At 65.0% G+C, this 57,671-nt stretch carries 51 protein-coding genes and 1 pseudogene (2 of these 52 cut by a window edge); 21 read left to right on the top strand and 31 right to left on the bottom strand.

What is annotated here, in order from left to right:
• Positions 1–370: the 5' portion of a GntR family transcriptional regulator gene (locus U5A57_RS24665; RefSeq protein ID WP_321914250.1), read on the bottom strand. It extends 350 nt beyond the left edge of the window; 370 of the gene's 720 nt are visible here — the first part of the coding sequence; its start codon is at positions 368–370; its stop codon lies off the left edge, out of view.
• 249 nt (positions 371–619) lie between these two features.
• On the opposite strand from U5A57_RS24665, the gene U5A57_RS24660 reads away from it, so the two are divergent.
• Positions 620–982, top strand: a complete 363-nt coding sequence (locus U5A57_RS24660; RefSeq protein ID WP_321914249.1) for a hypothetical protein — start codon at positions 620–622, stop codon at positions 980–982.
• 126 nt (positions 983–1,108) lie between these two features.
• On the opposite strand, the gene U5A57_RS24655 is transcribed toward U5A57_RS24660, so the two are convergent.
• Complete coding sequence (locus U5A57_RS24655) at positions 1,109–2,821, bottom strand: long-chain fatty acid--CoA ligase (RefSeq protein WP_321914248.1); 1,713 nt, start codon at positions 2,819–2,821, stop codon at positions 1,109–1,111.
• A gap of 81 nt (positions 2,822–2,902) precedes the next feature.
• Positions 2,903–3,676: an SDR family oxidoreductase gene (locus U5A57_RS24650; protein ID WP_321914247.1), complete on the bottom strand. Its 774-nt coding sequence runs from the start codon at positions 3,674–3,676 to the stop codon at positions 2,903–2,905.
• Between the two features lie 367 nt (positions 3,677–4,043).
• Between U5A57_RS24650 and U5A57_RS24645 the strand changes: the two genes are divergently transcribed.
• The 4 genes from U5A57_RS24645 (at position 4,044) to U5A57_RS24630 (ending at position 10,403) form a co-directional block, all read left to right on the top strand.
• Positions 4,044–5,153, top strand: a complete 1,110-nt coding sequence (locus U5A57_RS24645) for a porin (protein WP_321914323.1) — start codon at positions 4,044–4,046, stop codon at positions 5,151–5,153.
• Between the two features lie 208 nt (positions 5,154–5,361).
• The gene (locus U5A57_RS24640; protein WP_321914246.1) at positions 5,362–6,771 is read left to right on the top strand and encodes a hypothetical protein; all 1,410 of its coding nucleotides are present in this window, start codon (positions 5,362–5,364) and stop codon (positions 6,769–6,771) included.
• 391 nt (positions 6,772–7,162) lie between these two features.
• On the top strand, positions 7,163–8,380 hold the full coding sequence (locus U5A57_RS24635; RefSeq protein ID WP_321914245.1) for an MFS transporter: 1,218 nt from the start codon (positions 7,163–7,165) through the stop codon (positions 8,378–8,380).
• Positions 8,381–8,582: 202 nt separating this feature from the next.
• A complete protein-coding gene (locus tag U5A57_RS24630; RefSeq protein ID WP_321914244.1) occupies positions 8,583–10,403 on the top strand; it encodes an AMP-binding protein in 1,821 nt (606 codons plus the stop codon).
• Positions 10,404–10,444: 41 nt separating this feature from the next.
• Here U5A57_RS24630 and U5A57_RS24625 read toward each other — a convergent pair whose 3' ends face one another.
• From U5A57_RS24625 to U5A57_RS24605, 5 genes are all read right to left on the bottom strand, one after another.
• On the bottom strand, positions 10,445–10,720 hold the full coding sequence (locus U5A57_RS24625) for a hypothetical protein (protein ID WP_321914243.1): 276 nt from the start codon (positions 10,718–10,720) through the stop codon (positions 10,445–10,447).
• A 168-nt stretch (positions 10,721–10,888) separates the two neighbouring features.
• Positions 10,889–12,478: an FAD-binding oxidoreductase gene (locus U5A57_RS24620; protein ID WP_321914242.1), complete on the bottom strand. Its 1,590-nt coding sequence runs from the start codon at positions 12,476–12,478 to the stop codon at positions 10,889–10,891.
• Positions 12,479–12,541: 63 nt separating this feature from the next.
• Positions 12,542–13,441, bottom strand: coding sequence for an anti-sigma factor family protein (locus tag U5A57_RS24615; RefSeq protein WP_415765855.1), 900 nt, complete (start codon positions 13,439–13,441; stop codon positions 12,542–12,544).
• Positions 13,438–14,001 (bottom strand): sigma-70 family RNA polymerase sigma factor, encoded by a 564-nt coding sequence (locus U5A57_RS24610; RefSeq protein ID WP_415765853.1) that lies wholly within the window; start codon positions 13,999–14,001, stop codon positions 13,438–13,440. The genes U5A57_RS24615 and U5A57_RS24610 overlap by 4 nt, the downstream gene beginning before the upstream one ends.
• A 12-nt stretch (positions 14,002–14,013) precedes the next feature.
• Positions 14,014–14,160: a hypothetical protein gene (locus U5A57_RS24605; RefSeq protein ID WP_321914241.1), complete on the bottom strand. Its 147-nt coding sequence runs from the start codon at positions 14,158–14,160 to the stop codon at positions 14,014–14,016.
• A gap of 621 nt (positions 14,161–14,781) precedes the next feature.
• Between U5A57_RS24605 and hfq the strand changes: the two genes are divergently transcribed.
• Positions 14,782–15,273 carry an RNA chaperone Hfq gene (gene hfq, locus U5A57_RS24600; RefSeq protein WP_321914240.1) on the top strand — a complete coding sequence of 164 codons (492 nt, stop codon included), beginning with the start codon at positions 14,782–14,784 and terminating at the stop codon, positions 15,271–15,273.
• A gap of 34 nt (positions 15,274–15,307) precedes the next feature.
• Here hfq and U5A57_RS24595 read toward each other — a convergent pair whose 3' ends face one another.
• A complete protein-coding gene (locus U5A57_RS24595) occupies positions 15,308–15,490 on the bottom strand; it encodes a hypothetical protein (RefSeq protein WP_321914239.1) in 183 nt (60 codons plus the stop codon).
• On the opposite strand from U5A57_RS24595, the gene U5A57_RS24590 reads away from it, so the two are divergent.
• The gene (locus U5A57_RS24590) at positions 15,489–15,677 is read left to right on the top strand and encodes a hypothetical protein (RefSeq protein WP_321914238.1); all 189 of its coding nucleotides are present in this window, start codon (positions 15,489–15,491) and stop codon (positions 15,675–15,677) included. The genes U5A57_RS24595 and U5A57_RS24590 overlap by 2 nt on opposite strands.
• Before the next feature lie 129 nt (positions 15,678–15,806).
• Here the strand turns inward: U5A57_RS24590 and U5A57_RS24585 are convergent, their stop codons facing one another.
• Both U5A57_RS24585 and U5A57_RS24580 read right to left on the bottom strand, forming a co-directional pair.
• The gene (locus U5A57_RS24585) at positions 15,807–16,550 is read right to left on the bottom strand and encodes a DUF2968 domain-containing protein (protein WP_321914237.1); all 744 of its coding nucleotides are present in this window, start codon (positions 16,548–16,550) and stop codon (positions 15,807–15,809) included.
• Positions 16,551–16,598: 48 nt separating this feature from the next.
• Positions 16,599–16,733 (bottom strand): helix-turn-helix domain-containing protein, encoded by a 135-nt coding sequence (locus U5A57_RS24580; protein WP_415765887.1) that lies wholly within the window; start codon positions 16,731–16,733, stop codon positions 16,599–16,601.
• A gap of 254 nt (positions 16,734–16,987) precedes the next feature.
• Between U5A57_RS24580 and U5A57_RS24575 the strand changes: the two genes are divergently transcribed.
• A complete protein-coding gene (locus U5A57_RS24575; protein ID WP_415774658.1) occupies positions 16,988–17,440 on the top strand; it encodes a DUF2147 domain-containing protein in 453 nt (150 codons plus the stop codon).
• 108 nt (positions 17,441–17,548) lie between these two features.
• Here the strand turns inward: U5A57_RS24575 and U5A57_RS24570 are convergent, their stop codons facing one another.
• From U5A57_RS24570 to typA, 6 genes are all read right to left on the bottom strand, one after another.
• A complete protein-coding gene (locus U5A57_RS24570; RefSeq protein WP_321914235.1) occupies positions 17,549–18,004 on the bottom strand; it encodes a transposase in 456 nt (151 codons plus the stop codon).
• Between the two features lie 178 nt (positions 18,005–18,182).
• Positions 18,183–19,280 (bottom strand): cell division protein ZapE, encoded by a 1,098-nt coding sequence (gene zapE, locus U5A57_RS24565; protein WP_233881726.1) that lies wholly within the window; start codon positions 19,278–19,280, stop codon positions 18,183–18,185.
• 117 nt (positions 19,281–19,397) lie between these two features.
• Positions 19,398–20,828: a dihydrolipoyl dehydrogenase gene (gene lpdA, locus U5A57_RS24560; RefSeq protein ID WP_321914234.1), complete on the bottom strand. Its 1,431-nt coding sequence runs from the start codon at positions 20,826–20,828 to the stop codon at positions 19,398–19,400.
• Positions 20,829–20,953: 125 nt separating this feature from the next.
• Entirely contained in the window at positions 20,954–22,228 is a 1,275-nt protein-coding gene (gene odhB, locus U5A57_RS24555; RefSeq protein WP_321914233.1) for a 2-oxoglutarate dehydrogenase complex dihydrolipoyllysine-residue succinyltransferase, read from the bottom strand.
• A 118-nt stretch (positions 22,229–22,346) separates the two neighbouring features.
• The gene (locus U5A57_RS24550) at positions 22,347–25,211 is read right to left on the bottom strand and encodes a 2-oxoglutarate dehydrogenase E1 component (RefSeq protein WP_321914232.1); all 2,865 of its coding nucleotides are present in this window, start codon (positions 25,209–25,211) and stop codon (positions 22,347–22,349) included.
• 340 nt (positions 25,212–25,551) lie between these two features.
• Positions 25,552–27,378 (bottom strand): translational GTPase TypA, encoded by a 1,827-nt coding sequence (typA, locus tag U5A57_RS24545; RefSeq protein WP_321914231.1) that lies wholly within the window; start codon positions 27,376–27,378, stop codon positions 25,552–25,554.
• 426 nt (positions 27,379–27,804) lie between these two features.
• On the opposite strand from typA, the gene U5A57_RS24540 reads away from it, so the two are divergent.
• The 4 genes from U5A57_RS24540 to U5A57_RS24525 all read left to right on the top strand — a co-directional run bounded on the left by U5A57_RS24540 (position 27,805) and on the right by U5A57_RS24525 (position 33,006).
• Complete coding sequence (locus U5A57_RS24540) at positions 27,805–28,308, top strand: MarR family winged helix-turn-helix transcriptional regulator (RefSeq protein ID WP_321914230.1); 504 nt, start codon at positions 27,805–27,807, stop codon at positions 28,306–28,308.
• Positions 28,309–28,397: 89 nt separating this feature from the next.
• Positions 28,398–29,999, top strand: coding sequence for an efflux transporter outer membrane subunit (locus tag U5A57_RS24535; RefSeq protein WP_321914229.1), 1,602 nt, complete (start codon positions 28,398–28,400; stop codon positions 29,997–29,999).
• A gap of 65 nt (positions 30,000–30,064) precedes the next feature.
• Positions 30,065–31,336, top strand: a complete 1,272-nt coding sequence (locus U5A57_RS24530) for an EmrA/EmrK family multidrug efflux transporter periplasmic adaptor subunit (RefSeq protein ID WP_321914228.1) — start codon at positions 30,065–30,067, stop codon at positions 31,334–31,336.
• A 104-nt stretch (positions 31,337–31,440) separates the two neighbouring features.
• Entirely contained in the window at positions 31,441–33,006 is a 1,566-nt protein-coding gene (locus U5A57_RS24525) for a DHA2 family efflux MFS transporter permease subunit (RefSeq protein WP_321914227.1), read from the top strand.
• Positions 33,007–33,111: 105 nt separating this feature from the next.
• Here the strand turns inward: U5A57_RS24525 and truB are convergent, their stop codons facing one another.
• From truB to U5A57_RS24480, 9 genes are all read right to left on the bottom strand, one after another.
• A complete protein-coding gene (truB, locus tag U5A57_RS24520; RefSeq protein WP_321914226.1) occupies positions 33,112–34,110 on the bottom strand; it encodes a tRNA pseudouridine(55) synthase TruB in 999 nt (332 codons plus the stop codon).
• 8 nt (positions 34,111–34,118) lie between these two features.
• A complete protein-coding gene (gene rbfA / locus U5A57_RS24515; RefSeq protein WP_158758004.1) occupies positions 34,119–34,484 on the bottom strand; it encodes a 30S ribosome-binding factor RbfA in 366 nt (121 codons plus the stop codon).
• A 183-nt stretch (positions 34,485–34,667) separates the two neighbouring features.
• A complete protein-coding gene (gene infB / locus U5A57_RS24510; protein ID WP_321914225.1) occupies positions 34,668–37,625 on the bottom strand; it encodes a translation initiation factor IF-2 in 2,958 nt (985 codons plus the stop codon).
• Between the two features lie 155 nt (positions 37,626–37,780).
• The gene (nusA, locus tag U5A57_RS24505; protein ID WP_069267875.1) at positions 37,781–39,256 is read right to left on the bottom strand and encodes a transcription termination factor NusA; all 1,476 of its coding nucleotides are present in this window, start codon (positions 39,254–39,256) and stop codon (positions 37,781–37,783) included.
• Positions 39,253–39,711 (bottom strand): ribosome maturation factor RimP, encoded by a 459-nt coding sequence (rimP, locus tag U5A57_RS24500; protein ID WP_028204813.1) that lies wholly within the window; start codon positions 39,709–39,711, stop codon positions 39,253–39,255. The genes nusA and rimP overlap by 4 nt, the downstream gene beginning before the upstream one ends.
• 540 nt (positions 39,712–40,251) lie before the next feature.
• Entirely contained in the window at positions 40,252–42,024 is a 1,773-nt protein-coding gene (gene rluB, locus U5A57_RS24495) for a 23S rRNA pseudouridine(2605) synthase RluB (protein ID WP_321914224.1), read from the bottom strand.
• Between the two features lie 62 nt (positions 42,025–42,086).
• Positions 42,087–43,001, bottom strand: a complete 915-nt coding sequence (gene scpB, locus U5A57_RS24490) for an SMC-Scp complex subunit ScpB (RefSeq protein ID WP_321914223.1) — start codon at positions 42,999–43,001, stop codon at positions 42,087–42,089.
• Between the two features lie 339 nt (positions 43,002–43,340).
• Entirely contained in the window at positions 43,341–44,540 is a 1,200-nt protein-coding gene (locus U5A57_RS24485) for a pyridoxal phosphate-dependent aminotransferase (RefSeq protein ID WP_321914222.1), read from the bottom strand.
• A 95-nt stretch (positions 44,541–44,635) separates the two neighbouring features.
• The gene (locus U5A57_RS24480) at positions 44,636–45,538 is read right to left on the bottom strand and encodes a LysR family transcriptional regulator (protein ID WP_321914221.1); all 903 of its coding nucleotides are present in this window, start codon (positions 45,536–45,538) and stop codon (positions 44,636–44,638) included.
• Positions 45,539–45,963: 425 nt separating this feature from the next.
• Between U5A57_RS24480 and U5A57_RS24475 the strand changes: the two are divergent.
• Positions 45,964–46,359: pseudogene (locus U5A57_RS24475) on the top strand (transposase); the annotation flags it as partial.
• Positions 46,360–46,649: 290 nt separating this feature from the next.
• Positions 46,650–46,955, top strand: coding sequence for a hypothetical protein (locus U5A57_RS24470; protein ID WP_321914220.1), 306 nt, complete (start codon positions 46,650–46,652; stop codon positions 46,953–46,955).
• A gap of 264 nt (positions 46,956–47,219) precedes the next feature.
• Here U5A57_RS24470 and U5A57_RS24465 read toward each other — a convergent pair whose 3' ends face one another.
• Positions 47,220–47,534 (bottom strand): hypothetical protein, encoded by a 315-nt coding sequence (locus U5A57_RS24465; RefSeq protein WP_321914219.1) that lies wholly within the window; start codon positions 47,532–47,534, stop codon positions 47,220–47,222.
• A 285-nt stretch (positions 47,535–47,819) separates the two neighbouring features.
• Between U5A57_RS24465 and U5A57_RS24460 the strand changes: the two genes are divergently transcribed.
• From U5A57_RS24460 to U5A57_RS24445, 4 genes are all read left to right on the top strand, one after another.
• A complete protein-coding gene (locus tag U5A57_RS24460; protein ID WP_321914218.1) occupies positions 47,820–48,542 on the top strand; it encodes a YdcF family protein in 723 nt (240 codons plus the stop codon).
• 159 nt (positions 48,543–48,701) lie between these two features.
• Positions 48,702–48,929 carry a hypothetical protein gene (locus tag U5A57_RS24455; protein ID WP_321914217.1) on the top strand — a complete coding sequence of 76 codons (228 nt, stop codon included), beginning with the start codon at positions 48,702–48,704 and terminating at the stop codon, positions 48,927–48,929.
• A gap of 245 nt (positions 48,930–49,174) precedes the next feature.
• The gene (locus tag U5A57_RS24450; protein WP_133184189.1) at positions 49,175–49,435 is read left to right on the top strand and encodes a DNA-binding protein; all 261 of its coding nucleotides are present in this window, start codon (positions 49,175–49,177) and stop codon (positions 49,433–49,435) included.
• 278 nt (positions 49,436–49,713) lie between these two features.
• Positions 49,714–51,030 (top strand): EAL domain-containing protein, encoded by a 1,317-nt coding sequence (locus tag U5A57_RS24445; protein ID WP_321914215.1) that lies wholly within the window; start codon positions 49,714–49,716, stop codon positions 51,028–51,030.
• Between the two features lie 39 nt (positions 51,031–51,069).
• Here the strand turns inward: U5A57_RS24445 and arfB are convergent, their stop codons facing one another.
• Entirely contained in the window at positions 51,070–51,474 is a 405-nt protein-coding gene (arfB, locus tag U5A57_RS24440; RefSeq protein ID WP_321914320.1) for an alternative ribosome rescue aminoacyl-tRNA hydrolase ArfB, read from the bottom strand.
• Positions 51,475–51,698: 224 nt separating this feature from the next.
• On the opposite strand from arfB, the gene U5A57_RS24435 reads away from it, so the two are divergent.
• Positions 51,699–52,370, top strand: coding sequence for a VC0807 family protein (locus tag U5A57_RS24435; protein ID WP_321914214.1), 672 nt, complete (start codon positions 51,699–51,701; stop codon positions 52,368–52,370).
• A 108-nt stretch (positions 52,371–52,478) separates the two neighbouring features.
• On the top strand, positions 52,479–54,992 hold the full coding sequence (locus U5A57_RS24430; RefSeq protein WP_321914213.1) for an FUSC family protein: 2,514 nt from the start codon (positions 52,479–52,481) through the stop codon (positions 54,990–54,992).
• Between the two features lie 20 nt (positions 54,993–55,012).
• Here U5A57_RS24430 and U5A57_RS24425 read toward each other — a convergent pair whose 3' ends face one another.
• Both U5A57_RS24425 and U5A57_RS24420 read right to left on the bottom strand, forming a co-directional pair.
• Positions 55,013–55,207 carry a hypothetical protein gene (locus tag U5A57_RS24425; protein WP_321914212.1) on the bottom strand — a complete coding sequence of 65 codons (195 nt, stop codon included), beginning with the start codon at positions 55,205–55,207 and terminating at the stop codon, positions 55,013–55,015.
• Positions 55,208–55,316: 109 nt separating this feature from the next.
• On the bottom strand, positions 55,317–55,778 hold the full coding sequence (locus tag U5A57_RS24420) for an Lrp/AsnC family transcriptional regulator (protein ID WP_133184185.1): 462 nt from the start codon (positions 55,776–55,778) through the stop codon (positions 55,317–55,319).
• 125 nt (positions 55,779–55,903) lie between these two features.
• Between U5A57_RS24420 and U5A57_RS24415 the strand changes: the two genes are divergently transcribed.
• Positions 55,904–56,512 (top strand): cysteine dioxygenase family protein, encoded by a 609-nt coding sequence (locus U5A57_RS24415; protein ID WP_321914211.1) that lies wholly within the window; start codon positions 55,904–55,906, stop codon positions 56,510–56,512.
• Here U5A57_RS24415 and U5A57_RS24410 read toward each other — a convergent pair.
• Positions 56,509–57,671 carry the 3' portion of an MFS transporter gene (locus tag U5A57_RS24410; RefSeq protein ID WP_321914210.1) on the bottom strand. The gene runs 202 nt beyond the window's last position, so only the last 1,163 of its 1,365 coding nucleotides appear in the window; its start codon lies beyond the right edge, outside the window; the stop codon is at positions 56,509–56,511. The two genes, U5A57_RS24415 and U5A57_RS24410, sit on opposite strands and share 4 nt — an antisense overlap.

Raw genomic sequence — 57,671 nt, 5'->3', positions numbered from 1 at the left:
CCGAAGCGCGCTGGGTGGCCAGGCGCGCAGCGATGCTTTCGAGCGCGGCCCACATATAGATCATCTCCACGATCTCCTTGCGCGTCTTGCGCAAGATGTAAACACCGCGACGGGGCACCGTGCGTAGGAAGCCCTCCTGCTCCAGCAGCGTCATCGCTTCGCGCACCGGTGTGCGGCTCACGCCCAGCTTTTCGGTCAGTTCCTTCTCATCCAGACGGATCTCGTCTCGCGAGCGGTAGATGTCGGTTTCGGCAATGGCCTGCTTGAGCTTCGCGTAAGCCTGATCGCGCAGCGAAGCGGTCGCGTTGATCGGCTCCAGCGTCAAGGTGACCGGGGGCATCGCGGTGAGGAATTCTCTTTCGGCGGACATCGGTCGTTTGTCTCCAACGTTCTGTTTAGCCGTTACTGCTGGGGAATTTCATATTTCCAATACAATATATCAGCAGAACGCTCGCGACTAAGCGGGGTTTACGCGTAACCGGCGCGCATTTCTCACGATTCGCGGGTTTGCCCTCAATACATAGCTTTCTACTTATATTTTTCTAAAAAAACTTTAACTATCGTTTATTCATTGGCGCTTCTACTCTTGCTTCACGGTACTCGACACGAGGAGACAGCCATGAGCCACCTGGACACCCGCCACGATCATCAACTGGAAGCGCAACTGTGCGCGTTCAATACGGCATTTGCCGAACTGGGCCTGCGGTTTCGCTGGGACGCGCGCACGCTCTACTCGCTCGCCTCGGTCGCCGGTGAACATGCGCGCGTCGCCGCTTATATCGAGGCGAATCACCCGCATCTGCTGAAGGCGTACAGCATGGAATTTCTGTGCGAGGCGATTCTCGCTCGCAAGAACGCGCAGGCACCGGGCGAGTGGCCGCTGGCAGCGCCCGCCCCACGCAGTTCGCAGGAATGGGGGATGGCCGCCGCCATGGAGCAGGATTGGCGCGAAGGCGGTTTGCCCGCGCTCGCAGGCGCGTAACACTTGCGCACGCATGCGCGAGCCCGATAAAGACGAAACCCGTCTGGATGCGTCGCGCGCTACCGCGCTATCCAGACGGGTTCGGTATTGAAGGACAACTAAGGGGTACTGGGCAGGCCGGCGCGCTCAGGTGTTGCTGCGGGCCTCGGCCTCTTCCTCCTGCAGCTTGCGCCACAGAATCTTGCCGCTGCCCGATTTCGGCAGCGCCTCGACGAACTGCACGATGCGCGGCGCCTTGTAGGCCGCCATGTTGTCGTGCGCCCAGGCGATGATGTCGTCTTCATTCACGCTGCCGACCTCCTTCGGGTCGAGTACGACGACCGCCTTCACGGTCTCGCCGCGGCGCGCGTCCTGCGTACCGATGATGCACACCTCGTTGATTGCGGGGTGCCGGTACATCAGCGCTTCGACCTCGGCCGGCCAGACCTTGTAGCCCGACGCGTTGATCATGCGTTTGAGGCGATCGGTCATGAAGTAATAGCCTTCCTCGTCGCGCCGTACGAGATCGCCCGTGCGCAGGAAGCGCTTGCCGTCGCGTTCGATGAACGCTTCGCTCGTCGCCTTGGGGTTGCGCCAGTAGCCCTGCATCACCTGCGGCGCATGCATGATCAGCTCGCCCGATTCGCCGGGCGGCACCTCCTCCAGCGTAATCGGATCGACCACGCGCGAGTCGACGTCGAACACCGGAATGCCGAGACACTGCGGCTTGGGACGCTGCGGCGGATTGATATGGGTGCCCGCCATGGTTTCCGACATGCCGTAACCTTCGACGAAGTCGAGCCCGGTCAGATCCTTGAGCTTCTTCACCACCGCGTCGGGCATTGTCGCGCCGCCGCCGCGCATCCAGGCTAGGCTCGACAAGTCGTACTCGTGAATGCGCGGGTTCGAGATGAAGTCCACCACCATCGTCGAGATCGCCTGCCAGCCGTTGATGCGGTAGTGCTCGATCGCACGCGCCGCGGCGTCGCGATCCCAGCGCGGCAGCAACACCACGGTCGAGCCGTTGTAGATCGGGCTGTTCATGCCGCCCTGCATGCCTGTTACGTGAAAGAGCGGCAACACGGAAAGTTGTACGGCATCCTGATTACTGCCGAACCAGTTGCAACCGCCCGCGGCTGTCGCCATCACGCTGCGATGCGTATGCATGCAGCCTTTGGGCTTGCCCGTGGTGCCCGAGGTGTACGGCATCACGCAGAGATCGTCGGCGCCGGCGGTGAGCGCGCCGGGCACGCAGCGCGCCTCGAGCACGTCGGCCCAGTGCGCGACACCCGGACCACTGACGCAGCGCGGCGCGCTCACGAATTCGGGCGGCGGCGAAAACGGCTCGCACTTCAGATAGTCGCTATACGTCGCAACGAGCAGGTGCTTGAGGCCATCGCCCTCGCCTTCCTGCACGAGCGGCGCAATACGCGCATAGAGATCCTGTGCGACGAAAGCGGTCGTCGCGCCGCTGTCTTCCACGTAGTGCGCGAGCTCGTCGGTGAGGTTCATCGGATTGACCGGCACGACCACGGCGTTGGCGCGCAGGATGCCGTAGTAAGCGATGACCCATTGCGGGCTGTTCTGCATGTAGAGCAACACGCGGTCGCCGGCCTTCACGCCGCACTCTTGCTGCAGATACCCGGCTACACGCTCCGCCTCGTCCTTGAACTGCGCGAACGTAACGGGCGTGTCGTAGAAGACGATAAACGGTTTGTCGGGATAGCGCGCCGCCGAGACCTCCGCGTTATAGAAAAGGTTCGTCTGCGGAATGCTCAGATGCGGCGAAAGTTGCGCGGGCCAATGGGGCGATCTCGAGGAAGGCGAATTTACGGAATGCGTCGGGGCAGACGTGGACATGGCAAGCTCCGTCGGGCAAGACTGGTGAAGCACGCGGCCGCCAGCCGCGCGCAGCGGCGTGACGCCACGTACCATGCGAAATCAGACGATGCTCGCGCCGCCATCGACGGCGAGATACTGGCCCGTCATATGCCGCGACGCCTGGCTCGCGAGAAACACCACGGCGCCCTTGAGATCGTCGTCGTCGCCGAGACGGTGCAGCGGCGTATGGTCGATCACCACCTGCCCGAGCTTGTCGAGCAGGCCGGCCGACATCTTCGACGGAAAGAAGCCCGGGCAGATCGCATTCACGTTGATGTTGTACTTGCCCCATTCGGCCGCCAGCGCGCGCGTGAAATTGATGGCCGCCGCCTTCGAGGTGTTGTACGCGATGGTCTGCATGGGCCCGAGCGAGCCCTTCAGCCCGGCAATCGAAGCCACGTTGATGATCTTGCCACGCTGGCGCGGGATCATGCTGCGCTTGCCCACTTCGCGCGCGAGGAAGAACGGCGCGTTCACGTTCAGGTTCATGACCTTGTGCCACGCCTCGTCGGGGTAGTCCTCCGCGGGGGCGCCCCACGTAGCGCCCGCATTGTTCACGAGGATGTCGATCTGACCGCAGGCCGCGAGCGTCTCGTCCACGAGCGGCTTGACGGCTTCGGCGCGCTGCAGATCGCTCACGATCGTGGTCGCCTTGATGCCGAGCGCCTGCAAATGGCTCGCCGCCTCGGCGAGTTCGTCGGCCTTGCGCGCGGTAATCACCACATGGCAGCCCATCTCGCCTAGCGCCTGCGCCATCTGCAAACCCAGCCCGCGCGAGCCGCCGGTGATGAGTGCGACCTGACCACCCAGCTCGAACATTTCCCTGACCCGCATGCTTTCGTCTCCTTGATGTCTGTCGACCGGCCGAAGTTCCGCATTGCGGAACGCGATGAGATGCCGACGATTCTAGCGGGGCCCGCCAGCCACGAAAATAGGGAAAAGCACGACCGTTCATTAAATAACATTTGTGCTTTTGTGTCCGGCTCTATGCGGCCTGAGTTGTCTCAGAAACGAAATGCAGCGGCAGATACTTGCACGCGCAACCGTTGCAATCGCGCGACAGCCAGCGTTTTCAGCCTTTTATCGAGCGTCTATCATCGGCCCCCGGTCAGCATCCACTGGCTTGGCACACACGAAATACGGCCCCGGTACCCCGGCGGTCCGAACAACTTACAACACGCAGCAGAAGAAAAAGGATCCCATCGTGAGACATACCCAGATTGCATCGGCCATCGGCGGCGTTGCCCTCGCTCTCGCTTGCCAGCACAGCTTCGCGCAAAGCTCGGTCACGCTGTACGGCATCGTCGACACCAGCATCCGTTACCTCACGAACGCTAACGCGCACAACGACAACGAGTTGCAGATGACGCAGGGCCCGATCACCGGCAGCCGTTGGGGCCTGAAGGGCTCCGAGGACCTCGGCGGCGGCCTCTCCGCCGTCTTCCGCCTCGAAAACGGCTTCAACCTCTGGAACGGCCAACTGGCGAGCTCGAATACGCTGTTCAACCGGATGGCGTACGTCGGGGTATCGAGCAACAAGTACGGCACGGTCACGATGGGCCGTCAGAACACCCCGCTGTTCGATCAGCTCGGCAACACCTTCGACCCGCTGACCGTCGGCAACTTCGACCAGGACGGCTGGCTGCCGGGCGCACTCGGCTATGGCCTGCGCGAGAACAATTCGGTCAAGTACGACGGCAAGTTCGGCGGCTTCGAAGTCGAAGGCATGTACAGCTTCGGCGGCGTGGCGGGCAGCGTCGGCGCGAGCAACATGTACGGCTTCACGGCCACCTACGCGGCCGGTCCGGTCCAGCTGCTCGCGGGCTACCAGCAAAACAGCGACGCGCACAACAACAAGTACCGCGTGGCCAACCTCGGCGCGGTCTATGCGCTCGGTTCGGTTCACCTGTACGGCGGCTGGCTGTGGGGCCAGGACAACACGGGCGTGGTGGACCAGTACATGGCGGCTGCGAATTCGCCCGCGGCGATCAACTTCGTGACGCCCGTGACGAAAACCAACCGCATCGACAACGGCCTCTATGCCGGCGCCACGTGGCAGGTCACCTCGCCGCTGCAACTGACCGCAGCGTACTACTACGACCACGCCAAGAACGGCCTGAACGAAGACGGCGTGACGCTCAGCACCGGCGTGCGCTACTCGGCCGTGCTGCTGGCCGAATACTCGCTGTCGAAGCGCACCGAAGTGTATGGCACGGTCGACTTCATGCGCGGCACCGGCTCGGCAACCGCCGACTTCCCGGGCCGCAACAATCAGACCGGTGTCGCAGTCGGTTTCCGCAACATCTTCTAAAAGCGGATTGCATCGCCGGGTCTGACTACCGGCACAGCGGCGGCGCCGCGCTTTCGGGCGCAGCGCCGCCGTTTTTTTGCGCGCGTTCTCGTGAGCGGCGCCCCGACAGCGCCAGTCCCGCGATATCTCAGATTCGTCTGATTCCCCTGCAGGATGGCGTCGATAGAATTTTTCTGTCTCCCAGAAACGTTCGACGTCAGGCCGCCCCATGTCCCAATCCGCGCAGGAAAAACTTCTCGCAGCCTTCGAAGCCCACGCGCACGCGCCCGACAATACGGACCTGCTCATGCAGATCTGTGAAACGCTGGTCCAAGCGCGGCGCGACGAGCAGATGCTGCCCTGGGCCGACAAAGGACTCGCGCTCGCCCCCGAGCACCGCGGGTTCATCCATGCGCGAGGCCGCGCGTTGCGCCTGCGCGGGCGTCACGCCGAGGCAGCCGCCAACTGGCTCGCGCATCAGTCGTTACCGTGGGGCCCGCTTTTCTGCGAAGCGCGGATCGGACGCGACCTCTACCTGAGCGGCGAAACGCAACGCGCCATCGACCACCTCGAAACCGCGTTGAGCCGCCATCCGGCGGACCTCTCGCGAGACGCGCTAAGGGCGCGCAAGTGGCTGGCCGAAGCGTTGCTGAGCCTCGGCGACACGCGCGGGTTCACACATTGGCTCGAACGCAATCGCAGCGACAGCGGCAACTATCGCTACGCCGAAGCGCCGATGTGGAGCGGCCAACGCGACCTGCGCGGCGAACGCGTGCTCGTGACGCACCAGATGGGCTTTGGCGACCAGCTCCTGTTGTTCGCGTCCGTGCGCCAGTGGCGTGACGCGGGCGCCGAAATCATGCTCACGTGCGACCACGCAATACATGGTCTCATGCAGGCTTCCTTGCCCGGCTGCATCGTGCTTGGCACCGCGCGCCCGCTTGCGCAGAGCGCGCCCCTGCCGCCCGAAACGCACGACACGATCAAGGCATTCGCGCCGACGCTGCAGGCCACACTGCTCCATCTGCCACTGCTCGCCGCCGCTGATTCACCGCGGCCCCAACCGTATTTCGACGCTTATCTGCGTGCGCCCGCGGCAGCGCGCGAACGGGCGTCCACGTGGTCGCAAACGTTGCGTGCGCGCGCGCCAGGCAAACGCCTCGTCGGCCTGTTCTGGGACTGCGCGCAACAGCACGCCCCGGAAGTCGGCAGCAAGGAGCGTTGCTGGGCCGGCTTGCGCAGCGTACCGCTCGAGCAAATCGAGCGCCTGACGACCCACCCCGCGCTCACGCGCGAAGTGCAGCTCGTCAGCCTGCACCACCCCGCCGCCGAACTGGCGAACGGCACGCCCCGTGGCGCGGTGAGTCACTACGGGCCCGGCATTGCGAGCTTTGCCGACACGGCGGCCTGCATCGAGCAGCTCGACGTCGTGTTGAGCGTGGACGCCGTCGCCGCAAACCTGAGCGCAATGCTCGGCAAACCCACCGCCGTGCTCGTCAACCCGACCGGCGAATGGCGCTGGGGCCGCACGGGTGCACGCACGCCGTGGATGAGCGCGGCAACGGTCCTGCGCCAGACGCAAATGGGCGAATGGCACGACGTCGTCTCGCGCGCCATCGGCTGGTTGCTTCGCAGCTAAATCGCGCGGCAGGCATCGTGTGATTTTTCAAGGCAAACGAGCGGGCCAATGCCCGCTCGTTTGCTTTGGTTCATCGACATCCCTTTAATGCATTCGCTCATTTAATTACCTGCACATTCATTACGTTTTAATTACGATTAAAACAAAATGCTTTCGCATATAGCCGAACTTCCCAGGGATTACTACGGGGTGTAGTCAAGAAGCATGCAAATGTTTAACGCCGGGCGTACACTGCTCGCGCACGGCCCGTTACGGGGGGGCCGCTCCAAGCGATACAACCAAGCCACACAACGCAATGCCGACACGTGCATGAGATCGCGACAAGCGCCAAAACGCCAACCGTGATCGAGGAGACATGGCATTGCCCTAGTTTCACAGGAGAAGAATCAACATGAGCTGGACGCGTGAACAGAAAAACGTCACGATCGCGGCGTACCTGGGATGGACGCTCGATGCATTCGATTTCTTTCTGATGGTTTTCGTTCTGAAAGACATCGCCACCGAATTCAACACCAAAATCCCGGCAGTGGCTTTTGCCATTACGCTGACACTGGCCATGCGCCCGCTCGGCGCGCTGATATTCGGCCGACTCGCCGACAAATACGGCCGCCGTCCCACGCTGATGATCAACATCGCGTGCTATTCCCTGCTCGAACTGCTCACGGGCTTCTCGCCCAATCTCACCACCTTCATCGTCCTGCGCGCGCTCTTCGGCGTCGCGATGGGCGGCGAATGGGGCGTGGGCTCCGCGCTCACCATGGAAACCATTCCGCCCAAGTCGCGCGGCATCGTTTCCGGCCTGCTGCAGGCGGGCTATCCGAGCGGGTATTTGCTCGCCTCGATCGTGTTTGGCGTCCTGTATCAGCACATCGGCTGGCGTGGCATGTTCTTCGTCGGCGTGCTGCCTGCGCTGCTCGTGGTCTATGTGCGTTTGCACGTGCCCGAGTCGCCGGCCTTCAAGGAGATGCAAAAGCGCGCGCGTCCGAGCCTCATCAGCACGCTCAAGCACAACTGGAAGCTTTCGCTCTACGCCATCGTGCTGATGACGGCGTTCAACTTCTTCTCGCACGGCACGCAGGATCTGTATCCGACCTTCTTGCGCGAACAGCATCACTTCGATCCGCACACGGTTTCGATCATCACCATCGTGCTCAATATCGGCGCGATCGTAGGCGGCCTCTTCTTCGGGCAGATGTCTGAAAAAATCGGACGCCGCAAGGCCATCTTCATCGCCGCGCTGATCGCGCTGCCCGTGCTGCCGCTGTGGGCATTCTCGCAAGGCCCCGTGCTGCTCGCACTCGGCGCGTTCCTCATGCAGATTTCGGTGCAAGGTGCGTGGGGGGTGATCCCGGTGCACCTCAACGAAATTTCGCCTGACGAAGTGCGTGCGACCTTCCCTGGCCTCGTCTATCAGCTCGGTAACCTGTTCGCTTCGGTGAACGCCACGCTGCAGGCGTCGCTTGCCGAAACGCACAACCAGGACTATGCAATGGCCATGGCGATCGTCGCCGGCACGGTCGCCGTCGTGATCGCCGTGCTGATCCCGTTCAGCCGCGAACGTCGAGGCATCGACATGACGCAGACCGCGAAAGAGGTGTCCGGCGTCTGACGTGCGGGCGGCCCCGTAACGCCGCGCTGCAGCAACACAATAAAGGCCGTGCCGGGTTCACCCGCACGGCCTTTTTGCTGATCTTGACCGGCGCCCGCATTCGCACACCGGGTAACACCTCCTGGCTGCACGGCGCGTGGCGTTGCATGATGTAAGCGAACAGGCATTTGCAGTCGGTTGATATACCGCCCGGAGGTCCACCATGAGCGAAACGCCCCAGCCCGATCCGGCGAGCCCTGTGGCAGTCTCCGCTCAGGCAGCGGCAGCGGCCCCAGCTACGGCGCTGCCAGCTAAGGCGCCGCCACCCAATACCGACGGCATCTGGTACGCCTCGTACCCTCCCGGCGTGCCGCACGAAATTGGCGCGAGCCAGTACGCCTCGCTCACACACTTCTTCGACGATTGCACGGCGCGCTTTGGCGAGCGCGTCGCCTATGTGAGCGCGGGCTCGCCGATGACCTACGCCGCGCTCGCCCGCAAGGCCACGGCGTTCGCGTCCTGGCTGCAAGGCGCGGGTGTACAGCGAGGCGAGCGTGTCGCGATCATGCTGCCCAACACCTTGCAGTATCCGGTTGCTCTCTTCGGCGCACTCAAGGCGGGTGCGGTGGTCGTCAACGTCAATCCGCTCTACACCGTGCGCGAACTTGCGCATCAGTTGCAGGACAGCGGCGCGCAGACCATCGTCGTGTTCGAGAATTTCGCAGCCACGCTCGAAGCGGCCCTGCCCGGCACGCAGGTGCAACGCATCGTCGTGACGGCGCTTGGCGACTTGCTCGGCGAGGGCGTGAACCTCAAGGGCCGCTTCATCAACGTCATGCTGCGCCACGTGAAGAAGATGGTGCCGCCCTACCACCTTCCGCACGCCGTGCGTCTTCTCGATGCGCTCGCGCACGGCGCGCGTGCACCGCACGCCCCGGTGGCGACGCGCGCGGAGGATCTCGCGTTCCTGCAATACACGGGCGGTACGACGGGTGTCGCGAAGGGTGCAATGCTCACGCACGGCAACGTGCTCGCGAACGTGCAGCAGGCAAAGGCCTGGGTCGGCAACCAGCTCGACGCCAAGGCCGAGACGGTGCTCACACCGTTGCCGCTCTATCACATCTATTCGCTCACCATCAATGCGCTGATCTTCCTCGCGCTCGGCGGCCGCAACATCCTGATCGCCAATCCGCGCGACATCAAGCGCGTCATGAAGGTGCTGCGACACGAGACGTTCAGTTGCATCAGCGCGGTCAACACGCTCTATAGCGCACTGCTCGATAACGCGGAGTTCCGCGAGCGCGACTTCTCGGGCCTCAAGCTCGCGATGGCGGGCGGCATGGCCATGCAGAAAGCCATCGCCGACCGCTTCCGGGCCGTGACGGGCAAGTCAGTCGTGGAAGGCTATGGGCTCACCGAATGCTCGCCGATCGTCTCGATGAATCCCGTCGATGTCGAACGCCTGGACGCGGGCCAGGCGCATCCGGAAGGCTCCATCGGGCTGCCCGCACCTTCCACGCAGGTGCGCTTTCGCAAGGACGACGGCACGTGGGCCGGCATCGGCGAACCCGGCGAGCTCTGCGTGAGGGGCCCGCAAGTGATGAAGGGCTACTGGAATCGCCCGGACGAAACGGCAAAGGTGTTTGCCGATGGATGGCTCACGACCGGCGACATCGGCGTGATGGATGCGCGCGGCTATATCCGCCTCGTCGACCGCAAGAAGGACATGATTCTCGTGTCGGGGTTCAACGTGTATCCGAACGAGATCGAGGACGTGCTGGCAATGCATCCCGGCGTGCGCGAGGTGGCGGCAATCGGCGTGCCCGATCCGGTGCAGGGCGAGCGCGTGAAGGTATTCGTCGTGAAGCGCGACCCCGCCCTCACGGAAGACGCGCTGATCCAGTTCTGCCGCCAGCAGCTTACGGGCTACAAGGTGCCGCGCATCGTGGAGTTCCGCGAGTCGCTGCCGCAATCGACCATCGGCAAGATCCTGCGCCGCCAGTTGCGCGACGAGGAAATCGCGAAAACCGCGAAGACCCCTTAGATACGAGACGCTGAAGAAGGAGCGCCACGAAACGATAAGGTCTACCAGGCAGCGTTGCGAAACATCACCCCGCGCGCGTTTGCGAGGCGCTCAAGCACGAAGCGATCCGAGGGGCGCAACGCGCCTATCAAGGCTGCGCCGGGCTCGAGCCGCCGCGCGATCCGCGCGTGCCACAGGGTGCCGATGTCGTCGTCCGTCACACCGCCGCCATGGTCGCCGATGGCCCACGCAACGCATCCCGCGCACGCCGCTTCTTGCGCGAGCGCGCGTCCTCGCGCGAGCGCCGGGTCGAACACCACGCCATTTGCCGAATTCAACGCCGCACTCGCACGAGGCGCGCGTTCGCCCAACGCAACCCGCAGCGCTTGCGTCTGCCAAGCCGCGCCTAATGCCACGGCACCTACATCGCAGAGAAAAGCCCGCCTGTCCATCTAGCCCTCCGTGCGCCCTCCTGCCGATCGCTACGCAGTCCTGAAGTGAATCGATCACGTATAGCCGCGTTGCGCGCGCCACGCCGCGGGCCAGACGCCCTGCTTGCCCGGCGAGAGCACGCCCTGTGGATCGAGCGCATCCTTCACGGTTTGCGCGAGCCGCAACAGCGCGCCGTCGTTAAACGCGTACTGCGCCGCGGCGTAATCCATGTAGAGCAGATGCGAACGGTATACGCCGTAGCCGGCCGCGCCCGCGTCGCTCATCAGCGCGCGTAGCAGGTCACCCGCGCGCGCCGCGTCGTCACGGCGCTCGCGCGCGAAGATCGCCGCGAATACATGATGCAGATAGCGCCCCGCCGCGGTGAAACCGCCGTAGTAATCGAAACCGTACTCGGCCGCGCGCGCCTTGACGAGCGCATACTGGCGCAGCGCGTCGCGGCCGTCGGCGGGACATAGCGGCGAGAAGTCCACATGCGCGCCCTCGCCGCCGCGCCAGTCGAGCATGCGAAACGCGCTCATCGCCGGAATGCCCGCGAGATTGCGATCCGCGCCACCCTGCGGTTCTTCGCCTTCCACATAGCGCCGCGCAGAAAAACGCACGCCAGGTACACCAGCGAACGCACGCTCGACAATGCGCCGCTCCATGTCGATTACCTCGGGCGCGCCATAAAGCGCGTAGTGCAAATTCCAGCGGCCGACGCCCAAGTCGCGCTGCATGGCGGCGACAGCGGCCTCGGGCATCGCGCCCTCGCCTTCGTACCAGCGCGAGCGTGGCGCAAGGCTCGCGGCACGCCGGATTGCGCCTTCGATCGCGGCGTGCTGCCGTATCGTGCCGCCGAGCTGCAGTGCGCGCAGCGTATCGACGAGCACGCCGAGATCGTCCTCGCGCGCAAACTGGATCTCGCCAATCACGAACGCCTGCGGCGCCGGCATGAGCCAGAGTCCCATCTTCGTGACGACGCCGTAGTTCGACTGCGTGAAGAGCGCGTCGAACGACGGCCCGTAGCCCGGCCTGTAAAGTTGCCACGCCGTGCCGTTTTCGATCGCCCCCATGCCGGTGCGTACCACGTCGCCGTTGGCGAGCACGACTTCCATGCCGCACTGCGACGCGGCGTGGTCGCCGTAGGCGGTCGTGCCGAAGCCGCGCTCGAGCGTGTTGCCCACCACGCTGCCCCAGCCCGCTGCGGGCGGATCGACCCACAGGCGCAGATGCTGCTCACGCAGGTGCGCATGCAGATCGAAGTAACTCACGCCAGGCTCGACGCGCGCCCACGCGAGACGCTCGTCGACTTCGAGAATGCGGTTCAGGCGCTGCAGGTCGAGCACGACCGAGCCCGCCAGGCGCGGTGCGGCGCCGCCATAGGCGAAGTTGCGTCCCGTGGAAACGGTCCAGAGCGGCACGCGCGTTTCGTTCGCCACGCGCAGGATCGCGCGGATCTCTTCGACATTCGCGGGGAGGATCGCGGCCGACGGCGCGAAGGCATGGGCATCGGCAACCGGCACGAACGGGTCGAAATACGGCTCGAGCGAGGCGCCGCCGCGGCAGACGTTCGGCGCCCCGACAATGCCTTCGAACGCGGCGAGCGCACGCGCGAAACGGGCCTCGTCGATGCCGGGTGGCAAGGTCGGCGCGGCGTCGCTCATCGGCCCGCTCTGCTGGCGTCGTTCATCGGCCCGCTCCGCTAACGTCGCTCATCGAAACCATTGTCACCACTGCCCGGGCTTGCCGCCCAGCGCGCCGCAGACCTCCAGCGCGATCTCGTGCAGCTTCGGTTCTGTCTGCGGCCCCGAAAGCGCATAGCCCGTGCGTTCGGTGCTCCAGTAGAACGTGCGGCGATTGCCGTCGCGCAAGAGACGCACGGGGTCACGCTCCGCGGCCGAACCGGCCACGTAGAGCGTGAGGCGCTCACCCGCATCGTTCTCGTACATGAACTGCGCCGCCGGACCCGTGTTGCCGGGCAACAGACGTCCGCCTACGAGCGTATAACCATACTCCGCGAGCGACGGCACCGAAAGCGGCTTGCCGAGGCGCTTCGAGAGCCACGCGACGAGATGCGCCTCGTCGGCGGCACCCACTTCCACGGGATGCCGCTGCTCCGGCGAATAGACGGCATAGGCAATGTCGGCGCGGCGCGCGAACGCTTCGGGCGTTTCGCGGCGCACGGCCCCCGGCGCCGAATCGGCGACCCGTTCTGGCGCGAGACCCGCGAACTGCGGCACGACCAGGGCGGCCGTCACCGAGAGCCCTGCGCCCACGGCCACCCACGCCGCCGCGATACCCGCGCGCCACCACCACGGCACGCGCGGACGCAGCACGAGCACGGCAGGCGTGGCGGCGGCGGCGTCGGCACCGGGCACCTCACCCTCGCCAGACACGCGCGAGCCTTCGCACAAGGCCTTCAGCGCGGCCTTCTGCGCGCGCCAGGCCGCGACACGCGCCGCCGCGCGCGGATCGTTCGCGAGGTGCGCCTGCAGCGCTTCGCGCTCGCCCGCGGGCAGTTCGCCGTCGACGAAAGCGCCCAGCATCGCAAGATCCTCTTCAGCGCCGCTGTCAGGGGCACCAGGCGGCGCGCCATCGCGTTCGTGGCCGAGATCGTCGTCATTCATCGTAGCGTCCCCACCACCCTGAGCGGCGCCGCGCGTTGCGCCGACTCGCGGCCCGGATCCTGCACCGGGCCCGTATCGAGCAACGCGCGCAGATGCTCGCGCGCCCGCGAGAGGCGCGACATCACCGTGCCTGCCGGCACCCCGAGCACCGCCGACGCCTCGCTGTAGCTCAACTCCTCCACACACACGAGCAGCAGCACCTCGCGCTGCGCCGCCGGCAAGGCATAGAGCGCCCGCTGCAGATCGCGCAGCACGAGACCATCCACTTCGCCGTGCGGCGCTTCGAGCGTGCGCCACGGCGCGGCTTCGTCGTCTACTGCGATCTCGCGCCGGCCGCGCAACTGGTCGATGTAGAGATGGCGCAGGATCGTGAACAGCCACGCGCGCAGATTGCTTTGCGGGCGAAACGAAGTCCAGCGCGAGAGCGCGCGCTCCGCGGCGTCCTGCACGAGGTCGTCAGCCCACGCGGCGTCGCCGGTCAGGGCGCGCGCGTAGCGTCGCATCGGCGCGAGTTGCGCCACGACCTGTGCCTCGAACTCCGGCGACGGTTGAAGCAACACGCCGCACGCCGCTCAGTAGCCACCGCCCGACGAACCGCCCGAGCTGGTCGACGACGCCCCGCCCGGATTCATGTCGCCACAAGCAGTCAGGCCTGCACCCGCAACGCCGGCCAGCGCCGCCCAGACGACATACGCAAGAATTTTGCGAAACCGCTCCATGATCCCCTCCATTGAGGTCCATCGCCGATATCGCGTAAAACGTTGCAGCCGGTGCGCTTATTCCGCGCAAGCAGCGATTTCGCTTTTCGTGCGCCGCCGCGCCCGCCATCCACGGCCGACCAGGTGCCAATAAAGTGCCAATACGGCGCTCCGACGTGCGCCGCCGCACGGAACGCAGCCCTCGCGCACCGCGAGAATCGTCGCAAGCGGATCGACATGCGTCGTGCAGGCGAGCGATGCGCCGCGGTACCAAGCTTCAAGCCGGCCGCGAATCGGTCGAGCATGGCCGGCCGTCATGGACTACGCTGTGAGGGTGAGCGCATGCGCGTCGAAACGTCACGGGTCTGACAACACGAGTGACATATCGTCAGCAGGTCTCGCCCTCGAAAACCACTGTCGCTGAACATTGCAACCTGTCATCCGGGCGCTCGCTTCCCAGCGGCCGACGACAAGGGACGCAGCGATGCATTTTTCGTCAATCTGCGGTTGCGGCCGCGAGCCGGTATAGTTCTGCAGTAAGCTTATTCCCCGCACGCGCGCTTCGCCGACACAAGGTAGAATCGCGGCGAGCAAACGTTTCCAACTGATTGCGGCATTGCGCCGCCTGGCCAAATCTAGTCCATGCCTTCCGCAGAATCGCACCCGCAAAACGACTTCATGAACGCCGCGCGTAAGGAAAGAAAGCGCGTCGAAATCTATCTGGTCAACGGCATTCGCCTGACCGGATGCATCGAGTCGTTCGATCAGTACCTGGTGATGCTGCGCACGCCCGTTGGCCTGCAAGGCATCTACAAGCGCGCCATTTCGACCATCCAGCTCGACACCGGCACCCGGCCGGGTCCGCGCCCGGGCGGCGCTCGCAGCTCGCACGGCGAGCATACGAGCCGCGGCCCGCACGGCAGCCATGGCGGCCATGGTCCGCGTGAACAACGAGAACCGCGTGAATCGCGCGAGCCGCGCGAAAACTGGTCGGCGCCGTCCGGTGCACCCTCGGGTGCACCGGGCAACGACCGTGCGTCCCAGGACGGCCCGGTCGTCGTCACGCGCCGCCGCCGCCTCTACGGCGCGGTGAATAACGGCGGCAACGGCGGCGAAGGCTCGGGCAACAGCTAAGCCGCTGCGCGCTGGCTGCACGCCGCGCAGTTTTTCAGAACAGTACGGGCGCGCCACGGCGCGCCCGCTCTTTTGCGCGCGCTTCGTCGAGTTCAACGCAGTTGCGCTTCTGCGCCTCGTTCTGCGCCTCGAATCGGCCTGGCGGTCGTCGCTCACGGTCACGATCCTGGCTTTGCGTTATTCTGAACATGACGCCTATCGCCAGGGAGACCGCCATGAGCGCATCCAAGCCGAAAGCCCCGCAGCCCTCGCAGGAAGACCCGCTCGACGAAGCACTCGACGAAACCTTCCCCGCGAGCGATCCGATCGCCGTGGACCCTACGCCCACCCGCTCGCAACCCAAGCCGCATTCCGCAGACGAATCCCACAAGGGCCGCGACACGCATCGCCACGGCAAGCACTGAGCGCGCCCGGCACGGTCGCAGCATGAAAAAAGGCGGAGCGCCATTGGCGCTCCGCCTTTTGCGTGTCGCATCTGCAGTCTCGCAAGGCTGGACGCAAACAGGCGCCCAGGCCATACCGCGTACTGTTGATCAGCGGATCGGCAAACCGCCTTCAACCTGTTGCTGCAACTCGCGCACCTGACGCTGCACCGTGCGCAGTTGCGCCTGGGCGGCCGTCTTCTGCGCCTGCAACGCGTTCGCCTGATCGCGGCCCTGCTTCTGCTGGTCCGCGACGAGTGCCTGCTGTTCGCGCGCGATGGCCAGATCCGCCTGGAGCCGGTTCGCATGATCCTGCGTGAGCGCGATCATGCGGTCCGTGAACGCCTTCTGCGCTTCAAGGCGCGTGCGGCGGATTTCCACTTCGGCAAGCTGCCCCGACTTCATCGCGAAGTCGCGATAGATCGCTTCAGCACGCGTCTCGTCGCTCGTCTTGATCACGCGCCAGAACGTCTTGTTCTGGAACAGCGTGACGTAGTACGTCATTTCCTTGCCGTAAAACAGCAAGCTCGCGCCATACGAGCCGTTGTACGTCGTACGCAACTCGGCGAGATCCGAACCTCGCAGCATCTGCTGCAGTTCGGCAACGTTGCCTGCGGCGTTCTGCTTCGCTTCATCCGGCGTGAGTACGCCTGGCTGGGTCGCTACGCTCGCTGCCGTAGGCAACGCAGCGGTTGCTACCTGCTCGTCCTGCACTGCGGGTGCGGCGGTGGTCTGTGCTACGGGCGCCGCTACTGCTGGATTGTCAGGCGGCGTCTGTGCGCAGCCCGTACCGATACCCCCGACTAACACCAGCACCGCCAAGGCGGTGCGACGAACTCTCCACTTGTAGTCCATGTAGTACCTGCTTTGAACAGTTCTAATTTTTACAAATCGGCACAATTATTACTCACTTTCACGTGTTTCGGGTCGCTCGTAGAAAATTTGCCGATTACGTATCTTTTCCCACAACACTTTGCGAGAAATTCCGAGGAATTGTGCGGTGTCCTTGCGCCGACGGCCGTTTTGGTCCAGCGCCACACAGAGCGGAAAGTGCGTTCGATCATGTCTCGCGAACGGCGGGCGCTGTGCCCCCGACGCAAACGGCACGTTTAGCCGCCAACCGGTTGTCGACCGGATGCGGCGCCCCGCAGCCGGACAAACTAGAGTGCCTTCTCTCAAACGCGCGCGATCCTTTCCAGTATCCTGCCCTCACCTTGCGGCGTGCCAGTCGCGCCGCATGGGCAGCATCGACATGACAAACAACATCAGTGGAGGAAGACATGAGCCGATTCATGGGACGCACGGCGCGCCGTGTCGCGCTTGCGAGCGCACTGCTGTGCAGCGCGCTCGCCGCGCACGCGCAGAGCGACACGCCTGTCGGCGTCTGGCAGACGATCGACGATCACACCGGCCAACCGAAGGCGCTCGTGCAGATCAGCGCCGACGCCAACGGTGATCTAAGTGGCAAGGTCATCAAGGGACTCAGCGCGAATGACCAGCCCGACCGGCGCTGCACGGCCTGCACCGACGCACGCAAGGACCAGTTGATCCTCGGCATGACGATCATCGACAGCATGAAGAAAACCGACGAAGGTTATGACGGCGGCCACATTCTCGACCCCGAGAACGGCAAGATCTACCGCTGCAAGATGCATACGGAAGACGGTGGCCAGAAACTCGTCGTGCGTGGCTATTTGGGCATTTCGCTGCTTGGCCGCTCGCAAACGTGGGTGCGCCAGCAGTGAACGGATTGAGCTAAGAACCGGCGCGCAAACCGCAAGGGAACCTGAGAGACGAAACCGGCCGAAGCGGGCACATGCGCCGCTTCGGCCGGAGTTTGATACGCGCTGGCGTTACGCCGTGTGACGATACACAGAGCGATAGTTGAATGGCTGCGATGGCGCGGACGCGGGCGCCACCGGTACGAACGGCGAATTGCGCGGCGTGTTGCGTGCCGCTTCCTGCCTGCGCGCCGCTTTTTCGGCGCGACTCACGTGCTTGCGCATGCGCGTTTCGATGGTGTCGCACAACGTCACGCCCTCTTCGCCGAACAATTCGCCCATCACGCGCTTGAGCACGCCATTGTCGTGCCAGGTCTTGAAGCGGCGATGGCAGGTTTGATACGAAGGGTAGCGGCGCGGCATGGCCGACCAGGTCGCGCCGCTATACATGATCCACAGTACGCCGTTGAGCACCGAGCGCGTGTTGGCAAGCGGCCGGCCGCGCAATTCGGTGCGCGGGCGCAGTTCGGGCAGGAGCAGCATCACGCGCTGCCATTCTTCGTCGGTAATATCGCGATGCGGGGTCATGGAGAGTCCTTTGTCAGAAGCTGTACCGACAAACGATATCCACTCGCCCTCGCCGTCCCTATCAGACGAGTCCGAATCTTGAAAAAGGTGCCGCAGCGCTATTTCGAGACTGGCCTGATGCCAGTGTGTCGCCGCGCATGCGCCCACAACCCGCACGCGCGGTGCGGGCGCCGTGCCGTCAGGTCAGCGCCGTATCGACAATGCGGCGCGGCGTTTCGAGATATTCCTTCGACTGCATTTCGACGATACGCGACACCGTGCGCGTGAACTCGTTGGCCATCGGGCCTTCCACGTAGAGTTCTTCGGGCGGCACGGCGGCCGACATCAACAGCTTGACCTTGTGGTCGTAGAACACGTCGATGAGCCACGTAAAGCGGCGCGCTTCGGACTGCATGCGCGGCGTCATCTGCGGGACGCCTGAGAGGATCACGGCGTGAAAGCGGCTCGCCAGTTCCAGATAATCGTTCTGCGAGCGCGGACCGCCGCACAGCGTCGCGAAATCGAACCACACCACGCCGTCGGCCTTGCGCAACGCCTTGAGTTCGCGCTTCTCGATGCGCAGTAGCGGGCTTTCGTCGGGCACGGCAGCAAGCTCTGCGAACGAGTGGCGCAACGCCTTGTCGGCAGCCGCGCCGAGCGGCGTGTGATAGACCTCGACCTGCGCCAGCGTGCGCTGCCGATAGTCGACGCCCGCGTCGACGTTGAGCACGTCGAGCTTGCTCTTGATCAGCTCGATCGCGGGCAGCATGCGGTCGCGATGCAGGCCATCGGGATAGAGCAGATCGGGATCGTAGTTGGACGTCATCACGAACTGCACGCCGTTCTCAAAGAGGCGGTCGAGCAGACGGTAGAGGATCATCGCATCGGCGATGTCCGAGACGTGGAATTCGTCGAAGCAGATCAGGCGATAACGCTTCGCAATGCGGCGCGCGAGTTCGTCGAGCGGATCGGCCTGGCCCTTGAGCTCTTCGAGCTCGCGGTGCACCTCGCGCATGAATTCGTGAAAGTGCAGACGCGTCTTGCGCTGCAGCGGCACCACCGCATAGAAGCTGTCCATCAGGAAGCTCTTGCCACGCCCGACACCGCCCCACATGTACACGCCGCGTGGCAGGTCCGGGTGAATCAGAAACTTCTTGAGCGCGTTCGAACGCCGCGACTTGTATGCCGCCCACTCGTCGTAGCACCGCTGCAGCCGGTCGATCGCGGCGCGTTGCGCCGTATCGGGCTTGTATCCCCGCTTCTGCAGTTCGTTTTCGTAGTATTCGGTGACGTTCATTTTGTGGGCCGCAAATGAGGAAAGGCGGGAGGGCAAACGCCCACCCGCCTCCGTACGTGATGCTGGTACATCGAGGCAGGGCGGCCAAAAAAGCCGGCCGCCCTGCCCCTGGCGCTCTTACATGTTGAGCGCGCGCTTGTCAGTCGCGAGTGCTGCTTCGCGCATGACTTCAGACAACGACGGGTGCGGATGGCAGATGCGGCCAATGTCTTCGGCGGCAGCCTTGAATTCCATCGCCACCACGGCTTCCGCGATCAGGTCCGATGCGTTGGCCGAGATGATGTGCACGCCGAGCAGCTCGTCGGTCTTGGCGTCGGCGATCATCTTCACGAAGCCGTCGGCCTTGTTGATGCCAAGCGCGCGGCCGTTCGCCATGAACGGGAACTGGCCCGTCTTGATGTCGCGGCCTTCGGCCTTGAGCTGCTGCTCCGTCTTGCCGACCCATGCGATTTCCGGTTCCGTGTAGATCACCCACGGAATGCAGTTGTAGTCGATATGCGGCTTCTGGCCGTCGATGATCTCGGCCACCAGCACGCCTTCGTCTTCGGCCTTGTGCGCGAGCATCGGGCCGCGCACCACGTCGCCGATCGCGTAGACGTTCGGCACGCTCGTGGCGCAGTGGTCGTCCACGTCGATGAAGCCGCGCTCGTTGGCCTTCAGGCCGATCGCTTCGAGACCGAGGTTATCGGTGTTCGGCACGCGGCCAACCGACACGATCAGGCGGTCGGCTTCGAGCACTTGCGCGTTGCCGTCCTTGTCCGTGTAGTTGATCGTGACATTCTTGTCCGTCGCCTTCACTTCACCGACCTTCACGCCAACGTGAATGTCGAGACCCTGCTTCTTGAAGAGCTTGGCGGCTTCCTTCGAGAGCGCAACGTCAGCCGCGCCGAGGAATTCCGGCAGCGCTTCGAGCACGGTCACTTCCGCGCCCAGACGACGCCACACCGAGCCCAGCTCCAGACCGATCACGCCGGCGCCGATCACGGCCAGCTTCTTCGGCACGGTGTCGAACGAGAGCGCGCCTTCGTTGTCGGCGACGATCTTGTTGTCGACCGGGATGCCCGGCAGATGACGCGCCTTCGAGCCCGTCGCGATGATCACGTTCTTCGCCGTGACGACTTCGGTTTCGCCTTCGCCGCTCACTTCGATCTGCACGCCGGCGTCGGTCTTGCCGGTGAACTTGCCGTGGCCCTTGAGCCACGTGATCTTGTTCTTGCGGAACAGGAACTCGATACCCTTCGTCATCTTCTCGACGATGCCTTCCTTGCGGGCGAGCATCTTCGCGACGTCGATCTTCACGTCGCCCACGCTGATGCCGTGGTCAACGAGGTGATGCTGGGCGTTCTCGAACTCTTCCGACGAGGCGAGCAGCGCCTTCGACGGAATGCAGCCGACGTTCAGGCACGTGCCGCCGAGCTTCAGCGCGCCGGCCGGGTTCTTCCATTTTTCGATACACGCAACCGACTTGCCGAGCTGGGCGGCGCGGATCGCCGCGATATAGCCGCCGGGGCCGGCGCCGATCACGACGACGTCAAATTCTTTGGACATGGTCATCCTTTCGAGACGTGAGCGCCAAGCGCGGTGTCCGGCTTCCGGAAACCGCGCGCGAGGCGCTCAGTGTGAGACTGGATGCGCGAGCAGGACGTGAGCCCTGGCTCGCGCTACAACGCGAATTACAGGTCGAGCAGCAGACGAGCCGGATCTTCCAGCGCGTCCTTCATTGCGACCAGCGACAGGACGGCTTCGCGGCCGTCGATGATGCGGTGGTCGTACGACATCGCGAGGTAGTTCATCGGGCGGATCACGATCTGGCCGTTCTCGACCACAGCGCGTTCCTTCGTGGCGTGCACGCCGAGGATCGCCGACTGCGGCGGGTTGATGATCGGGGTCGAGAGCATCGAGCCGAACACACCGCCGTTCGAGATCGAGAACGTACCACCCGTCATTTCTTCGATCGACAGCTTGCCGTCCTTGGCTTTCTGGCCGAATTCGGCGATCTTCTTCTCGATGTCGGCGAGGCTCATCTGGTCTGCGTTACGCAGGATGGGCACCACCAGACCACGCGGCGAGCCGACAGCGATACCGATGTCGAAGTAGCCGTGGTAGACGATGTCGTTGCCGTCGATCGACGCGTTGACGAGCGGGAACTTCTTGAGGGCGTGAACCGCAGCCTTCACGAAGAACGACATGAAGCCGAGCTTCACGCCGTGTTCCTTCTCGAACTTGTCCTTGTACTTGTTGCGCAGGTCCATGACCGGCGCCATGTTCACTTCGTTGAACGTCGTGAGGATGGCGTTGGTTTGCTGCGACTCGAGCAGACGCTCGGCGATACGCGCACGCAGACGCGACATCGGCACGCGCTGTTCCGGGCGGTCGTTGAGCCAGTTCGCAGCCGATGCCGGTGCGTTGACTTGCGGCAGCGAGGGCTTCGCAGCAGCAGCGGATTTGGCAGCCGGTGCAGCGGCCGGAGCGGCCTTCGGTGCGCCAGCGCCGAGCACGTCTTGCTTCGTGATGCGGCCGTCACGGCCCGTGCCGGCGACGTCGCCGCCCGACAGACCCTTTTCCGCCATCAGCTTCGACGCTGCGGGCGATGCCACGGTGCTGCTGGCCGTCGATGCGGCGACAGCAGCAGCCGGTGCGGCTGCGGGAGCCGCGGCAGCAGCCGGAGCGGCAGCGGCTGCGGGCGCTGCAGCGGCGCCAGCCTTGGCTTCCGTGTCGATCTTTGCGATCACCTGTTCGCTCTCGACGGTTGCGCCGTCGCCAACGAGGATCTCGGCCAGCACGCCGGCTGCCGGCGCGGGCACTTCGAGCACGACTTTATCGGTTTCGATCTCGATGACGACTTCGTCCTGAGCGATCGCTTCGCCCGGCTTCTTCTTCCACTGCAGCATCGTGCCTTCCGACACCGACTCCGAAAACTGCGGGACCTTCACTTCTACGATAGCCATGTGATTTTCCTGAATACTTTTTCGGGGACATCCCCGTATGACGAACCGGGTCGCGCACTTGAGCGCGGGAAAGCGTGCCTTGAATTCACACGCTTTCCCGGTTCGGTTGCTCTAGTGCTTACTTCGCGACCTGCGCGCCCTTCAGGCGGCCGAATGCACCTTCGATCAGCGTCTTCTGCTGCTCGTAGTGCTTCGCGTAGTAGCCAACAGCCGGCGATGCGGAAGCAGGACGGCCGCTGTACGCGAGCTTCATGCCTTCCTTCATGCCTTCCTTCAGGTGGTGCTCGATGTAGAACCACGGGCCCTGATTCTGCGGCTCGTCCTGCACCCACACCACTTCGGTCGCGTTGTCGTACTTCTTCAGCTCCGCTTCGAACTGCTTGTGCGCGAACGGATAGAGCTGTTCGATACGGATGATCGCGACGTCGTTCGCCTTCGCTTCGCGGCGGTGCGCGACGAGGTCGAAGTACACGCGGCCCGAGCAGGCCACCACGCGCTTGACCTTCTTCGCGTCGATGCTTTCGTCCACTTCGCCGATGACCGGCTGGAACGTGCCCTTCGCGAGTTCGGACAGATCCGACACAGCTTCCTTGTGACGCAGCAGCGACTTCGGCGTGAAGATGATGAGCGGCTTGCGGAACAGGCGGATCATCTGGCGGCGCAGCACGTGGAAGATCTGAGCCGGCGTGGTCGGCTGAACGACCTGCATGTTGTGCTCGGCGCACAGCTGCAGGAAACGCTCGATACGCGCCGACGAGTGCTCCGGACCCTGGCCTTCGTAGCCGTGCGGCAGCAGCATCGTGAGACCCGAAACGCGGCCCCACTTCACTTCGCCCGACGAGATGAATTGGTCGATCACGACCTGCGCACCGTTGACGAAGTCGCCGAACTGGCCTTCCCACGCGACGAGCGTGTTCGGCTCAGCGGTCGAGTAGCCGTATTCGAAGCCGAGCACGGCCTCTTCCGACAGCACCGAGTCGATCACCGTGAACTGCGCCTGGTTCTCGCCGATGTTTTGCAGCGGCACGTACGTGCCATCGTCCCAACGCTCGCGGTTCTGGTCGTGCAGAACGGCGTGGCGGTGCGTGAACGTGCCGCGGCCCGAGTCCTGGCCCGTCAGGCGCACTGCGTAGCCCGAAGCGACCAGCGACGCGAACGCGAGGTGTTCGCCCATGCCCCAGTCGAGCTTCGCTTCGCCCTTGCCCATCGCGCGGCGGTCGTTGATGACGCGCTCGACCAGCGGGTGAACCTTGAAGTTCTCGGGGATCGTGGTGATGCGCTCAGCCAGACGCTTGAGTTCGGCGAGCGGCACTGCCGTGTCGGCAGCGTCGGTCCACTTGCGGTTCAGGAACGGAACCCAGTCCACCGCGTACTTGCTCTTGTAGTTCGAGAGCACGGGGTCGACCGTGTGGTGGCCTTCGTCCATCGCGGCGCGGTAGGCCTTGACGTAGTTGTCGCCGTCTTCCGCCGTGATCACGCCCTGCTGCACGAGCTTCTCGGCGTACAGCGCACGGGTGCCCGGGTGCTTCGCGATCGTCTTGTACATCAGCGGCTGCGTGACAGCCGGCGTGTCCTGCTCGTTGTGGCCGAGCTTGCGGAAGCAGATGATGTCGACCACGACATCCTTGTGGTACTGCATGCGGAAATCGACCGCGAGCTGGATCGCCAGCACGACCGCTTCCGGATCGTCGCCGTTCACGTGCAGCACCGGCGCTTCGATCATCTTGACCACGTCGGTACAGTACAGCGTCGAACGCGCGTCGCGCGGGTCCGAGGTCGTGAAGCCGATCTGGTTGTTGATGACGATGTGCAGCGTGCCGTGCGTGCCGTAACCGCGCGTTTGCGCGAGGTTCAGCGTTTCCATCACGACGCCCTGGCCTGCGAAGGCCGCGTCGCCGTGGATCTGCACCGGCAGCACCTGCAGGCCGTCTGCATCGCCGCGGCGATCCATACGGGCCTTCGCCGAACCCTCGACCACCGGGTTGACGATTTCGAGGTGCGACGGGTTGAACGCGAGCGACAGGTGGACCGGGCCGCCTTCGGTTGCGACGTCCGACGAGAAGCCCTTGTGGTACTTCACGTCGCCAGCCGGCAGGTCGTCGACGTGCTTGCCTTCGAATTCGGCGAACAGGTCGGCCGGCATCTTGCCGAGCGTATTGACCAGCACGTTCAGACGGCCACGGTGGGCCATGCCGATGACGATTTCCTGCACGCCCTTCGCGCCGGCGTGACGGACGACTTCGTCCATCGCGGCGATGAAGGACTCGCCGCCTTCGAGCGAGAAGCGCTTCTGGCCGACGTACTTGGTGTGCAGGAAGCGCTCGAGGCCTTCGGCGGCCGTCAGGCGCTGCAGGATGTGCTTCTTCTTGTCGTTCGAGAAGCTCGGCGTCGAGCGGATCGACTCGAGACGCTCCTTCCACCAGCGCTTTTGTTCAGGATCGCTGATGTACATGTACTCGGCGCCGATCGTGCCGCAGTACGTGTCGCGCAGCGCCTTGACGATCTCGCGCAGCGTCGCGCGCTCAAACCCGAAATACAGGTTCGTGGCGCTGAACGTCTGGTCCATGTCGGCTTCGGTGAAGTCGTAGAACGCAGGTTCGAGTTCGGGAATAGGCGGGCGCTCGCGACGCTTCAGCGGATCCAGATTGGCCCACTGCGAGCCCAGGAAGCGATATGCGCCGATGAGGGACTGAACGTAGACTTGCTTGCGAGCCGTTGCGAGGTCTTCGCCGCCACCCTTGGGGACGAATGCATTGGCTTTTGCGCGCTGGGCAAACGACTCGACGATCGGCCCGTGGGCGATGTCGTTGTCGGTCGTGCCACTCGACGACGGCACGTTTTGCAGTGCGTCGAAGTATTCACGCCATTGGTCCGGAACGGACGCAGGGTTGTCAAGATATGCTTCGTATAGCTCTTCGACATACGGAGCATTGCCGCCGAACAAATAGGAGTTCAGCTGGAATTGCTTCATCGTTTCCGACATTTACGCTCACCTTTCTTCGAGTTTCTCGAGAAATAGCGGGTTACTCAACCTTCCGCGCCACGGCCTGACCGTTTAGCGGATTGCGAATCAAGTCTGCTTGGAAGGACCTAAATCATGCATCCGCGGAGTATAGCGCATATGCGCATCTCGCCACAGGATGCAATGCGACCGAACACCACGCGGGAACCCTATTTATATGGGCTCTTGCGGCATTCGCAATGCTCTCTTCCCGCAGCGCAATGCAATCCCCGCCAGACGCAAAAAAGCCGCCCATCAAGCGGCGGCTTTTCTGTGAGTCTGTTTGCATTGCAGTGCGGCAAAAAAGCAATAAACCTGCAAATTACTCGGCAGCGCCTTCGCGGCTCGCGCGGCGACGCTCGTGTTCCTTCAGGTGACGCTTGCGCAGACGGATCGACTGCGGCGTGACTTCCACGAGTTCGTCGTCGTCGATGAATTCCACTGCGTATTCGAGCGACATCTGGATCGGCGGCACGAGGCGCACGGCTTCGTCGGTGCCCGAGGCGCGCACGTTGGTGAGCTGCTTGCCCTTGATCGGGTTCACGACGAGGTCGTTGTCGCGGCTATGGATACCGATGATCATGCCTTCATACAGCGCGTCGCCCGGCTTCACGAACATGCGGCCGCGATCCTGCAGCTTCCACAGTGCGTAGGCGACAGCTGCGCCGTCGTCCTGCGAGATCAGCACGCCGTTGCGGCGCTCGCCGAGCGTACCGTCCTTGACCGGACCGTAAGCGTCGAACACGTGGCTCATCAGGCCCGTGCCGCGCGTGAGCGTCATGAACTCGCCCTGGAAGCCGATCAGGCCACGCGCCGGAATACGGTACTCAAGACGCGTGCGGCCGCGGCCGTCCGAAGCCATGTCGAGCATTTCGCCCTTGCGGCGGCCCAGCTCTTCCATCACACCGCCCTGGTGGGCGTCTTCGACGTCCACGGTCAGCATTTCGTACGGCTCCTGCTTCACGCCGTCGACTTCGTGCAGCACCACGCGCGGACGCGACACGGCCAGCTCGTAACCTTCGCGGCGCATGTTTTCGATCAGGATCGTGAGGTGCAGCTCGCCACGGCCCGAGACCTCGAACGTGGTTTCGTCGCCCGTGTCCTTCACGCGCAGCGCAACGTTGTGGTTCAGTTCCTTCGTGAGACGGTCGCGGATCTGGCGGCTCGTCACGAACTTGCCTTCGCGGCCGGCGAGCGGCGACGAGTTCACGAGGAAGTTCATCGTGAGCGTCGGCTCGTCCACCGTGATCATCGGCAGCGCTTCGGGCGTGTCGACCGCGCAGATCGTGGCGCCAATGCCGATGTCTTCAATACCGTTGATCAGCACGATGTCGCCGGCTTCAGCCGATTCGACCTGCACGCGCTCGAGGCCGCTGAACGACAGCACCTGGTTGATCTTGCGGTTCATCACCTCGCCTTCCGGGCCGAAGCGCAGCGCCACCGGCTGACCCGGCTTGATGCGGCCGCGCTTGATGCGGCCCACGCCGATACGGCCGACATAGGTCGAGTAGTCGAGCGAGGTGATCTGGAGCTGCAGCGGGCCTTCCGGATCCGCATCGCGAACCGGCACGTATTCGAGCACGGCGTCGAAGAGGGGACGCATGTCGCCTTCGCGCGCGTCCGGCGACAGCGAAGCGTAGCCGTTCAGGCCCGAGGCGTAGACAACCGGGAAGTCGAGCTGTTCTTCGGTCGCGCCGAGCTTGTCGAAAAGGTCGAACGTCTGGTTGATCACCCAGTCGATACGCGCGCCCGGACGGTCGATCTTGTTGACGACGACGATCGGCTTGAGGCCGAGCGCCAGCGCCTTCTTGGTCACGAAGCGCGTTTGCGGCATCGGGCCTTCGACGGCGTCGACGAGCAGCAGCACCGAGTCGACCATCGAGAGCACGCGCTCGACTTCACCGCCGAAGTCGGCGTGACCCGGGGTGTCGACGATGTTGATGTGGGTACCTTCGTACTCGACCGCGCAGTTCTTCGAAAGAATCGTGATACCACGCTCTTTTTCGATGTCGTTCGAGTCCATCACGCGCTCGGCGACCTGCTGGTTGTCACGGAACGTGGCAGTCTGACGGAGGAGCTGGTCGACGAGCGTGGTCTTGCCGTGGTCGACGTGGGCAATGATGGCGATGTTGCGAAGAGCGCGGGACATAGGAACCTGGGTACAGTTGAGTGCGCCGCGCATGCCCTGCTGGCAGGCCCGGCAAGGGCGCGCGGCCGCCGCTTCGAGCCGCGCCGGACGACTGTCTTGGACGATCGCCGGCGGGTCAATTCAGCATCGCTGCAATGACGCACTTTGGGAACCTGAAAGTATAGCACGCGCAGATGAATTGATCTCGCGCATATCAGGGAGCACCCTGGATCGGGTTGGCCAGCGTCGCACCCGCGCAACGCATGCGATGAGAGAAACCCGCGGAACCGGCGCGCCGCCGGCCCCGCATTTTCCCATGCCCGCGGGGCCGGATTAAGCCCCTACTCCGCAAAGGTTTCTCGGCAAAGGCAGAATAAACCTTGCCGCGTCAACTAACCGCCCCTATAATTCCTGCCTGGTCAACCATTGCAGTCGCAGCAGAATCTCATGACGGATCCGACTCCCACGCCCCCGCCCGAAGTTCGCGACTACGACCTTGGCGAGAGCGTCGGCTACCTGATCTCGCGGGTGAAATCGACGATGTCGAACATGGTCACCCAGCGCGCCGTTGCCGAACTCGGCGTAACGAGCCAGCAGGCCAGCATCCTGTTCATGGTGGCGACCGGCAAATGCACGCTCGCCGCCGAACTCGCCCGCGAGTACGGCATCGACGCGAGCGCCGTCACGCGGCTCGTCGACCGGCTGGAGAAGCGCGGGCTCCTGAAGCGCGTGCGCAGCTCCGAAGACCGCCGTGCGGTGCGCCTCGCGCTCACGCCCGAAGGCCTTGCCATCGCCGCGCGCATGCCGGCGATTTTCCGCAGCGTCACGGAGCATCTCTCAGCCGGATTCACGCCTGAGGAGGTCGGTTTCCTGAAGAGCATGTTGCGACGGATTCTTTCGAATAGCTGCGAAGCTAGCCAGAATTCGAGCCCGAATTCGCCCGAGAATTGATGACGGGGCAAGCAAATTTGAAATCGCCGAACAAGAAAATAGCTGCATCGTCCAGTATCACCACACACTCTCACGCATCGAGACGAGCAATGAAATCCCAAACCGAGTTTGCGCCAGTTCCGGCCGTGCGGGCGCTGTCCTGCCGGGCGGCGGTCGCCGCCGCGGTCGCGGCGCTCGCCCTTTCGGGTTGCGCGAACTACATCGGCATCAAGAGCGACAAGGCCATCGATCAGCCGCAGCAGTTCGAAAGCTCGCAAAGCATTCCGGCGCAAGGCGGCCAGTGGCCCTCGCTCGACTGGGCGAACCAGTTCGGCGACCCGCAACTGCCCAAGCTGATCGACGAGGCGCTCGAAGGCAGCCCGACCATCGCTCAGGCGCAGGCGCGCCTGGCCAAGGCTTCGTCGTACATCGAAACCTCGCGCTCGGCGCTCTTTCCGAAGGCCAACCTGAGCTATTCGTGGACCCGCGAGCTGTACTCGGCCAACGCCCTTTTTCCGCCCCCGTACGGCGGCACCTGGTATAGCGAGAACAACGTGCTCGCCAGCGCCTCGTGGGATCTGGACCTCTGGGGCAAGAACCGCCAGCGCCTCGCGCAAGCCGTGTCCGCGCAGCGCGCCGCCGAGGCGGACATGCAGCAGGCGCGCATCACGCTCGCCTCCTCGGTCGCGCGCACGTACAACCAGCTCGCCCAGCTTTATGAGCTGCGCGCCATCGCCGTGCACGAGATCGACAACCGCAAGACCATCGGCACGATCACGAACGGCCGCGTGGTGGCGGGGCTCGACACCAACGTCGAGAAGCAGACGGCGAACGGCAACATCGCGACGAGCCAGGCCAACCTCTCGCAAATCGACGGCCAGATCGAAACGACGCGCTACCAGCTCGGCGCGCTGCTCGGCAAGGGCCCGGACCGCGGCCTGCAGATCGCGCAGCCGGTGCTCAATCCGGTTGCCAACGTCGCGCTGCCCGACAATCTGCCCGCCGACCTGCTCGCGCGCCGCCCCGACATCGTCGCCGCGCGCTGGCAAGTCGAAGCCGCGATGCACGACGTCAAGGAAGCCAAGGCCGAGTTCTACCCCGACGTGAACCTCGCGGCCGGTTTCGGCTTCGATGCGTTCGGCTGGGGCAAATTCCTGAACTTCACGAGCCGGCAGGCGCAGTTCGGGCCGGCCGTGCATCTGCCGCTCTTCGACGCGGGCGCGCTGCGTGCGCAGCTGAAGGGCCGCTACGCCGACTTCGAGCTCGATGTGGCGAACTACAACCAGACGCTCATCGGCGCGTTCCAGGACGTGGCGACCGACGTGTCGACGATCCGCTCGGCCGACAAGCAGCTCGTGGACGCGGATCGCGCGCTCGACGCTTCGACCAAAGCCTGGCAGCTCGCCGTGATCCGCTACAAGGCGGGTCTCTCCGAGCAGCTTCAGGTGCTCACCGCCGACCAGAACCGCCTCGCTGCGGAGCAGACGGTGTCGAACCTGAAGGCGCAGCGCCGCGACCAGCAGATGGCGCTCATCAAGTCGCTTGGCGGCGGCTTCGAAGCGCAAGGCGCGGGGCTCACGCCGCCGGCCGAAGTCGGCAGCGAAGCACGCGGCCAAAGCGACGTGAACGGCGCACCGTGGCGCGGTACGCGCTCGCCGCAGAACGCGGCGGCATCGACGAGCGCGGCAAACGCCGCGCCCACGCCGAATTGAGCGCCAGGCAGCACACGAACATCAAAAACTGAACGAACAGCACGCAAGCATCCGGAGATCCTTCCATGAGCACCCCCCAGCAGCCGGCGGCCCCGCAGCCGAACGCGAACAGCGGCAAGCGCAAGCGCATGATGACGCTGCTTGTCCTCGTGATCGTGATTGCAGCCGTTGCCTACGGCCTCTACTACTTCCTCGTCGCGCGCTTTACCGAAAGCACGGACGACGCCTATGTGAACGGCAACGTCGTGCAGATCACGCCGCAGGTCACCGGCACGGTGATCGCACTGAAAGCGGACGACACCCAAACCGTGAACGTCGGCGACCCGCTCGTGCTGCTCGACCCGGCCGACGCGCGCGTCACGCTCGAGCAGACTGAGGCGCAACTCGCGCAAACAGTACGCCAGGTGCGCGGCCTCTTCGCCGACGACAGCCAGTACGAAGCGCAAGTCGCGGTTCGCCAGGCCGACCTCTCGCGCGCGCAGGACGACCTGCGCCGCCGCATGCAGGTCGCGCAGACCGGCGCCGTCTCGCAGGAAGAGATTTCGCACGCCCGCGACGCCGTGCGCAGCGCCGAAGCCGCGCTCGAAGCCGCCCAGCAGCAGCTCGCCGCGAACCGCGCGCTGACCGCGAACACGACGATTGCCAATCACCCGAACGTGGAAGCCGCCGCCGCCAAGGTGCGCGACGCCTATCTGGCGAACGCACGCAACACGCTGCCCGCGCCGGTCACCGGCTACGTGGCCAAGCGCACGGTGCAGGTGGGCCAGCGCGTCTCGCCGGGCAATCCGCTCATGTCGGTGGTGCCGCTGAACTCGCTGTGGGTCGACGCCAACTTCAAGGAAGTGCAGCTCAAGCACATGCGCATCGGCCAGGCGGTCGAAATGACGGCCGACGTGTATGGCTCGTCGGTGGTCTATCACGGCAAGGTGGTGGGCTTCTCGGCGGGCACGGGTTCGGCGTTCTCGCTCTTGCCCGCGCAGAACGCCACGGGTAACTGGATCAAGGTGGTGCAGCGTCTGCCGGTGCGTATCTCGCTCGATCCGGAAGACCTCCAGAAGCATCCGCTGCGTATCGGCCTCTCGATGCAGGTGGACGTGAACATCCGCAACGATTCGGGCACGCAGCTCGGCAACGCGCAGAACACCGTGTACGAGACCGATGTGTTCGCCAAGTACGGCGCAGAAGCCGATGCGGAGATCGCGCGCATCATCGCCGAAAACGCCGGCCCGAATGCGCACAAGGCAGCCAGCAACGCGGGCAACAGCGCGAGCGGCAACGCAGCCGCCAAGGCGCAGGTGTCGTCCGCTCATGCGGCGAAAGCCGGCGCAAAAGGCTGATTGAAGCCCTGCTAAAAGCACTCGCAAACACCGGCGCGGGCTGATCCTCAGCCCGCGCCGCTTCGTTTCGCGTGCCCGCCAACAGGTCAACAGGAAAGGACGCAATGGCAGCACCACAACAACCCGTCGCGCATCCCCCGCTGCAGGGCGCGCAACTCGTGATCGGCACGATCGCGGTGTCGCTCGCGGTGTTCATGAACGTGCTCGACACCTCGATCGCGAACGTGTCGATCCCGTCGATCTCGGGCGACCTCGGCGTGTCGTCGGACCAGGGCACGTGGGTCATCACCTCGTTCGCGGTGGCCAACGCGATCTCAGTGCCGCTCACGGGCTGGCTCACCGACCGTGTCGGCCAGGTACGCCTCTTCATGGCGTCGATCATCCTGTTCGTGATCTCGTCGTGGCTGTGCGGGCTCGCGCCCACGCTACCCTTCCTGCTCGCCTCGCGCGTGCTGCAAGGCGCCGTGGCCGGCCCGATGATCCCGCTTTCGCAAACGCTGCTGCTCGCGAGCTATCCGCGCGCGAAGGCGCCCATGGCGCTCTCGATGTGGTCGATGACCACACTGATCGCGCCGGTGGCCGGTCCGATTCTCGGCGGCTGGATCTCCGACAACATCTCGTGGCCGTGGATCTTCTACGTGAACATCCCGGTCGGCATCGTGGCCGCGTTCGCGACGTGGGCGATCTTCCGCAACCGCGATTCGGTCGTGAAGAAGGCGCCGATCGACGGCGTGGGTCTCGCGCTGCTCATCATCTGGGTGGGCTCGCTGCAGGTGATGCTCGACAAGGGCAAGGACCTCGACTGGTTCTCGTCGACCACGGTCGTCGTGCTCGCGCTCACCGCGATCATCGCATTTGCTTTCTTCGTGGTATGGGAGCTGACCGCCGATCACCCCGTGGTCGACCTGTCACTGTTCGCGCGGCGCAATTTCACGGGCGGCACGATCGCGCTTTCGGTGGGCTACGGCCTGTATTTCGGCAACCTCGTGCTACTGCCGCTGTGGCTGCAGACCGACATCGGCTACACCGCCACCGACGCGGGTCTCGTGATGGCGCCGGTGGGCTTCTTCGCGATTCTGCTTTCGCCGATCACGGGGAAGATCCTGCCGCGCACCGACCCGCGCTATATCGCGACCACGGCGTTCATCGTGTTCGCGCTGTGCTTCTGGATGCGTTCGCGCTACACCACGGGCGTGGACACCTGGGCGCTCACGCTGCCTACGCTGATCCAGGGCATCGGCATGGCGGGCCTCTTCATTCCGCTCGTGTCGATCACGCTTTCGGGTCTGCCGGGCCATCGCATTCCGGCGGCCTCGGGCCTGTCGAACTTCGTGCGGATCATGTGCGGCGGTATCGGCACCTCGATCTTCGAAACGGCGTGGGATCACCGCACGACGTTTCACCATGCACGCCTGACCGAAGTGGCAACGCCGACCAATCCGGTCTTCAACCAGTCGATGCAGCAGTTCCAGGGCGCAGGTCTCGATCCTTCCCAGGCGCACGGGCTCTTCGACCGGATGCTCTCGCAGCAGGCCGCGCAACTCGGTGTGAACGATCTGTTCTGGATTTCCTCGGTGATTTTCATCGTGCTGATCGCGCTCATCTGGATCACGCGGCCCGAACGTTCAGGCGGTGCGGACGCGGGTGCGGCGGCTTCGGCGGCGCATTGAGGCTCATGCGTTAGCGCTTGCCGCTGTCCATAGCAAAACGGCACGTCCGGTTGTTCACCGGCGTGCCGTTTTTGTTGGTGCGCCCGAGGCGCGATTCGAGTTCGCTCAGGCCGCGCCGCTCACGACCAGCCGCTCCGGCGCAAGCACGCCGTTCGCGGCCTTCGCCACGCCGAGCAAGCGCCCATCTTCCGCATACACACGCACGCGTTCGGCCGCTTCGCAAGCCGCGCGATCGAGCACCAGCTCGTTGAGCGGCAGGCGCTGGCCGTGCATGAAGCGGCGCGCCGCCTCTTCATTGAGCGTCAAGGCGGGAAACGTGGAAAGCAGCGCGTCGACAGGTTGCAGCCAGGTGTCGCGCTCGGGCTCGTCAGCGGCGGTGAGCGCTTCGAGCGTCACCGCATGCTCGAGCGTGAGCGCGCCCACACCCGTACGCCGCAGCATCACGAGATGCGCACCGCAGCCCAGCGCCTCGCCGATATCCTCGGCCAGCGTGCGGACGTACGTGCCCTTGCTGCACGTCACGCGAAACGTGACCTCAGGCGTCTCGGGAAGCGCGCATGCGATCATCTCCAGCGCAAGAATCTTTACCTCGCGCCCTTCGCGCTCGACCGTCTGCCCCGCACGCGCGTATTCGTAGAGCGGCTTGCCGTCGCGCTTGAGCGCCGAATACATGGGCGGCACCTGCACGATGTCGCCGAGAAAGCGCGCCATCGCTTCACGCACTGCGGCTTCGTCGCAGGCGACCTCGCGCGTTTCGACCGCCTCGCCTTCGGCGTCGCCCGTTGCCGTGCGAATGCCGAGGCGCATGGTCGCTTCATACGTCTTGTCGGCTTCGAGCAGATCCTGCGAAAACTTGGTCGCTTCGCCAAAGCACAGCGGCAGCAAGCCCGACGCGAGCGGATCGAGCGTGCCGGTGTGGCCTGCCTTCTTCACGCGATAAAGCCGCTTCGCGCGAATCAGCGCGTCGTTGCTGGAGAGGCCAACGGGCTTGTCGAGCAGCAGCACGCCGTCTAGCAGGCGGCGCGGCACCTTGGGTGGGGCCGCCTTAGGTCGGGCCGCGTCAGGTCGCGGCGCGCCCTGATTCTGTTTCGATGATGCAGTCATTGCCCGCGTCAGTCGTCCTTCGCGCGCGTCGCGTTCGCCTCGTCGATGAGGCGCGACATCTCGACACCCTTCTCGACCGACTGGTCATAGTGGAAATGCAGCGTCGGCACCGTATGAATGTGCAGGCGCTTGAAGAGCTGGTTGTGCAGGTGGCCGGCGGCGTGGTTGAGCGCTTCCTGCGTGGTCTTCGGGTCGCCCGTGAGGGTCGTGAAGTAGACCTTGGCGTGCGCGTAGTCGGGCGTGAGTTCCACGCTCTGGATCGTCACGAGCCCGACTCGCGGGTCCTTCACTTCGCGCATCAGCTCAGACAGATCACGCTGGATCTGGTCCGCGATCTGCACGTTGCGATTCGGGGAGGTACGTTTTTTCGGCATGATGGTTCCACCTCTTGATCTACGAGGCATTCAGGCGGCGTTGCGTCCATAACGGCGCACACACGGCCGCACAAAAACAAAACGGGCGGGGCTGGCCAGCGCCTGCCCCGCCCGTTATCGGCAAACCCGCGGCGAACCGCGGCAAGCGAGCCGCCCGAAGGCCGGCCCGCAGGCGTCGCTGTATTACAGCGTACGCGCGACTTCGGTGATCTCGAACACTTCGAACTGGTCGCCTTCGACGATGTCGTTGAAGTTCTTGATCGACATACCGCACTCGAAGCCTTGCTTGACTTCCTTGACGTCGTCCTTGAAGCGCTTGAGCGAGTCGAGTTCGCCGGTATGGATGACCACGTTGTTGCGAATCACGCGCACCGACGACGAACGCTTGACGAAACCGTCCGTGATCATACAACCCGCGATCAGGCCGACCTTCGGCACGCGGATCACCTGACGCACCTCGGCCATACCCGTCACCGTCTCGCGCTTCTCCGGCGCGAGCATGCCGGACATCGCCGCCTTCACCTCATCCACTGCGTCATAGATGATGTTGTAGTAGCGGATGTCGATGCCGTTCGCCTCGGCCACCTTACGCGCCTGCGCATCTGCACGCGTATTGAAGCCGATGATGACCGCCTTCGAAGCCGTTGCCAGGTTGACGTCCGACTCGCTGATCGCACCGACCGCGCTGTGCACGATCTGCACGCGCACTTCGCTGGTCGACAGTTTGAGCAGCGATTGCACCAGCGCTTCCTGCGAACCCTGCACGTCCGCCTTGACGATGAGCGGCAGGTTCTGCACTTCGCCCTCGCCCATCTGCTCGAGCATGTTTTCGAGCTTCGCGGCCTGCTGCTTCGCGAGCTTGACGTCGCGGAACTTGCCTTGACGGAACATGGCGATTTCACGCGCCTTGCGATCGTCCGGCAGCACGATGACTTCTTCGCCCGCGCCCGGCACTTCCGAGAGACCCTGAATTTCGACCGGGATCGACGGGCCGGCTTCCTTCGTGGGCTTGCCCGTTTCGTCGAGCATGGCGCGCACGCGGCCGTAGGCGCTACCTGCCAGTACGACGTCGCCGCGATTAAGCGTACCCGACTGGACGAGAATCGTGGCAACCGGACCCTTGCCCTTGTCGAGCTTCGCTTCAATGACGATGCCCTTGGCCGGTGCTTCGACCGGTGCCTTCAGTTCCAGCACTTCGGCTTGCAGCAGCACGTTTTCGAGCAGATCGTCGATGCCCGCGCCGGTCTTCGCCGACACCGGCACGAACGGCGAGTCGCCGCCGTACTCTTCCGGCACGACGCCTTCCGCCACGAGCTCCTGCTTCACGCGCTCGGGGTTCGCATCGGGCTTGTCGATCTTGTTGATCGCCACGACGAGCGGCACGCCCGCAGCCTTCGCGTGCGAGATCGCTTCCTTCGTCTGCGGCATCACGCCGTCGTCGGCCGCGACCACCAGAATGACGATGTCGGTTGCCTTCGCACCACGAGCACGCATGGCCGTAAAGGCCTCGTGACCCGGCGTGTCGAGGAACGTGATGACGCCACGCGGCGTTTCGACGTGGTATGCGCCGATGTGCTGCGTAATGCCGCCGGCTTCGCCCGCTGCAACCTTGGCGCGGCGGATGTAGTCGAGCAGCGAGGTCTTGCCGTGGTCGACGTGACCCATGACGGTGACGACCGGCGGACGCGGCAGTTGCTCTGCGTCCGTACCCGTGGCCTGGCCTTCGACCAGCAGCGCTTCCGGATCGTCGAGCTTCGCGGCAACCGCACGGTGGCCGAGTTCCTCGACGATGATCATCGCCGTTTCCTGGTCGAGCATCTGGTTGATGGTGACCATCTGGCCCATCTTCATCATCGCCTTGATGACTTCCGATGCCTTCACGGACATCTTGTGCGCGAGGTCGGCCACCGTGATGGTTTCCGGTACATGCACTTCACGCACGATCGGCTCGGTCGGCGCCTGGAACGTCGAAGCGTCCTGGTGACGGCCACGGCCCTTCGGGCCACCGCGCCAGCCGCGATCCACGCCGCCCGACGAGTCGCCGCGCGTCTTGATGCCACGGCGCTTGGCCGCGTCGTCCTGCCAGCCGCCCTTGCCTGCGCCCGGCTTCTTGTTGCGGTCGCCCGCGCCTGCACCCGGCGCGCTCGTCGAAGGCGCGGCCGTCGTGGCCGGCTTCTTCGCCGCGGCGCCTGCACCGCCGGCCGGACGCGCCGGCGCACCTTCCGGACGCGCCGGCTTGTGCAGCGTGCCCTTGGCCTCAGCGGGCTTGGGCGGCTCGACCGGCTTGGGCGGCTCGGGCGCCTTCACCTGCGCCTTGCGCGGCGTGTTCATCATTTCGCGAATCGCGCGCGCTTCGGCTTCGGCAGCCGCACGGCGGCGAGCGATCTCGTCCTGTTCTTTCTGCGCCTTTTCGGCGGCTTCGCGTGCGGCGACTTCGGCCTTCTGGGCCGCTTCGCGTTGCGCGGCGCGCTCGGCTGCGGCGCGCTGTTCTTCCTGCTGGTCCTGCTGTTGCTTCACTTCTTTGGCTTCCGCTTCGGCATTACGCTGCGCGGCCACGGCCTGAGCGGCCAGTTCGCGAGCGGCGGCGTCGGCCGCTGCCTTCTTCTTTGCAGCTTCTTCTTCGGCACGGCGGCGCTCGGCCTCGGCGGCCTCTTCACGCGCGCGGCGCTCGGACTCTTCACGCGCGAGCAGTTCCTGGCGCTCCTTGAGCTCCAAGGCCTGACGCTCGAGCAGTTCTGCCTCGCGGCGCGCTTCTTCCTCGCGGCGCTGCAGCTCCGCCTCTTCGGCGGCAGCGGCTGCGTCGGCGGCATGATTCGATGCCTCCGCCTCACCGGCGGACTCGTCGCGGCGGACGAACGTGCGCTTCTTGCGCACCTCGACCTGAATGGTGCGAGCCTTACCCGTCGAATCGGACTGCTTGATTTCCGACGTATGCCGTTTCGTCAGCGTGATCTTGCGCTTGTCTGCATCAGTCGAGCCGTGAGACTTGCGCAAGTGGTCGAGCAGACGCGCCTTGTCCGTTTCGGACAAGGAGTCGGCTTCGCTCGCTTTCGTGACGCCCGCCGCCTGCAGCTGCTCCAGCAGCACGCCGGCAGGCATCTTCAGTTCCGCGGCAAATTGGGCTACGTTGTTACTCGCCATTCATTCCTCTTAATGCAAGGACCGATTCCTTGCGGTTGACATCGGGTCATGCGGCCTTGGGTGCCTTGCTTCCTGCAAGGCTCCGCCGCGATCAGATCAGTGGGTCATGGTCGCTTCCTGCTCGTCGCGCCCTGGGGTCGTTTCCCGTTACCGGGTCACTGGAACCAGTGCTCGCGTGCCTTCATGATCAACGCCTTGGCGGCGTCCTCTTCCATTCCCGTCATTTCGACCAGCTCGTCCACGGCCAGCTCGGCGAGCTCGTCGCGGGTGTGAACTTCATGCTGCGCCAGTTTCGCGAGCAGGTCCGGGTCGATACCGTCCAGACTCTTCAGGTCCAGCGCGGCGCTTTCCACCTTCTCCTCGTTCGCAATCGCCTGCGTGAGCAGTGCGTCGCGAGCGCGGTTGCGCAGCTCGTGCACGGTGTCCTCGTCGAACGCCTCGATTTCCAGCATTTCGTTGAGCGGCACGTAGGCGATCTCTTCGAGGCTCGTGAAGCCTTCGTCGATCAGGATGTCGGCGACTTCTTCATCCACGTCGAGACGCGCCATGAACAGGTCGCGCAGCACCGTGCGCTCCTGATTCTGCTTTTGCGCGGATTCGTCCGGCGTCATGATATTGATTTGCCAGCCGGTCAGCTCGCTGGCGAGACGCACGTTCTGGCCACTACGGCCAATCGCGACCGCGAGTTCGCTCTCGTCGACCACGACGTCCATCGAGTGCTTTTCCTCGTCGACGACGATCGACTGCACGGCAGCCGGCGCGAGCGCGCCGATCACGAACTGTGCGGGATCTTCCGACCATAGCACGATGTCGACGTTTTCGCCACCGAGCTCGTTGCGCACGGCCTGCACACGCGAGCCGCGGATGCCGACGCAGGTGCCGATCGGGTCGATGCGCTTGTCATAGGCCACCACGCCGATCTTGGCGCGCACGCCCGGATCACGCGCCGCCGCCTTGATCTCGAGGAGGCCCTGTTCGATTTCGGGCACTTCCATTTCGAACAGCTTCATCAGGAACTCGGGCGCCGTGCGCGAGAGTTCGATCTGCGGGCCGCGGGCGGTGCGGTCGACCTTGCCAATCCAGGCACGCACGCGGTCGCCCACGCGCAGGTTTTCCTTCGGAATCAGCTGGTCGCGGCGCAGCAGCGCTTCCACACGGCCGGATTCGACGATGAAGTTGCCCTTGTCCATGCGCTTGACCGTGCCGGTCATGATGCTTTCGCCGCGCTCGAGGAAGTCGTTCAGGATCTGCTCGCGCTCGGCGTCGCGCACCTTCTGCAGGATGACCTGCTTGGCGGCCTGCGCGCCGATACGGCCGAACTCGACCGAAGGCACCGGCTGCTCGACGAAACCGTCGATCTGCGCTTCCGGGTCCTGTTCGCGTGCTTCGAACAGCAGGATTTCCTGGTCCGGCTCCTGCAGGCCCGCCTCGTCCGGCACGACGCGCCAGCGACGGAACGTTTCGTGCTCGCCGCTTTCGCGATCGATATGCACGCGGATATCCGCATCCTCGTCGAAGAGTTTCTTGGAGGCCGACGCAAGCGCCGCTTCAAGGGCGGCGAACACCACGTCCTTGTCGACATTCTTCTCGCGTGCCAGCGCATCCACCAGCATCAACACTTCGCGACTCATTGTTTGCGGCTCCTAAAGTCAACTTTGGGGACAAGGCGTGCTTTGTCGATATCTGCGAGCGTGAAATCAAGCATCGCAGGACCCGCCTTCCCTTCGAATTCCAGACCGATGGATTCGCCTTCGGGAGCATGCACGATGCCCCGGTACGATTTCCGTCCGTCCAATGGCTTTTTCAACGTGATTACCGCTTCGCAGCCTGCGAAGCGTTCGAAGTCCGCCAGTTTTTTCAGCGGACGGTCGAGACCGGGCGACGAAACCTCGAGCCGCTCGTAGTCGATGTTCTCGACCGTCAGAACGTGCTGCAGCTGACGCGTGACCTTCTCGCAGTCCTCGATCGCGATCCCCGCGGGCTGATCGATGAAGATAGTCAGCATGCCGCGCCCGGTGCGCTCGAGGTCGACCAGCTCGTAACCGAGCCCGGTGACCGTGGTTTCAATCAGTTCCGTCAGTTGCACAATGCCCACTCCAGATGTTCTGCGCAGCGGGCCAGCAACTTCCTTCGCTCTAATTCTTGCTTCGCTAGGGATTCGCGGGCCGCGCGCCAGGTGAGCGCGCGCGCTTCTCACCTACTTGCCCCACGATGACGAACGACCCGGCGCATGGTTCGGATAACCCCCAAATTGACAATGCCGAACGTGAAACGTCGGCATCTGTTGGTAACCAATTGGGGCGAACCAAAAAAAAATGGGCGAAACGCCCATCTTCTCACTTAGCCAGGTGGTCGCACCTGGGGCGCGAATTACAGCACGTAAAAGAGCCGCACGCCCAGCGACTTTGTGATTCTAGCCTTTTTTGCACATTAACGCAAACCCACGGTCAAGCCAGAGGCGCCTTTTGCCGTTATTTACGGGCTCGCAAGGGGGATTTGCCGGCGTTTTACGCATTAACCGCGCACAACTGAAAAGGCAGCGACTGCGCATACCGCACGCATCGCGGCCGTTGCATGGCCGCGACGCCCACCGCCTGGCGCGGCCGGGCGTCGCATGCCTCGCGAATTAATGGCCGCGTGTGCGGTTGCGCGGCGTGCCGCGCTGGCCGCCACGGTTGTTGCCGCCCGTGCGGTTGCCGTTGGGATTGGCATTGCCGCCGTTGCCCGGGCCGCTGCGGCGATTGCCGTTGGCGTTGGCGCTGCCGCCCGCACGCTTGCCCGCCGCGCCCGGAGCACGGTTGCCGTCGACGTCGCGGCCGCCCGCGCGGTTGCCGCCACGGCCGCCGAAACCGGAGCCCGCGCCGAAGTTGCCGTGACCGGTACCTGCGCCGCCGCCAAAGCCGCCCGTCGCGCCGCGCCGTCCCTGGCCCTGACGCGGCTGCCCCATTGCACCGTGCGAGCTCAGCACCGGCTCGCGGTTGATGAAGCCCATGGACGTCTGCATCGGATCCGGCTGGCGACGTTCCTGCTCCTTGCCGCCACGACCGCCCTTCTCTTCGCTCGGGGCCTTCAGGCCGACCGCCGCCATCAGCGCGCGCACCTGGTTGTCTTCGAGCTCTTCCCAGCGACCGCGCTTGAGGCCCTTGGGCAGCGCGATCGGGCCGTGACGCGTGCGGATCAGGCGGCTCACCATCAGGCCGGCCGCCTCGAACATACGCCGCACTTCGCGGTTACGGCCTTCGGCCAGCGCAACGTGGTACCAGTGATTCGTGCCTTCGCCGCCGCCATCGCGAATGCGCAGGAAGCTTGCCGGGCCGTCCTCGAGTTCGACGCCCTTGAGCAGTTTCTGGCGCATCCCCTCGCTCAGTTCGCCGACCACACGTACTGCGTACTCGCGCTCCACGCTGTAGCGCGGGTGCATGAAGCGGTTCGCCAGATCGCCCGAGGTCGTCAGCATCAGCAGACCTTCGGTGTTGAAGTCCAGACGGCCGACAGCAAGCCATTTCGCCGTCTTCATCGGCGGCAGGCGGTCGAACACCGACGGGCGGCCTTCCGGATCGGCGTGGCTCACGATTTCGCCAGTCGGCTTGTGATAGATCAGCACGCGCGGCGGCTTGTTCTGCAGCTTGCGCTTGATAGGCTTGCCGTTGATGCGGACCTGGTCGGTCGGCAGGATGCGCTGGCCGATGTGCGCCGGCTCGCCGTTCACCGAGACGCGCCCGGCAATGATCAGCTCTTCCATGTCGCGGCGCGAGCCCATGCCCGCGTCCGCCAGCACTTTGTGCAGCTTCGGCGCGTCGTCGTCGGGGCTCAGCACGCGCTTGGGCTGCTGGGCTCGGCCGCGGCGCAGCATCGGTGCGCGCACGCCCGAACCGGCGCCGTTGTCGGCGTCGAACGCCGGCGAAGTCACATAGAGGAACAGATCGTCCGGTGTGGACTCGCCCGTGGCGGCAGCCGGCTGGCCTTCGGTGCGGCCCTGGCCCTTCTGGCGCTTGCCCGCGCCTTGCTGACGCTCGGCCTGACGCTCGCCTTGACGCTCGCCCCGGCCGGCGCCACCGGCGTTCTGGCCGCGGCCCGCCTTCTTCGCGCCGCCTTCCTTGCGCGGCGCGCGCCCGGCGGGAGCGCGCTCAGCTGTCGCTTGCGGCGGCTCGGCGTCAGGCGCTGCGGACACGTCGGCGCCCTCCGCGCCTTCAGCGGCCTTCGCCTTCGCGCCTGCTCGGCGGCGCGCGATCAGGCTGCGCGGCCCGCGGCGCAGACCACGGCGCGGACGATCTTCGCCCTCGCCGCCCTGTGCTTCGCCTTCGACCTGCGAAGCGCGCGTGTCATCGTCGCGCGCGGAGGACGCGCGGCGAGCGGATTCGGACGCGTCGGTCGAATCGGTGTCGTGGATATCAGTCAAAACAACCTCAAAATGTCAGGTTGCGCGCCCGCTTGCGGGGCGCGTCAAAAATGCTTGTTGCTTCAGATGCCGCGTCGTGCGGCTTCGTCGTCCGTCGTCGAGACGGGGTCGTCCTGCGCCGCGTCGCGGCGGTCTTCGTGTTCTTCTTCGCCCGCCGCATCTGCTGCGTGCGCGGCATCCTGCACGTGAGCATCCGGGATTGACCCGTGCTGCGCGAGGCTTGTTTCGCCATGTCCCGCGTCGCCCGAGGCGTCGGCTGCGTACGCAACGTTTGCGCCTGCCACCTCGTGCGCAGCTTGCGTTTCGTGCGTTTCGCCCCCGGCTACTGTCGTCGCTCCCGCATCTTCCGCGCCTGCGGCGTCAGCGTCGGCCGCCTCGGGCTGACCTTCCGCGACGAACTGCGCTGCGGCGCTATCGGGAAACTCGATCGCGTGCTGGGCAAGCAGTTGCTCGCCGAACTGGCTCGACGGATCGTCGAGCGGCGGCAGCTCGTCGAGCGACTTCAGTCCGAGATCGTCGAGAAACTCCCGCGTCGTTGCATAGAGCGCCGGACGTCCCGGCACGTCACGATGACCGATCACTTCGATCCAGTTACGGTCCTCGAGCTGTTTGACGACCTGCGTATTGACCGTGACGCCACGAATTTCCTCGATGTCGCCGCGCGTGACCGGCTGCCGGTACGCGATGATCGCGAGCGTTTCGAGGACCGCGCGCGAATAGCGCGGCGGCTTTTCGGGGTGCAACCGGTCAAGGTACGTCCGCATGGCCGGCTTGCTCTGAAAGCGCCAGCCCGACGCGAGCCCCACCAGCTCGACGCCGCGCCCGGACCATTCATGCCGCAGGTCTTCGAGCAGGTTGCGGACCGTGTCGGCCGAAATGTCGTCGGCAAACAGTTTGCGCAGTTCGCCGATCTTCAACGGCTCCTGCGTGCAGATCAATGCAGTCTCGAGGACGATTTTCGCCTCTTGGGTATTCATGCAGCCAGGTCAGACCCTAAGTAAGGTAAATCAGGTTCAAGGAACCGGATCAGACAGACGAAAGACGATATGGAACTGGAGACGCGCTCGCCCGATTCTGATCGGTCATATTGATGGGAGCACGCACCGGGGGGCCGAAATTCAGGCAAAGAGCCAGACCCAGCCGGAGGGAGCCGCGAATTTCCCGCAGGGAATCGCTTGACTGAGCGCCATATTACGCAAAAACGCTGGGTGCGTAAAGACGCCATTCCGCATGAGCGGCCTCATTTTAACCGGGGCCGGGCCGCTGCCTTGCGCTCCCTCGCGCGACACCGGCCCGGCGCGCTCCCGCGCTACGGCTCAATGCGCTCCCACCGCCTCCAGGTAACGCGCGAGGCGCTCGACGCCCGCGTCGAGCCGCGCCGGATCGCACGCGTAGCACCAGCGCACGAAGCCTTCGCCTTGTGGGCCGAACGCGCTGCCCGGCGCGAGTCCGAGGCCCGCGTCGCGCACCAGCGCCTTGCACAGCTCGAGGCTGTTCTGCGCGCCCGCCAGCCGGAAAAACAGGTACATCGCGCCGTGCGGCACTTTCACATCGACGCCAGGCAGCTTGGCAAGCGCCGCGGCGAGGTGGTCGCGCGAGGCGCGCAGATCGGCCACGAGCGCACGCGTGAACGGCTCGCCGTGCTCGACCGCGGCAATGCCCGCCTGCTGCACGAACGAAGGTGCGCACGAGGTGTTGTACTCGACCAGCTTGCCGAGATCGTCGGTCAAGGTGCGCGGCACGACCATCCAGCCGAGCCGCCAGCCGGTCATGAGCCAGGCCTTCGAGAACGAATTCACGCAGATCAGCCGCTCTTCTCGCGACGCGATGTCAAGGAACGAGGGCGCGGTGCGCTCATTCGCGTCGCCGTAATAAAGGCGCTCGTAGACCTCGTCGGCGACGATCCAGATGCCGAGGCGTCGGCAATGCTCGAGCACCGCGCGCTGTTGTTCGCGCGTCATCACCCAGCCCGTCGGGTTGTTCGGCGAGTTGATCATGAGCATGCGCGTGTCGGGCGTGAGCGCCGCCAGCAGCCGGTCGAGATCGAGCGTCCAGCCGTGCTCGCCGTAGCCGAGCGAGACCGTCTCGACCGTGGCGCCAAGAATCTTCGGAATTTCGACGAGGTTCGGCCACAGCGGGGTCACTGCCACCACCCGATCGCCCGCGCCCACGACGAGTTGCGCCGCCAGCATCAGCGCATTGACGCCGGCGCTCGTCACCGCGAGGTTGTCCACCGGCGTTGCGCCGTGCAGTTCGCTCACGTAGCGCGCGAGCGATTCGCGCAGCGGCGCGATACCGAGGTTGTGCGTGTAAAACGTGTCGCCGCGCCCGAGCGCCTCGGCAGCCGCCTCGCGGATGAACGGCGGCGTCACGCGGTCGGACTCGCCGAACCAGAACGGCAGCACGTCGGGAACGCCGAACCCGGCGTTCGCCACTTCGCGGATCTGCGACGAGCGCAACGCACGCACCGCTTCGCGCGGCAGGGAGACGGAGGACGACGGATCGAGATCGCTCATCGGAGGTTCGGGCTTGCAGAATGTGGGAAAACGTGAAGTGTAGCGCGCGGCCGGGCGCCGTGCGGTCCGCGCCCGCAAGCGCCGGCGCGGTGGTCTCAGTGCTGCGCTTCGGGCTGTCCGGCCAGTTGACGGATCAGCGTCCACACCGCCTCGGCGGCCGGCGAAAGCGAGCGGTCGCGCCGCCGCACCAGCTCGACGGTGCGCTCTGCGCGCGGCACAAGCGGGCGCGCGAGCAAGGGCGCGCCCGCCGGAACGGGCAGCGCGAGCCAGGGCAGCACGCTGATGCCCACGCCCGCCTCGACAAGGCCGAATACCGTGGCGGGGTGGCCCAGCTCCTGCACCACCCGGGCGCGCACGCCCTGCTCGCTCATCACGGCGTCGATCAGCGGGCGGCTGCCCGAGGCGTAGTCGAGCATCACGAGGCGTTCGCCGTCCAGTTCCTTCCACGAGACTTCCTGGCTTAGCGCGAGCGCGTGATCGCCGCGCACGACCACACAGAACGAGTCCGTAGTCAGACACTCCGTTTCCAGATCTTCAGCGACAAAGGGCCCGATGATGACGCCGAAGTCCACCTCGCCCGAGCGGATCTTGCGGACGACGTCGCTCTGCACGTCGTCGCGCAATCCAAGCGTAATGTAAGGAAACTGCCGCCCGCACGCGGCCACGACCTGCGGCATCAAGCGGCACGCGACCGTCGGGCTCGCCGCCACGACGACGCGGCCGCGCCGCTGCTCGCCAATCTCGCGAATTTCGCGCAAGGCGTCGTCCAGATCGTTGAGCAACCGTGGAATGCTCGCGATCAGGTTCGCGCCCACATCCGTGAGCTGCACCTCGCGCGTGGTCCGATCGACGAGCTTCACGCCAATCTCGGCTTCGAGCTCGCGCACGCAACGGCTCACCGCCGACTGCGTGAGCCCGATTTCGTCCCCTGCCCGGCTAAAGCTCTGCAGCCGGGCAACCTCGATGAACACTCGCAACTGCCGCAGCGTCACATTCATCCACTCGCCTCATGAATTGTTCGTTTTCATGCAATTTTATGTCGGCTGCGCACTGTTACGGGTAACAACATGACGCCCCCGACTATTCGCCGCAGTGCAGCAATACGGCGCAAACGCACGGTGGACGGGCCTGCTTGCACAAGATTGGTGATTCTCCCGATTTCTTCGATAAGTGTTTTCGAGTCTTATACGCCCCTGGCAATCTCCCGCGCGGGCTTGGCGCCACGCGGCTTCAAGACGAGAACGTACGTGCTGGCACGGTTTTCGCATTAAGGCACGCACAGGTTCGATGGATGTACCGGAAGCATGCAGTCCGGGACGATCCAGCCGGGCCCGCCTGGTACTCCGGCATCCGGCCGGGAGTACATGAAGAGTGCGCAGCGCGGGGCAGCGCACCGGAGATAGCTTCGCTGAGGTGAAACATGATGCTGTTCGACGATTTGAGAGACAACGAATGGGCGCTGGTCGAGGCGTTGTTCTGTGCTGAACCGGCACGGAGCGAACGGCGCGGACGGCCTCGCGTCGAAGCGCGTGCTGTGGTCAACGCGGTGCTCTGGGTGCTTTCGACGGGTGAAGGCTGGTCCAAGCTGCCGGGCCGCTACCCCTCGCCGCCGACTTGCCGCCGCCGTTTCGACGAGTGGCAGGCAGACGGTACGCTGGCGGAAATCGTCAAGCGACTGAGCACGAACGGCCGCGAAATTTCGCTGCGCGGCCGTATCGGCGCCACGGCGACCAAGCCGCCCGCACCGCCGAGCCGCGATCGCCTGCGTGGCGCGTTCTGGACCAACCCGGAATCGTGGCGCGCACCGGTCAAGATGGCCTGAGCCACGCTTCACTTGCTTTCCCGCCGGGTGCCTCATGCACCCGGCGTGTTTTTCTCCCACCCCTGGCGCACGTCGCGGCCGTCGCAGACCGTTTTCCGGTCCTGGGCCAAAACCGCCGCGCCTGCACGGCTCAACCAGACTGCGTTGAGCATCGCTGCGTCCGCAACAAAGCGATAGGCACCGCGCGATACATCTCTTTACCAATATTTACAGCGCGCTTTCGCTTCCGACGTTAGCTTAGGACCATGTCCATTAACGTCAAGAAACCGGATTGACGGGGAACCACCATGAAATCCATGAACCTGCACATCCGGGGCATCATGGTTTCGCTGTCCGCGCTCGCCCCCCTCGCCCTCTTTGCCCTGTTCGCGCCAACGGCGTCGTTCGTGTCGTTCAGCGTCGCTGCGCAACCGCCGCATGCCTCGGCACCGCCATGGCCGGTGTCGCGCACCGGCGCCCACGCCCAGCCGCCCGCAGCGCCTGGTCCGAACGCGGGCAAGCCGCCGGTGCCTCGTGGCGATTTACGCGGCGACATTGCGGACAATGCCCGCCGCAGCGCGCCACAGAGGCAGGAACCGACGCGGCGGCAGTGAGCCGGCTAGCGAAACACCATTGAGGGAACCGTAGGGACGACCGCCGGGACCGACGGGACCGATGAAAGAGCATCGGCGATCACGGAAGGCGGCAAGACCGCCCTGGAACGCCGCGGCTCAGCATATACCCTGCCCCGGGGAACCACCGCGCCTGACCTGCGGTCTACCTTTATGCCATCAAGCACAGCGTGGCAGCAGTAATTCCGGTAAGCCCGTATCTTTCGATGCGGGCTTTTTTTTGGCGGGACGAAGAAGGTAGAGTACTTACTGGCTGGCTTCGAGGCCGGATTGGGGCACGCGCTGCGCGACGTAGTCGGCCACGCGATGCGCGCTCCACTGTAGCGTGCGCTCGTCGCGTGCGAGCCGGGCGAATTCGGCGCGGCCGCGATCGGTGAGCACCGCGATATCGACCGGCGCATGGAAGCCCGGCGCCGGCGCAACCGTGCGTTGCCGGACGATGTCCATCATGCCGAGATCGCGCAAATACTGGAACACTTCAGGACGACGCGCCCACGGAACCTGCCGATACTGCACCCGCCGTAGCGCTTCGAGTACTGCTTCGTTGGAATACGTGGTCATCTCACTTCTTTCTTAAAATGCAGTCCTGCGATCATTGAGCCTCGCGCGAACCGGCAGCGGCGCAATGCGGACCTGAGAACGGCGCAGTCTGTGCCCTGGCGGGCCCACGCGCCCATCCGCGCGCTGAGCAGCGGCAGGGACTGCAGGTTATCCGGGCCCCCGTGAAAGCGGCTTCACCGCTTCCCGCACGGCCAACGCCGCGCCACGTTCGCGGCGCAAAGGTCGGTTGGACGCGCATTTTCCCGAAAACAATACGTTACCTCATCCAAATTGATTCTAATCGTTTTGTTTGCGCTATTTATTGCGCTCGGCCTGCTGTGGCGCAACGCGCGCTGGCGTGTCGCAGCCTGCGGGGCACTGGTCTTCTGGTTGCTCGCCACCGGCTGGCTCACCGGGGTGCTGCTCGATGTTGCGCAGCCGGCGTTATATCGCACTCCCTACGATCAGGCGAAAATCGGCCCGGCGCGCTTCGGTGCGCGCACCGCCATCATCATGCTGGGCGGCGGCACCGAATCCCGCGATGGCCAACTGGTCCCCGCCCGCGACGTGTACGCACGCATTGCCCTTGCCGCCGAACTGCACGCGCTGTGCGCGCGCGCGGGCGGCACATGCCGCGTGATCGTGAGTGGCGGCAACCCGGAGCACCATGCGAGCGCCGAGGCCGACAACTACGCGCCCTATCTGCTGCGCGCCGGTGTGCCGGGCACCGATCTCGTGCTCGAAAACCAGAGCCTCACGACTTATCAGAACGCGCGCAACGTCGCGCCCATCGTCCGTGCCGGCAACGATGAAACGCTCCTGCTCGTGACGTCGTCGTACCAGATGCGCCGCGCGATGCTCGATTTCCAGCGTTTCGACATGAATCCGTTGCCCGCGGTATCCAACGTGCGCCGCGTCGAGCGCGGGCTGCTTCCGCGCGTGGCCAATCTCAAGTCCGCCGAAACGGCGCTCCACGAATCGATTGGGGTTGTCCAGTTTTATGTGTATCGGATGATCGGCTGGTTCTAGTATGACCTTATCGCGGCGCCAGATGTAACGAGATGTAACTCCCGCGCGAACGGGTTACGCGATGTCATCTGGAGCGAGTATTTGATCGTTAGAATGGCATGTCCATCCTGCTTGGACAGGTACCGGCTGGGTCCATAAACCGCTCCTTCGGAGGTAGAGATGAAAAAAGTGTCCCTCGCAGTCCTGATTTCACTTTCCGCACTGGCGGGCGCTGCGCATGCGCAGTCGGATAACGGCATCACGATGAGCACCGATCCGGCCAGAGCCGACGACGTCCTGCAACGCGCCCAGGCCCTGCAGCAGCAACAGGAAGCCGCACCCGCGCCGGCACCCATGACGCATCACAAGCCGGGGCACCCGCATCACAAGAAGGCCCCCGCCCAGTAAGAACAGGGAAGGCCAGACGGCGCGCAGCCCAGCGCAAGCGGGCAGCGCCTTCCCGGGAATGAAGCCGATGCCGGTCTTGCCGTCATCGGCTTTTTTATTCGCGGCGCCACCTGCCGCGTTTGCGGTGTCGTGCGCATCGCCGCCGCCACGGCGCGCGGGCGCGGTATGCTAAAGTCGCGCACCTCGAAAACGCCCCGGTCGGCGTAGACCCAACCTTTTGTGCGCGCCACGCGCGGAGAAACACAATGAGCAACATCCAGCTCGACATCGAATGGACCGAAGCGGCCTCACGCAAGATCGAAAAACTGATGCCGCGCGGCGGCAACCAGGACGCGTATCTCGCGCTGCCCCCCATCGAATGCCTGCCGATGGAAGGCGACGTGCTGTTCCTCGGGCCGGCCGGCAAGCAGCAGCCGTTCATCGTCGCCGAACGCCAATACCATCACGAAGGCGACGCGGACTGGACCATCATCCTGATTCTCGACGTGCCCGACACCGCGCACTGAGCGGCAAATCGGACCGCCGGCAGGCGGTACGCAAGGCGCTCGCACCCGAAGCGGGCGCCCTCTTTCGACTCTCCCCACGCTCCATCGGCACGCATCGCGTCGCCATCCCAGGCACGACTTGTGCGCGCAGTTTTTTCCGATAGTCCGTACACTTGACGACAGGCCCCGCCGGTTACCGCCGTCGGACGCGCGCCTGCGAAAAAGCGGCAGTCGCGCGACCCACGAGCCTGCGGGTTCGAACGCTCACGAACCGCGCGCGTCGCCGCGCGTCCCGAGCCATGCCGAACGATCCGTCGAACGCAAAGGCGGCTGCCGCCGCCAGTCTGCTCGCCCAGCTCCAGCCGCGCGCTGCCGGCTGGGGCGCGCAATGGCACGCGCGGCAGCATGGTTACGCGCTCGACAGCGCCTTCCAGCCCGTGCTCTCGATCACGCATCAGCGCGTGGTCGGCTATGAGGCGTTGCTGCGCGTGACCGACGAATCGAGCCACCCCGTCGCCCCAGCGGATCTGTTCGCATCGGTGGAAGGCGCCGAAGCGCAGCAGCTCGACGAACTCGCCCGCTGCCTGCACCTCGCGAATTTCGTCGCGCAAGGCGTGGAGACCGGCTGGATCTTCCTGAACACGCTGCCGCGCAGCGCACGCGCCGCCGACCCCGCGCAAGCCGCAATCGACGGCTTGTGCCGGCACTTCGATTTCCCGCGCGAACGCGTGGTGATCGAGGTGCTCGAGCAGCGCGGCGGCGACGAGTACAGCTCCTTCGTCGACGAACGGCCGCCTGCCGGCCGACGCGATTTCCTCGTCGCGCTCGACGACTTCGGCGCGGGTTTCTCCAATTTCGATCGCGTCTGGCGCTATCGGCCCGACATCGTCAAGCTCGACCGCTCGCTCGTCACGCGCGCGACCCGCGGCGAGAGTCATGTGGCATTCATCTCGGAACTCGTCTCAATTCTTCATCACGCCGGCACAATGGTGCTTGCAGAAGGTGTCGAGACCGAGTCGCAGCTCATGGTATTGATGCAGGCCGATGTCGATCTCGTGCAGGGCTTCTGGTTCGGCGAGCCGCAAGCTTCGATTCCGGAAGCCGGCGCCGCCGCGGCCGCGCTGGCGCAGTCGATGTGGCGGCGCTTCGCCGACTACCAGCGCAGCACCGAGATCATCGAGCAGGTCAATTTCGGCGCGCTCTCACACACCATGCTGTGCGGCGCGCGCGTGCTCACGGGCGGCGGAACGCTCGAAGCGGCCGCCGAGGCCATTTTCGGCGACGGCGGCAGCCACGCGCAGCGCGTCTTCAGCGCAGACGAACATGGCGAGCAGCACGAGCCTTCGATTGCCATGCCCGGCGTCGGGCCGCCCGCGCGCCTCGCGCCTTTCTATCCCGACACCGACAGCAACTGGTCGCGCCGCGAGTACTTCCGGCGCGCGCTCGCCGCGCCCGGCCGGGTCGCGGTGATGGGTCCGCACTACTCGCTCAACGACGGCGAACTCTGCTACACGGCCGCCATCGCGCTCGACTATGGCGGCGCGACGCACGTGTTGTGCGCGGACTTTCCGCCCGAGCATGGGCCGCGCGAGCGGCCTTGGAGCGAGCGGGGTTAATGCGTGGCGAACCGGCAATGCACCGCATGGTCCTGGCAGCTATTCGGATACGCGCCGCCGCCCCGCCTTCAGCTCGCCGGTGCGCGCCTTGCTGTCGAGGCGGCGCAGCTTCGAGGCGCGCGTGGGGCGCGTCGCCACGCGTGCCTTGCGCGTGACGCTCACGCTGTCGACCAGTTCCTCGAGGCGCGCGAGCGCAGCCACCCGGTTCTGTTCCTGGGTGCGGTATTCCTGCGACTTGATCACCACGACGCCCTCAGTCGTGATCCGACGGTCGGCGAGCGCAAGCAGACGCATCTTGAGCACCTCGGGCAACGACGAGGCGCGGATGTCGAAACGCAGATGAATCGCACTCGACACCTTGTTCACGTTCTGGCCGCCCGCGCCCTGTGCGCGAACGGCGACGAGTTCGATTTCCTGCAACGGGATGGGCGCGCGTGCGGTCATGGGCGGAGAGAAGGTGAACACGCGGCAGTGTCGCACAGCGCGGCCAGGTTGACACAAGCGCGAAACGTACGCGCCATGAACCCAGCGCAAGCGCCAGGCCTCTGCCACGGGCATGCGACATGCAGCCACCCCGTCGGGCGCCTGCGCAGCCGGTTTGCTGCCGCGCGGCGCATGAACCATACTGGCGTCATTGCCTCCGCAGAACCTTCAGGAGCACGCACCCCATGAAGCTGCGTCCAGCATTCGTCGCCGAACTGGCGGTCAACCTGCTGCTTCCCTGGGTCGCCTATCGTCTCGCCGAGCCGCACTGGGGCGAAGTCGGCGGCCTCATTGCCTCGGCCGCGCCGCCGCTTGCCTGGAGCATCGTCGAACTGGTGCGCTTTCGGCGCGTGGATGCACTCTCGGCCGTCATACTGCTCGGCATCGTGCTCTCGCTCCTTGCCGTGGCGTTCGGCGGCAGTCCGCGTGTTCTGTTGATGCGCGAGTGCCTCGCCTCAGGCGCAATCGGCGCCGCGTTCCTGATCTCGCTACTGGCGAAGCGCCCGCTCGTGTTCTATCTCACGCGAGCGACGGTCGCGCGCGAGACTCGCGAGGGCGTCGCGCGGCTCGAACAGCTCTGGAACGAGAACGCAAGCTTCGTCTCGGCCATGCGGCTGCTTACGTTCATCTGGGGCTTCGGGCTATGTCTCGACTCCGCGCTGCGCACTTATCTGGCCGCCACCTGGCCAATCGAGCGCTTTCTCGTCGTCTCGCCGATCATCGGCTATGGCGTGTTCGGCGGCCTGATGGCCTGGACCTTCTGGTATCGCACGCGCATGCGGCGCATTCACGGCACGCACGGCCTGCTCGGCGACGCCGCCGCGACCACAAACACAACGTCGCTGAGCGTGGACTGAATGACACCCGGTCGGGCACGCATCGGCGGTCAGATCGTGCCCGAAATACGTTAGACTCAGCGCCACAGTCCGCGGCGTACCGTCCGCTCTCGAACTTCCCGGCAGTCGATGCGCTACTCCGTAGAAATCAGGAAATTCCTCTATAGCCAGTACTTTTACGGCGGCCTGCGCATCGCGATCGGCATCTCGCTTCCGGCCGTCCTGTGCCTGTTCGTCTTTCACAAGAGCGAGCTGGGCTTCACCATCTCGACCGGCGCGCTCGGCGCGTGCGTGGTCGACATGCCGGGACCGCTGAAATACAAGCGCAACGAAATGCTCGCGTGCAGCGTGATCGGGTTTCTCTCCGCTTACGCGACCGGCCTCGCCACCTTCAGTCCCATCGCGCTATGGGCCACGGTAGTCCCGCTCACCTTCGTGCTTTCGCTGATCGTGGTCTACGGCAACCGCTGGCCGCAGATCAGCTTCGCCACCCTCTTCATGATGGTGATGACGCTCGAAGAGCACTTCACGCCCCATCTCGCGCTCGTCAATGCGCTGTGGATCCTGCTGGGCGGCCTCTGGTACACGGCGTGGTCGACCTTGATCAGCCATCTGATGCTCGATCGCATCGAGCAGCAAGCGCTTGCCGAGAGCGTGTTCGCCTGCGCCGACTATCTGCTCGCGCGCGCCCAGTTCTTCGACCTCGACAACGATCTCGACGAGTGCTACCGCAACCTCGTCGCGAAGCAGATCGCCGCCGTCGAGCGCCAGGACGCGGCGCGCGACATCGTGCTGCGCAATCTGCCCAAACTCAGGGCCGGCAAGATCGATGCGCGGCGCGCCATGCACTTCAACCTGTTCATCAACACGGTCGATCTGCATGAGTTGTTCGTGGGCGCGCACACCGACTACCCGCTCGTGCGCAACACCTTCGGCGGCTCGGACCTGCTCGTGTTCTACCGCGACCTGATCCGCAAGGCCGCCGCCGATCTCGAAGACATCGGCCTCGCGGTGCTGCAAAACGAAGCGCCGCGCGCGAGCGTGAACGTGAAGGCCGAGCTGCGCGCCATCGAATACGAGCTCGAGCTGCTGAAAAAGCGCGACCTGGCCGCGACCGACCCGGAGGCCTACGCGGCAATCTCGGCGTCGTTCCGGCGCATCTGGAGCGCCACACGCCTGATCGACCGCATGCGCCGCAGTCTGGCGAGCGAGGTGCCGACGACCGAGACCGAGGTGCGCGTCGACGAGGCGCTCGCACGCTTCGTCACGAACCGTCGCGTGTCCTGGCTGCAGATTTTCTCGAATCTCACGATGGCCTCGCCGAGCTTTCGCCACGCGCTGCGCGTGACGATCGCCGTGGCGGTGGGGTTCTGGCTCGGGCGGCTATTGCCGCTCACCAACGCCTACTGGATCGTGATGACGAGCATCATCATTCTGAAGCCGGGCTATTCGCTCACGCGCCAGCGCAACGCGCAGCGTATCGTCGGCACGCTGATCGGCTGTCTCGCGAGCATTGCGCTGATCCTGCTCGTGAAGCAGCCGCTCGTGCTGCTCGTCTCGATGTTCGCGGCGATGGTGATGAGCTACAGCCTCCTGCTCTTCAACTACACGGCGAGCGTCGTGTTCACGTCGGCCTATGTGCTGCTGATGTTCCATCTGCTCGCGCCGGGCAGCATGCGCATCATCGGCGAGCGCGCGATCGACACGGTGGTGGGCTGCATGATCGCCATTGCCGCGAGCCATCTGTTCCCGTACTGGGAATACCGTCTGATGGGCAAGCTCGTGCACGACATGATCGCGGCGACACGCAGCTATCTCGAGGCAAGCTGGTGGTGGAGCGGACGCACCAGCGCGCCGCAGCCGGCGTTCGCGGGGGCCGCGGTGAGCGAGGCAGGCGCGCGCATGTCGGCCCATAAGCCGGCGTATGACGCGCCTGCGATGACGATTGCAGCGGACTCGGGCGGCGTGAGCGCAACGGCAAGCGCTTCTGCGAACGCAGCGAGCGTCGTTGACGAAGCGCTCGCCGCCGCGACCGTCAGCGATTCGCCTACGGCCGCCGCTGCCGGCTCGCCGGTGTCGGCGGTGGGCGCGAAAGCCACTGCGCAGTCCGCACAAACCACTTCGAGCGCAGCCGCGGCAGCGCCGTCGCTCGCGCGCGACTTCCGCTACCGCCTCGCGCGCAAGAACGTGCATGTGGCGTTTGCGAATCTCGGCCAGGCGTTCCAACGCATGATGCTCGAACCGAAGGCCGCGCAGAAGTTCGTGCCCGAGCTCAACGACCTGCTCGTGCGCAGCCACGTGCTCGCCTCGCAGATCACGGCCACCGCCCCGCTGCTGCGCAGCACGGCGCGCCCCGACCAGCCAGAGGTCAAACTCGATGCGCTCGAGCGCGCGCTTTCATCCGTGCGCGAAAACCTCGTCGCCGCCGAGGCGGGCGCGCCCGCGCCCCTCGATCAAACCGACATCACGAAGCAGCTCACGCGCGAGCTCGATACGATGGTGGTGGAAGCCGAGCGCTCGCTCGGCGCCACGGCGGAACTCGCGCAGGAGCTCAAGCTGCTCGCGCATCAATGCAAGCAGATGATCGCGGCGTCCTGGCTCATTCGCCGGGACGCGAGCATTATCCGGCTACCGGAGGAATAACAAGCGCTCGGCCCGGCGCGTCACTGCGTCGAGCCGCTGGCTTGCGAAGCGGCCGTGCTGGCGGACGCATGGGCCGCGCTGGCGCCCATGGTCTCTTCGTACTCGCGCTTGCTTTTCAGCGCATTGAACAGCACGGTGCCGATCACGAACACAACTACCGCTACGATGAGCACGGCAACGCCAAAGGTGGGGTTATTCTTGCGCGGTTCGTTCATCGGTCGTGCCCAGCCTCGAATTGGAATTGGATGACGGCAACGGGCATTCTACGCCGCCATGCCTTGCAGACGGCTTGCGCCACGAGGCATTGCGCGCCGCTATTTACCGCTACGCCCCACTGCGCACAGGCAGCGCCGTCGAGTACTTGAGCTGCTCCATCGCGAAGCTCGAACTCACATCGAATAGCGGCACGGCGCGAATGAGCTGCTTGTACACGCGGTCGAAATCGTCGATATCGGACACCACGATGCGCAGCAGGTAGTCGGTCTCCCCGCTCATGCGATACGCCTCGACGATCTCGGGAATCTCCTGCACGGCGCGCGTGAAGGTCTGCGCCCATGCCTCGGTGTGCTGGTTGGTGCGCACGGCGACGAACACCGTCGTCCCCACGCCGAGCTTGCGCGGGTCGCACAGCGCGACCTGCGCGCGGATCACCCCCGTTTCCTTCAGGCGCTGAACGCGCTTCCAGCACGGCGTTTGCGAAAGATTGACGCGCTGCGCCAATTCGGCAACCGGCATGGTCGCGTCCTGCTGCAGCAGCTCAACCAGCTTTCTGTCGATGAGATCCATTTCCGCACTCCCCGATGTGTAGAAATTTATTCTACACGATGGGTAAACGAGGGAAAAATAGGAAAACTCTTTCTAGGCGCGAACGGCTATAAATCTTCCTATAGGAAACGGAGGAAAAACACGCCATGAACGCCCCTGCCGAATTCGCCCTGCTGAGCGCCTTCCACACCGCGGAGCAGCACGCCGCGGCCGTCGCGCGCTTCACCGCCGCGCTCGATGCGGCCTTCGACGCCTGCGCCACCCCTGCCGACCCGTCGCGCTGCGCACGCTTCGCGCGCGGCATGCGCGCGGCGCTCACGCTTGCGCTCGGCGACCCGGCGCTCGTGACGAGCGCGCAGCGCGAAGGCAGCGCCGACAGGTACCAACGTCACGTCATCGCAACCGACAGCCGCGGCCGCTACACGGTGGCGGCGCTCGTCTGGCAGCCGGGCCAGGCAAGCCCGATCCACGCGCATCACACCTGGTGCGGCTACGCCGTGCTCGACGGCACGCTGACCGAAACGCTCTACAAGTGGGACGATGTGCGCCAGGGCGCCGAAGTGGTTCGCTCGCATCCGCGCGCAAGCGGCGCGGTCTCGTTCGGCGGACGCGGACGCACCAGCATCCACCGGCTGTCCAACGGCAGCGCTGCACAGGCCGTTTCGCTGCATGTCTACGGCGTCGCGGCCGAGCATATCGCCACGCAGGTCAACGACGTGCTGCCGCTCGCGTGTGAAACCGCGCTCGCGCGTTAAGGCGCGCGCCCCATATCCATCGAAGGCGCCATGGCGCGCTGCTGGATGCCCTCGTTGACCGGGGACTGCGCCGCATCCCGCCGGGCCGCTTCGAGAATGCGCTGGCGCGATTGTTCCGGGTTCAGCAGTACGAGACCGAGCGCGCCGCTCGCGAGCAGCAGCGCACCCACCACGATAAAACCGTGCTCGTAGCCGAGCGCCGGATTGCCATGATTGGCCTGCACGATGCCGCCCATCAGCGCCGGCGCGATCAGGCCGGCGAGCGTGCCGATCGAGCTGTTGATGCCGAGCAGCGCGCCGCGTTGCCTGACCGAGACGATATCGCTGATCATCAGCGGTCCGAACGAAAAGACGAGCTGGCTCAGCGCGCCGCCTATTGCGAGGCAGGCCACCTTGAGCGCGGGACTCAGGCCGCTCGATGTCGCGAGGAACAGCACGCCGCCGAGCATGGCGAAGCCGCTCACCATCGCGCCGCGCGCCAGACGCGAACTGACACCCTTGCGAATGAGCCGCTGCGAGACCCACGCGAGCAGCAGCGTCACCGGAATGAACGAGCCGACGATGCTCGAAAAGAGCCACCCAGTCACGATGGGCGCATAGCCCAGACCCAACCGCAGATAAACCGGAAACCACGTGAACGCGAGCGAAATGACGGCGTACTCGACGAAGTAGATGAAGAGCACGCCCATGAACGTGCGGTTGAGCAACAGGTGGCGATAGGCGATCGTTTCGCCCGCGCCGTCGTGCGCCACGCCCGTTGCGTGGCTCGCCGCGCCCACTGGGCCGTCGCGGCCGATCACGAGCCACAGCGCCGTCCACACGAGGCCGACGATCCCCAGCGCGAAGAACGCCATGTGCCAGTCGTAGCGCACGATGAGGTACGAAAGGATCGGCCCCGCGAGCATGAGGCCCGCACTCGCGCCCTGCTGCACGATGGTGTTAGGCACATTGCGGTGCGCATTGTCGAACCACTTGTAGCAGGCGTGCTGCGCGAGCGGAAACGCCGGGCCCTCGCCAACCCCGAGCAGCACGCGCGAGGCAATCAGCATGGGCAGCGTCACGCTCGCGGTCACGAGCGGAAACTGGACCGCGCTCCACACCACCGCCAGCAGCGCGAGCAGCCATTTGCTCTGCACGCGGTTCGCGACGAACCCGAAGC

Source organism: Paraburkholderia sp. J11-2 (genome assembly GCF_905220185.1).
Taxonomy (GTDB): domain Bacteria; phylum Pseudomonadota; class Gammaproteobacteria; order Burkholderiales; family Burkholderiaceae; genus Paraburkholderia.
The sequence above is the reverse complement of the archived record's forward strand: the minus strand, read 5'-3'. Positions and strand labels throughout refer to the sequence as shown.

Bases quoted from the DNA above. Each gene is read 5' to 3' on its own strand.
- U5A57_RS24660 (WP_321914249.1), top strand. From the start codon at position 620: ATGAGCCACCTGGACACCCGCCACGATCATCAACTGGAAGCGCAACTG.
- U5A57_RS24655 (WP_321914248.1), bottom strand. From the start codon at position 2,821: ATGTCCACGTCTGCCCCGACGCATTCCGTAAATTCGCCTTCCTCGAGA.
- U5A57_RS24650 (WP_321914247.1), bottom strand. From the start codon at position 3,676: ATGCGGGTCAGGGAAATGTTCGAGCTGGGTGGTCAGGTCGCACTCATC.
- U5A57_RS24640 (WP_321914246.1), top strand. From the start codon at position 5,362: ATGTCCCAATCCGCGCAGGAAAAACTTCTCGCAGCCTTCGAAGCCCAC.
- U5A57_RS24635 (WP_321914245.1), top strand. From the start codon at position 7,163: ATGAGCTGGACGCGTGAACAGAAAAACGTCACGATCGCGGCGTACCTG.
- U5A57_RS24630 (WP_321914244.1), top strand. From the start codon at position 8,583: ATGAGCGAAACGCCCCAGCCCGATCCGGCGAGCCCTGTGGCAGTCTCC.
- U5A57_RS24620 (WP_321914242.1), bottom strand. From the start codon at position 12,478: ATGAGCGACGCCGCGCCGACCTTGCCACCCGGCATCGACGAGGCCCGT.
- U5A57_RS24615 (WP_415765855.1), bottom strand. From the start codon at position 13,441: ATGAATGACGACGATCTCGGCCACGAACGCGATGGCGCGCCGCCTGGT.
- U5A57_RS24605 (WP_321914241.1), bottom strand. From the start codon at position 14,160: ATGGAGCGGTTTCGCAAAATTCTTGCGTATGTCGTCTGGGCGGCGCTG.
- hfq (WP_321914240.1), top strand. From the start codon at position 14,782: ATGCCTTCCGCAGAATCGCACCCGCAAAACGACTTCATGAACGCCGCG.
- U5A57_RS24590 (WP_321914238.1), top strand. From the start codon at position 15,489: ATGAGCGCATCCAAGCCGAAAGCCCCGCAGCCCTCGCAGGAAGACCCG.
- U5A57_RS24595 (WP_321914239.1), bottom strand. From the start codon at position 15,490: ATGGCGGTCTCCCTGGCGATAGGCGTCATGTTCAGAATAACGCAAAGC.
- U5A57_RS24585 (WP_321914237.1), bottom strand. From the start codon at position 16,550: ATGGACTACAAGTGGAGAGTTCGTCGCACCGCCTTGGCGGTGCTGGTG.
- U5A57_RS24575 (WP_415774658.1), top strand. From the start codon at position 16,988: ATGGGACGCACGGCGCGCCGTGTCGCGCTTGCGAGCGCACTGCTGTGC.
- U5A57_RS24570 (WP_321914235.1), bottom strand. From the start codon at position 18,004: ATGACCCCGCATCGCGATATTACCGACGAAGAATGGCAGCGCGTGATG.
- zapE (WP_233881726.1), bottom strand. From the start codon at position 19,280: ATGAACGTCACCGAATACTACGAAAACGAACTGCAGAAGCGGGGATAC.
- lpdA (WP_321914234.1), bottom strand. From the start codon at position 20,828: ATGTCCAAAGAATTTGACGTCGTCGTGATCGGCGCCGGCCCCGGCGGC.
- odhB (WP_321914233.1), bottom strand. From the start codon at position 22,228: ATGGCTATCGTAGAAGTGAAGGTCCCGCAGTTTTCGGAGTCGGTGTCG.
- U5A57_RS24550 (WP_321914232.1), bottom strand. From the start codon at position 25,211: ATGTCGGAAACGATGAAGCAATTCCAGCTGAACTCCTATTTGTTCGGC.
- typA (WP_321914231.1), bottom strand. From the start codon at position 27,378: ATGTCCCGCGCTCTTCGCAACATCGCCATCATTGCCCACGTCGACCAC.
- U5A57_RS24540 (WP_321914230.1), top strand. From the start codon at position 27,805: ATGACGGATCCGACTCCCACGCCCCCGCCCGAAGTTCGCGACTACGAC.
- U5A57_RS24535 (WP_321914229.1), top strand. From the start codon at position 28,398: ATGAAATCCCAAACCGAGTTTGCGCCAGTTCCGGCCGTGCGGGCGCTG.
- U5A57_RS24530 (WP_321914228.1), top strand. From the start codon at position 30,065: ATGAGCACCCCCCAGCAGCCGGCGGCCCCGCAGCCGAACGCGAACAGC.
- U5A57_RS24525 (WP_321914227.1), top strand. From the start codon at position 31,441: ATGGCAGCACCACAACAACCCGTCGCGCATCCCCCGCTGCAGGGCGCG.
- truB (WP_321914226.1), bottom strand. From the start codon at position 34,110: ATGACTGCATCATCGAAACAGAATCAGGGCGCGCCGCGACCTGACGCG.
- rbfA (WP_158758004.1), bottom strand. From the start codon at position 34,484: ATGCCGAAAAAACGTACCTCCCCGAATCGCAACGTGCAGATCGCGGAC.
- infB (WP_321914225.1), bottom strand. From the start codon at position 37,625: ATGGCGAGTAACAACGTAGCCCAATTTGCCGCGGAACTGAAGATGCCT.
- nusA (WP_069267875.1), bottom strand. From the start codon at position 39,256: ATGAGTCGCGAAGTGTTGATGCTGGTGGATGCGCTGGCACGCGAGAAG.
- scpB (WP_321914223.1), bottom strand. From the start codon at position 43,001: ATGAATACCCAAGAGGCGAAAATCGTCCTCGAGACTGCATTGATCTGC.
- U5A57_RS24485 (WP_321914222.1), bottom strand. From the start codon at position 44,540: ATGAGCGATCTCGATCCGTCGTCCTCCGTCTCCCTGCCGCGCGAAGCG.
- U5A57_RS24480 (WP_321914221.1), bottom strand. From the start codon at position 45,538: ATGAATGTGACGCTGCGGCAGTTGCGAGTGTTCATCGAGGTTGCCCGG.
- U5A57_RS24470 (WP_321914220.1), top strand. From the start codon at position 46,650: ATGAAATCCATGAACCTGCACATCCGGGGCATCATGGTTTCGCTGTCC.
- U5A57_RS24465 (WP_321914219.1), bottom strand. From the start codon at position 47,534: ATGACCACGTATTCCAACGAAGCAGTACTCGAAGCGCTACGGCGGGTG.
- U5A57_RS24455 (WP_321914217.1), top strand. From the start codon at position 48,702: ATGAAAAAAGTGTCCCTCGCAGTCCTGATTTCACTTTCCGCACTGGCG.
- U5A57_RS24450 (WP_133184189.1), top strand. From the start codon at position 49,175: ATGAGCAACATCCAGCTCGACATCGAATGGACCGAAGCGGCCTCACGC.
- U5A57_RS24445 (WP_321914215.1), top strand. From the start codon at position 49,714: ATGCCGAACGATCCGTCGAACGCAAAGGCGGCTGCCGCCGCCAGTCTG.
- arfB (WP_321914320.1), bottom strand. From the start codon at position 51,474: ATGACCGCACGCGCGCCCATCCCGTTGCAGGAAATCGAACTCGTCGCC.
- U5A57_RS24435 (WP_321914214.1), top strand. From the start codon at position 51,699: ATGAAGCTGCGTCCAGCATTCGTCGCCGAACTGGCGGTCAACCTGCTG.
- U5A57_RS24430 (WP_321914213.1), top strand. From the start codon at position 52,479: ATGCGCTACTCCGTAGAAATCAGGAAATTCCTCTATAGCCAGTACTTT.
- U5A57_RS24425 (WP_321914212.1), bottom strand. From the start codon at position 55,207: ATGAACGAACCGCGCAAGAATAACCCCACCTTTGGCGTTGCCGTGCTC.
- U5A57_RS24420 (WP_133184185.1), bottom strand. From the start codon at position 55,778: ATGGATCTCATCGACAGAAAGCTGGTTGAGCTGCTGCAGCAGGACGCG.
- U5A57_RS24415 (WP_321914211.1), top strand. From the start codon at position 55,904: ATGAACGCCCCTGCCGAATTCGCCCTGCTGAGCGCCTTCCACACCGCG.